Raw genomic sequence first — 47,627 nt, forward strand, 5'->3', positions numbered from 1 at the left:
ACAGCCTTTGGCCGCCACTCTGGCCGGCGCGTGCTCGCTGAATATCGAGTGCCAGCAGGTCAGCATCGACTTCCGCCTGGCCAGCCGTTATGTCGACGAGCAAGCCACCGACCTCGACGACGCCCTGGCCCGTATCACCAAGTACACCCAGGACGGCAAGGCCATCTCCATCGCCCTGCTGGGTAACGCGGCCGAAATCCTGCCGGAACTGGTCAAGCGCGGCGTGCGCCCGGACATGGTCACCGACCAGACCAGCGCCCACGACCCACTCAACGGCTACCTGCCGGCCGGCTGGACCTGGGACGAATACCGCGCCCGCGCCAAGACCGAGCCGGCTGCCGTGATCAAGGCCGCCAAGCAGTCGATGGCCGTGCACGTCAAAGCCATGCTGGACTTCCAGAAGCAAGGCATCCCGACCTTCGACTACGGCAACAACATCCGCCAAATGGCCCAGGAAGAAGGCGTGGAAAACGCCTTCGACTTCCCGGGTTTCGTACCGGCGTATATCCGCCCGCTGTTCTGCCGTGGCATCGGCCCGTTCCGTTGGGCGGCGCTGTCCGGCGACCCGCAAGACATCTACAAGACCGACGCCAAAGTCAAAGAGCTGATCCCCGACGACGCCCACCTGCACAACTGGCTGGACATGGCGCGCGAGCGCATCAGCTTCCAGGGCCTGCCGGCGCGTATCTGCTGGGTTGGCCTGGGCCAGCGCGCCAAGCTCGGCCTGGCGTTCAACGAAATGGTGCGCAGCGGCGAGCTGTCGGCGCCGGTGGTGATCGGCCGTGACCACCTCGACTCCGGCTCGGTCGCCAGCCCCAACCGCGAAACCGAAGCCATGCAGGACGGTTCCGACGCCGTGTCCGACTGGCCGCTGCTCAACGCCCTGCTCAACACCGCCAGCGGCGCCACCTGGGTGTCGTTGCACCACGGTGGCGGCGTGGGCATGGGCTTCTCCCAGCACTCCGGGATGGTCATCGTGTGTGACGGTACCGACGAAGCGGCTGAGCGCATTGCCCGCGTGCTGCATAACGACCCGGCGACCGGGGTGATGCGTCACGCAGATGCCGGTTACCAGATCGCCATCGACTGCGCCAAAGAGCAGGGCCTGAATCTTCCGATGATCAAATAACGGTGTGGGAGGGGGCAAGTCGAATCGTCGCACCGCCCCTCCCACACTGAATCTGCGATGAACCTGTAAACAATCCATCAGAGGTTGAACACCCATGGCTGCAAACGACACCACCCCGTTGATCGAGAAACGTTCGATCGACTACATCCCGGAAGCGGAAAGACACGGTCGTCTATTGAGCCAGTTCACCCTGTGGCTGGGTGCCAACCTGCAGATCACTGCCATTGTCACCGGGGCTCTGGCCGTGGTGCTGGGCGGTGATGTGTTCTGGTCGTTGATCGGTCTGTTGATCGGCCAATTGATCGGCGGTGGTGTGATGGCATTGCACGCGGCGCAAGGGCCCAAGCTGGGCCTGCCGCAGATGATCTCCAGCCGGGTGCAGTTCGGTGTATACGGCGCGGCGATTCCGATCGTGCTGGTGTGCCTGATGTACCTGGGCTTCACCGCCACCGGCACGGTGCTGTCCGGCCAGGCGCTGGGCCAGTTGTTTGGGGTCAGCGACAGTGTCGGCATCCTGCTCTTCGCCAGCGTCATCGTGCTGGTCACGGTGTTGGGGTACCGGGTGATCCACTTCATCGGCCGGGTTGCCAGCGTCATTGGCGTGATTGCCTTCGTCTACCTGTTCAGCCGTTTGATGGGCCAGGCCGACGTCGGTGCACTCCTGCAAATTCGCCACTTCAGCTGGAGCAGCTTCCTGCTGGCGGTGTCGCTCGCGGCGTCCTGGCAGATCGCCTTCGGCCCTTACGTGGCGGACTACTCGCGCTACCTGCCGAGCACGACGTCTTCGGTGAAAACTTTCCTCGCCGCCGGTGCGGGTTCGGTGGTGGGCGCGCAGGTGGCGATGATCCTCGGCGTGTTCGCGGCGGCCATGTCCAACGGGCAATTTGCCGGTCACGAAGTTGCTTACATCGTCGGCCTGGGCGGTACGGGGGCTACGGCGGCGCTGCTGTATTTCAGCATTGCGTTCGGCAAGGTGACCATCTCCACGCTCAACTCCTACGGCAGCTTCATGTGCATCGCCACCATCATCAGTGGCTTTCGCGGTCGCCTGGAAGTCACGCGCATTCAACGCCTGGTGTTTGTGCTGGTGATTGTCGGCACGGCGACCCTGATCGCCTTGCTCGGCCAGCACTCGTTCCTGGGTGCGTTCAAGTCCTTCATCCTGTTCCTGCTGGCGTTTTTCACGCCCTGGAGCGCGATCAACCTGGTCGACTACTACTGCATCACCCGCGACCGCTATGACGTACCGGCGCTGGCCAACCCGAACGGCCGCTACGGCCGTTGGAACCCGGTCGGCATCAGCGTGTATGTGTTCGGCGTGCTGGTGCAGTTGCCGTTCATCTCCACCAAGTTCTACACCGGCCCTCTCGTGGCGGCCCTCGGCGATGTGGATATTTCCTGGATCATCGGCCTGGTGCTGCCCGCCGCGCTCTACTACTGGGCCGCGAAAACATGGCCGCGCACACACCCTGAACACCTGATCCTGCCGCCAGAGCAGGGCGTTGCACTGACGACAACAAACGGGCTGGCTGCACAGGCCTGATGGGACGTGGACAGGGCAGGATGCCTACTGACTGCCGTAATCCATTTCAAGATTGGGAGCGTCACAACAATGAAAATGCATAAGACCCTGATGGCCACCTTGCTCTCTGCGGGCGTATTGGCCAGTGCTGGCGCCCAGGCGGCAGGTTGGTGCGAGTCCGGCAAACCGGTGAAATTCGCAGGCTTGAACTGGGAAAGCGGCATGTTGCTCACCGACATCCTGCAAACCGTGTTGGAAAAAGGCTACGACTGCAAAACCGACAGCCTGCCGGGCAACTCCATCACCATGGAAAACGCCCTGAGCAGCAACGACATCCAAGTGTTTGCCGAAGAATGGGTAGGCCGCAGCGAAGTCTGGAACAAGGCCGAGAAGGCCGGCAAAGTCGTCGGCGTCGGCGCGCCGGTTGTTGGCGCGATCGAGGGCTGGTACGTGCCGCGTTATGTGATCGAAGGCGACGCCAAGCGCAAGCTGGAGCCCAAGGCCCCGGACCTGAAAACCATTGCCGACCTGGCCAAATACTCCGCGGTGTTCAAGGACCAGGAAGAACCGTCCAAGGGCCGTTTCTACAACTGCCCGGCCGGCTGGACCTGCGAGCTGGACAACAGCGAAATGCTGAAAAGCTACGGCCTGGAAAGCACCTACACCAACTTCCGCCCAGGCACCGGCCCGGCGCTGGATGCGGCGGTGCTGTCGAGCTACAAGCGTGGCGAGCCGATCCTGTTCTACTACTGGTCGCCAACCCCGCTGATGGGCCAGGTCGACCTGGTCAAGCTGGAAGAAAAACCCGGCGTGGATAAAAGCGTGAGCATCAAGGTTGGCCTGTCCAAGACCTTCCACGAGCAAGCGCCGGAGCTGGTGGCCGTGCTGGAAAAGGTCAACCTGCCCATCGACCTGCTGAACCAGAACCTGGGCCGCATGGCCAAGGAGCGAATTGAGTCGCCGAAGCTGGCGAAAATTTTCCTCAAGGAACATCCTGAAGTCTGGCACGCCTGGGTGAGCGAAGACGCAGCCAAGAAAATCGACGCGGCCTTGTAGGTCAAGTGTGCCCGGCTACCCTTTGGGGCTAGCCGGGCGCCTGGCCTCAACCCACTGGATCGAGAGCACGCTATGTTTCCTGAGAGTTTTACGTTTTCCATTGCCGACTGGGTCAACGGTTGGGTGGATTCGCTGGTCACCAACTACGGGGATGTGTTCCGGCACATCTCCGACACCCTGTTGTGGGCCATCGTCAACCTGGAAGGGTTGCTGCGCGCGGCGCCCTGGTGGCTGATGCTGGCCATCGTCGGCGGCGTTGCCTGGCACGCCACCCGCAAAGTCGTGACCACGGCAGTGATCGTCGGTCTGTTGTTCCTCGTCGGTGCGGTTGGCTTGTGGGACAAGCTGATGCAAACCCTGGCGCTGATGATGGTCGCCACGGTGATCTCGGTGCTCATCGGCATTCCCCTGGGCATCCTCTCGGCCCGCAGCAATCGCCTGCGCTCGGTGCTGATGCCGCTGCTCGACATCATGCAAACCATGCCCAGCTTCGTGTACCTGATTCCGGTGCTGATGCTGTTCGGCCTGGGCAAGGTCCCGGCGATTTTCGCCACGGTGATCTACGCCGCGCCGCCGCTGATTCGTCTCACAGACCTGGGCATTCGCCAGGTCGACGGCGAAGTCATGGAAGCCATCAACGCCTTTGGCGCCAACCGCTGGCAGCAACTGTTCGGTGTGCAACTGCCGCTGGCGCTGCCTAGCATCATGGCTGGCATCAACCAGACCACCATGATGGCGCTGTCGATGGTGGTGATCGCCTCGATGATCGGTGCCCGTGGCCTGGGTGAAGACGTGCTCGTTGGTATCCAGACCCTCAACGTCGGCCGAGGCCTGGAAGCCGGGTTGGCGATCGTGATTCTCGCAGTGGTCATCGACCGCATAACCCAGGCCTATGGTCGTCCACGGCATGAGGCGAGCAAATGACTACTGTCAGCAAAATCGAAGTTAAAAACGTCTTCAAGATTTTTGGCGCGCGTTCCAAGGACGCGTTGGCCATGGTCGGCCAGGGCAAGACCAAGGACCAGGTGCTGGCCGAAACCGGCTGCGTGGTCGGCGTGAACGATCTGTCCCTGAGCATCGGCACTGGCGAAATTTTCGTGATCATGGGCCTCTCGGGCTCGGGCAAATCCACGCTGGTGCGCCACTTCAACCGCCTGATCGACCCCACCAGCGGCGCGATCCTGGTGGACGGCGAAGACATCCTGCAACTGGACATGGAAGCTCTGCGCCAATTCCGTCGGCACAAGATCAGCATGGTGTTCCAGAGCTTCGGCCTGTTGCCCCACAAGAGCGTGCTCGACAACGTCGCCTACGGCCTCAAGGTGCGTGGCGAAACCAAACAGGTGTGCGCCGAACGCGCGCTGCACTGGATCGAAACCGTGGGCCTCAAGGGCTACGAAAACAAATACCCGCACCAGCTTTCCGGTGGCATGCGCCAGCGCGTCGGCCTGGCCCGCGCCTTGGCCGCCGACACCGACATCATCCTGATGGACGAAGCCTTCAGCGCCCTCGACCCGCTGATCCGCGCCGAGATGCAGGACCAGTTGCTGGAGCTGCAAAAGACGCTGCACAAGACCATCGTGTTCATCACCCACGACCTCGACGAGGCCGTGCGCATCGGCAACCGCATTGCGATCCTCAAGGACGGCAAGCTGATCCAGGTCGGCACGCCGCGGGAGATCCTGCATTCGCCGGCGGATGAGTATGTGGACCGGTTTGTTCAGCGGCGGGCGGCGGTGGTCTGACGGGCCTCATCGGGGGCAAGCCCCCTCCCACACTTGAATGTATTCACAGATCAAAATGTGGGAGGGGGCTTGCCCCCCATAGGGCCAGTGAAGCTGCCCAAGAATTAAAGAAGGTATGAAGATGTCCCAGGCAACAAAAATCACCATCGCCGACACCCCAATGCGCTGGCAGGACGTAGTCGCCGTCGCCCGCCACAGCGCAGTGCTCGAACTCTCCGGCCACGCCTGGGCACGCATCGACAATGCCCAAGCCATCGTGCAGCGCATCGTCACCAGCGGCGAACGCGCCTATGGCGTAAACACCGGCCTGGGCGCGCTGTGCAATGTGTCGCTTGCGGGCGAGCAACTCAGCCAGCTGTCGCGCAATACCCTGCTGAGCCACGCCTGCGGCGTCGGCCCGGTGCTGAGCGACGAGCAGACCCGCGCGATCATCTGCGCCGCCATCATCAACTACAGCCACGGCAAATCCGGCCTGCACCCGCAGGTGGTGCACGCGTTGCTGGCGCTGCTCAACCACGGCATCACGCCGCAAGTGCCGTCCCAGGGTTCGGTGGGTTACCTGACCCATATGGCCCACGTCGGCGTGGCACTTCTGGGCGTCGGCAACGTCAGCTATCGCGGCCAGATTGTGCCGGCACAACAGGCCCTGAGCGAAGAAGGTTTGCAGCCCGTGGTACTCGGTGCCAAAGACGGCCTGTGCCTGGTCAACGGCACGCCGTGCATGACCGGCCTGAGTTGTCTGGCCCTGGCCGATGCCCACCACTTGCTGCAATGGGCCGACGTGATCGGCGCCATGAGTTTCGAGGCCCAGCGTGGCCAGATCGACGCCTTCGACGAAACCATCATCGCCCTCAAACTGCACCCGGGCATGCAGCACGTGGGCATCAACCTGCGCGCATTGCTCGACGGCAGTGAAGTGATCGCCAGCAGCAAAGGCATCCGCACCCAGGACGCCTTGAGCATCCGCTCGATCCCGCAGATCCACGGCGCGGCGCGCGACCAGGTGGAACACGCCACACGCCAGATCGAAACCGAACTCAACAGCGCCACCGACAACCCGCTGGTGCTCGGCACGCCGGACCACTACCGCGTGGTGTCCCAGGCCAACCCGCACGGCCAGTCCGTGGCGCTGGCCGCCGACATGCTCGCCATCGCCATGGCCGAAATCGGCTCGGTGGCCGAGCGCCGCCTGGACCGCCTGATCAACCCGCACGTCAGCGGCTTGCCGGCGTTCCTGGTGAGCAACCCCGGGGTCAACTCCGGGATGATGATCGTGCAGTACGTCGCCGCCTCGCTGTGTGGGCAAAACCGCCAACTGGCGCAACCGGCGGTGCTCGACAATTTCGTCACCTCGGGCCTGCAGGAAGACCACCTGAGCATGGGCACCAACGCCGCGCTCAAGCTTCACCAGTTGCTGGCCAACGTCACGCAGATTCTCGCCATCGAGTACCTGCTGGCGGCCCAGGCATTTGAATTCTTGAAGGCGCAGCGCTTCGGCGCCGGTACCGAAAAAGCCTGGCGACTGCTGCGTGAAGTGGTCCCCGCGTATGAACAGGACCGCTGGCTGGCGCCAGACATCGCGAGCGCCGCCGCGTTGCTCAAGGACACTGCTTTGCTGCACTCAGCCATCCCCCATTTGCACTAATAATTCAAAGGAGCATGAACGTGACTGTGCTAAACCTGATTCCAGGCCAACTGAGCCTCGCCCAACTGCGGGCCATCTACCAGCAGCCGGTAACCCTCAGCCTGGATGCCAGCGCCTCGGCGCAGATCGAAGCCAGCGTGGCCTGCGTGGAGCAGATTCTCGCCGAGAACCGCACCGCCTACGGCATCAACACCGGTTTCGGCCTGCTGGCCTCGACCCGTATCGCCAGCGTTGACCTGGAAAACCTCCAGCGTTCCCTGGTGCTGTCCCATGCCGCCGGCGTCGGTGAGCCGATCAGCGATGCGCTGGTGCGGCTGGTCATGGTGCTCAAGGTCAACAGCCTGAGCCGTGGTTTCTCGGGGATTCGCCGCCAGGTGATCGACGCGCTGATCGCGCTGATCAACGCCGAGGTCTACCCGCACATTCCGTTGAAAGGCTCCGTTGGCGCTTCCGGTGATTTGGCGCCGTTGGCGCACATGTCCCTGGTGCTGCTGGGCGAAGGCAAGGCGCGCTACAAGGGCGAATGGCTGCAAGCCACCGAGGCGCTGAAAGTCGCCGGCCTCACGCCGCTGACCCTCGCCGCCAAAGAAGGCCTGGCGCTGCTCAACGGCACCCAGGTATCCACCGCCTACGCCTTGCGTGGCCTGTTTGAAGGTGAAGACTTGTTCGCCGGCGCGCTGGTGTGCGGCGGCCTGACCGTGGAAGCCGTGCTCGGCTCGCGCTCGCCGTTCGACGCGCGTATTCATGCGGCGCGCGGCCAGCGTGGGCAGATCGACTCGGCGGCGGCTTATCGCGACCTGCTCGGCGACAGCAGCCAGGTGTCGCAGTCGCACCAGAACTGCGACAAGGTGCAAGACCCGTACTCCCTGCGTTGCCAGCCGCAAGTCATGGGCGCCTGCCTGACCCAGTTCCGCCAGGCCGCCGAGGTGCTGGTGGTAGAGGCCAACGCCGTGTCGGATAACCCGCTGGTGTTTGCCGCCGAAGGTGATGTGATTTCCGGCGGCAACTTCCACGCCGAACCGGTGGCCATGGCCGCCGACAACATGGCCCTGGCCATCGCCGAAATCGGCTCCCTGAGCGAGCGGCGTATTTCGTTGATGATGGACAAGCACATGTCGCAATTGCCGCCGTTCCTGGTGGGCAATGGCGGGGTCAACTCAGGTTTCATGATCGCCCAGGTCACCGCCGCCGCGCTCGCCAGCGAGAACAAGGCGCTGGCCCATCCCCATAGCGTCGACAGCCTGCCGACCTCGGCCAACCAGGAAGACCACGTGTCGATGGCCCCGGCTGCCGGCAAGCGCCTGTGGGAAATGGCTGAAAACACCCGTGGCATTCTCGCCGTGGAATGGCTGGCCGCGTGCCAGGGCCTGGACCTGCGCGAAGGCCTGAAAACCTCGCCCAAGCTGGAACAGGCACGCGCCACCCTGCGCGGCAAAGTGGCGTTCTACGACAAGGACCGCTTCTTCGCCCCGGACATCATCGCCGCCACTGACCTGCTGGCCAGCCGCTGCCTGAATGAACTGGCGCCGGCCGAGCTGCTGCCAAGCCTGTAACCGAGGAGGGTGGGATGAAAACGCTTTGGCAACACTGCCACGTCGCAACCATGGCCCAGGGCAAGTACTCGATCATCGAGGATGCCGCGCTGGTCACGGCGGGTTCGTTGATCGAGTGGATCGGCCCGCGCAGCCAGGTGCCTGCGGCGGACTACGCCCAGGTGCACGACCTGCAAGGCGCGTGGGTGACCCCCGGGCTGATCGACTGCCACACGCACACGGTGTTCGGTGGCAACCGCAGCGGCGAATTCGAGCAACGCCTTGAAGGCGTGAGCTATGCCGAAATCGCTGCCAAGGGTGGTGGTATTGCCAGCACCGTGCGCGCCACCCGCGCGGCCAGCGAAGATGAACTGTTTGCCAGCGCCGAGAAGCGCCTGCGCAGCTTGCTGCGCGACGGCGTGACCACGGTGGAGATCAAATCCGGCTACGGCCTGGACCTGGCCAACGAACGCAAGATGCTGCGCGTGGCGCGGCGCCTGGGCGAAGCGCTGCCGGTCAGCGTGCGCGCCACGTGCCTGGCGGCCCACGCGCTGCCGCCGGAGTACAAGGACCGCGCCGACGACTACATCGAGCACATCTGCACCGAGATGCTGCCGGCGCTGGCGGCGGAAGGCCTGGTGGATGCGGTGGATGCTTTCTGCGAATACCTGGCGTTTTCTACCGAGCAGGTTGAGCGCGTGTTCAAGGTCGCCCAGCAACTTGGCCTGCCGGTGAAGCTGCACGCCGAGCAGCTGTCGTCGCTGCATGGCTCAAGCCTGGCCGCGCGGTACCACGCGCTGTCGGCCGACCACCTGGAATTCATGACCGAAGACGACGCCATTGCCATGGCCGCGTCCGGCACCGTCGCCGTATTGCTGCCGGGCGCGTTCTACTTTCTGCGCGAAACCCAATTGCCGCCGATGGACGCCCTGCGCAAGCACGGGGTGAAAATCGCCATCGCCAGCGACCTCAACCCCGGCACCTCGCCGGCCTTGTCGGTGCGCCTGATGCTGAACATGGCCTGCACCCTGTTCCGCATGACCCCGGAAGAAGCCCTGGCCGGCGCCACGCAACACGCGGCCACCGCCCTGGGCATGGGCGACACCCATGGTTCACTGGAAGTGGGCAAGGTCGCCGATTTTGTCGCCTGGCAGATCGACCGCCCGGCCGACCTGGCCTACTGGCTGGGTGGCGAGCTGGATAAACGCGTCGTGCGCCACGGCGTCGACGTCACCGTATAAGGAGCACCGTTGTGGATAAGGTTCTGAACTTCAAACAAGGCCGCGTGCCGCTGCTGATCAGCATGCCCCACGCCGGCCTGCGCCTGACGCCTGCGGTGGAGGCCGGGTTGATCCCCGAGGCACAAAGCCTGCCAGACACCGACTGGCACATTCCGGCGTTGTATGACTTTGCCGAAGAACTCGGTGCCAGCACCTTGTCGGCCGAGTACTCGCGGTTTGTCATCGACCTTAACCGGCCTTCGGACGACCAGCCGCTGTATGCCGGCGCGACCACCGGGCTGTACCCGGCGACGCTGTTCGACGGCGTGCCCTTGTTTCGCGAAGGGCTGGAGCCGAGCGAGACCGAGCGCGCCAGCTACCTGCAAAAAATCTGGGGCCCTTACCACCGCGCGCTGCAAGAAGAACTCGCGCGGCTCAAGGCCGAGTTCGGCTACGCGCTGCTGTTTGACGCGCACTCGATCCGCTCGGTGATCCCGCACCTGTTCGACGGCAAGCTGCCGGATTTCAACCTCGGCACCTTCAATGGCGCTGCCTGTGATCCGGAATTGGCCAGCCAGCTGGAAGCCATCTGCGCGGCGCATCCGCAGTACAGCCACGTGCTGAACGGGCGGTTCAAGGGCGGCCATATCACCCGGCATTACGGCGACCCCGCGCAGGATATTCATGCGGTGCAGCTCGAGCTGTGCCAGAGCGCGTATATGGAAGAGGTTGAGCCGTTTCGTTATCGGCCGGATTTGGCCGAGCCGACGCGGGTGGTGTTGAAGCAGTTGCTGGAGGGGTTGCTTGCCTGGGGGCAGGGCCATTACCGGTAGTTTGGTGTCGAAGCTGTAAAAAGCCAGACTCAAACCTTAAGAATCTACACCGGACAAATGGGGGAGCGGGCTTGCTCGCGAAAGCGCTTTGTCAGTCAGCATATCTGGCGACTGGCTCAGCGCATTCGCGAGCAAGCCCGCTCCCACCTATTGGTCGCCGTTGTCAGAAATAGTGCACATGTTCTGCTTTCTCCACAGCTCGTTGCCCATCTCCTGGATCACCTGAGGAGCGAACTACTGACACAGCTCTAAGCGCTCAAGGACATGCTCATTGCACAATTCGGGTTTATAGTGCCAGACGGCAAAATAAAAGACGTCCCCCCAGGGATGAACCCGACCCCCTACGGAGCGCGCAATGCAGACTTGGTACCCGCAGATCAAACCCTACGCCCGGCACGATCTGGCCGTCGATGACACCCACACGCTGTATGTCGATGAAAGTGGCTCCCCCGAAGGTTTGCCCGTTGTCTTCATCCACGGCGGCCCCGGCGCCGGTTGCGACGCCCAGAGCCGCTGCTATTTCGACCCGAACCTGTACCGCATCGTCACCTTCGATCAGCGTGGCTGCGGGCGCTCCACCCCGCGCGCGAGCCTGGAAAACAACACCACCTGGGACCTGGTTGCCGACCTTGAGCGCATCCGCGAGCACCTGGGCATCGACAAATGGGTGCTGTTCGGCGGCTCCTGGGGTTCGACCCTGGCCCTGGCCTACGCGCAAACCCACCCCGAGCGCGTGCATGGGCTGATCGTGCGTGGCATTTTCCTCGCTCGCCCGCAGGACATTCACTGGTTCTACCAGGAAGGCGCGAGCCGTCTGTTCCCGGACTACTGGCAGGATTACATCGCGCCGATCCCGGCAGACGAGCGCCACGACATGATCGCCGCTTACCACAAGCGCCTCACCGGCAACGACCAGATCGCCCAGATGCACGCGGCCAAGGCCTGGTCCGGCTGGGAAGGTCGCATGCTCGGCCTGTGCCCGAGCCCGCAGCACGTGGAGCGGTTTTCCGAGCCGCAGCGCGCGCTGTCCATCGCGCGCATCGAGTGCCACTACTTCACCAACAACTCCTTCCTGGAGCCCAACCAGCTGATTCGCGACATGCACAAGATCGCCCATCTGCCTGGCGTAATCATTCACGGGCGCTACGATATGATCTGCCCGCTGGATAACGCCTGGGAGCTGCATCAGGCGTGGCCCAACAGCGAACTGCAAGTGATCCGCGAGGCGGGCCACGCGGCTTCCGAGCCCGGCATTACCGACGCACTGGTGCGCGCGACCGGCGAAATGGCACGGCGCCTGCTTGATCTGCCGCCAGAAGAAGCATGAAGGGCCTGTTGCAGCGGGTGCGTGGCGCCCGGGTCGAGGTAGACGGCGAAGTGGTGGGGGCGATTGACCAGGGTTTGCTGGTGCTGGTGGCCGTCGAGCCCTCCGATACGCCCGAGAGCGCCGACAAACTGCTGCACAAGCTGTTTAACTACCGGGTGTTCAGCGACGACGAGGGCAAGATGAACCTGTCGTTGAAGGATATTGGCGGGGGGCTGCTGCTGGTGTCGCAGTTCACCCTGGCGGCGGATACCAAGAGCGGGCTGCGGCCGAGCTTCTCCACAGCGGCGCCACCGGCCCTGGGAGCAACGCTATTTGATCACTTGTTGTTACAAGCGCAACAATTGCATGGCAAGGTGGCGTCGGGGCGTTTTGGCGCCGATATGCAGGTGCATTTGGTCAATGATGGCCCTGTGACCTTCCTCTTACAGACATGAATGTATTAAAAACGACTTTAATGCCTAAAAACGCAGGGTTTCGCTACAAATACTTCGTTGTCCCTGATGCGTTGTCTCGCGGGCTACTAGATAATCGCGCGCTACGGGGATCAGCGTTGTTTGGTCCATTTTTGACTTAGGTAGAGACTTGTCCGACGGCGATTGGGGAATCATTCCGATCCAATGCAGTCGGAACAATGCTCGCCAACCTGGCATATAGATAGCTGGCCGTTGGTTTTTTGATCTGTTTTCGGCGAGGGTTGCTCGTGATTGTTAGTCCCTGTAATGCACCAAAATTGTCTGCCAAACGGTTACGAAACGCACTGGTGACGGGCTCTGCCCTGTTTTGCCTGTTCGGCGCGGGTCAACTGTGGGCATTCAATCTGGATGATGTGTCGGCCAAGGCGAAAGAGCTGGCCGGGCAGAAATACGAAGCTCCGCGCAGCAATCTGCCGAACGAATTCCGCGAAATGAAATTCGCTGACTACCAGAAGATTCGTTTCCGCGCCGATAAAGCCGAGTGGGCCGATCAGAACACCCCGTTCAAACTGTCCTTCTATCACCAGGGTATGCACTTCGATACACCGGTGAAAATCAACGAAGTCACCGCCGACAGCGTGCAGGAAATCAAGTACGACGCGTCGCGCTTCGATTTCGGCGACGTCAAGGTTGATCCCAAGGCCACCGAACAGCTGGGTTATGCCGGTTTTCGTGTGCTGTACCCGATCAACAAGGGCGACAAGCAAGACGAAATCATGACCATGCTCGGCGCCAGCTATTTCCGCGTCGTGGGCAAGGACCAGGTGTACGGCCTGTCTGCCCGTGGCATGGCGATTGATACCGCGCTGCCGTCTGGCGAAGAATTCCCGCGTTTCACCGAGTTCTGGATCGAACGCCCGAAGCCGGGCGACAAGCACCTGGTGATTTTCGCGCTGCTGGATTCGCCACGTGCCACCGGCGCCTATCGCCTGATCCTGCGCCCGGGCACCGACACGGTTGTCGATGTGAAATCGCAGATGTTCCTGCGCGACAAGGTCAGCAAGCTGGGCGTTGCCCCGTTGACCTCGATGTTCCTGTTCGGCGCCAACCAGCCGTCCAAGGTCCTCAACTACCGTCGTGAGCTGCACGATTCCAGCGGTCTGTCGATCCATGCCGGCAATGGCGAGTGGATCTGGCGCCCACTGAACAACCCTAAACACCTGTCGGTCAGCAACTTCACCGTAGAGAACCCGCGCGGGTTCGGCCTGCTGCAACGCGGCCGCAACTTCAGCCACTACGAAGACCTGGACGACAACTACGACAAGCGCCCAAGCGCCTGGATCGAGCCTGAAGGCGATTGGGGCAAGGGTTCCGTCGACCTGGTAGAGATCCCGACCGCCGACGAGACCAACGACAATATCGTTGCGTTCTGGAGCCCGGCCGAATTGCCGGAAGTCGGCAAGCCGCTGGACGTGGCCTACCGCCTGCACTGGACCCTCGACGATGCTGCCTTCCATTCGCCGGACAGCGCCTGGGTCAAGCAGACCCTGCGCTCCACCGGTGATGTGAAGCAATCCAACCTGATCCGTCAGCCAGACGGCAGCGTGGCGTACCTGGTGGACTTCGAAGGCCCGTCGCTGAAAAAGCTGCTGCCGGATGCCCCGGTGCGCAGCCAGGTGAGCGTGGGTGACAACGCTGAGCTGGTCGAAAACAGCGTGCGTTACAACGAGCACACCAAAGGCTGGCGCCTGACCCTGCGCATGAAGATCAAGGACGCAGGCAAGCCGACCGAAATGCGCGCCGCCCTGGTGCAAGACATCGTGCAACCCGAGCCTGAGCCGGTTTCGACCCAAGTACTGAAGGCTGACAAGGTTTTGGCCAAGCAACACGATAAACAGGCCAAGAAAGACGCCAAGGACAAGGAGGCCAAGCAGCCAGAAGCTGCCCCAGCCACGCCGGAGCCGATCAAGACCGAGCAAGTCCTGACCGAAACCTGGAGCTATCAGTTGCCTGCCGATGAGTAATTCCCAAGCTACGCCCGAGACTCTTGCCGAGTATCTGGCGCATTTACCGATGACCGCTGAGCAGCGCGCCGAACTGGCGGGCTGCACATCCTTCACCGAGCTGCATGAGCGTCTGTCGTCCTCAACGTTCGACGCGCCGGCCGATGCCGCCCAGGCGTCGGTTGGCCGCCGGCTGACCCTCAGCACTGCCGAAGAGCTGCAGGACGCCGAAATGCTCGCGCTCGACGCCAGCGGCCGCGTGTGCCTCAAGGCCACGCCGCCGATTCGTCGCACCAAGGTCGTGCCGGAGCCATGGCGCACCAATATCCTGGTGCGCGGCTGGCGCCGGATGACTGGTCGCACCAACCCGCCCAAGCCGCCGAAAGACGAGCGTGTGCTGCCGGCTGCGCGCTGGCGCACCGTCGGTTCGATCCGCCGTTATATCCTGCTGGTGCTGATGCTCGGCCAGACCATCGTGGCCGGCTGGTACATGAAAGGCATCATGCCGTACCAGGGCTGGTCGCTGGTCGACTTCGACGAAATCCGCAACCAGACCCTGCTGCAAACCGCTACCCAGGTACTGCCTTACGCCCTGCAAACCAGCATCCTGATCATGTTCGGGATTCTGTTCTGCTGGGTCTCGGCCGGTTTCTGGACCGCGTTGATGGGCTTCCTGGAGTTGCTTACCGGCCACGATAAATACCGGATATCCGGTAAAAGTGCCGGCGACGAGCCGATCCCGAAAGATGCGCGCACCGCGCTGGTGATGCCGATCTGCAACGAAGACGTGCCGCGTGTATTCGCCGGTTTACGTGCGACGTTCGAATCGGTGGCCGCCACGGGTGACCTGGATCGCTTCGACTTCTTCGTGCTCAGCGACAGCAATGACGCCGACATCTGCATCGCCGAACAGCAAGCCTGGCTCGACGTGTGCCGCGAAGCCGGTGGTTTCGGCAAGATCTTCTATCGCCGCCGTCGCCGTCGCGTAAAGCGCAAGAGCGGCAACCTCGACGACTTCTGCCGTCGTTGGGGCGGTGAATACAAGTACATGGTCGTGCTCGACGCCGACTCCGTAATGAGCGGCGAATGCCTGACCAGCCTGGTACGCCTGATGGAAGCCACGCCGGATGCGGGGATTATCCAGACCGCGCCGCGTGCATCGGGCATGGACACCCTGTATGCGCGCATGCAGCAGTTCGCCACTCGCGTGTACGGCCCGCTGTTCACCGCCGGCCTGCACTTCTGGCAACTGGGTGAATCCCACTACTGGGGTCACAACGCCATCATCCGCATGAAGCCGTTTATCGAGCACTGCGCCCTGGCGCCGTTGCCGGGTAAAGGTGCGTTCGCCGGTGCGATCCTCTCCCACGACTTCGTTGAAGCGGCGCTGATGCGCCGTGCCGGCTGGGGCGTGTGGATTGCCTACGACCTGCCGGGCAGCTACGAAGAACTGCCGCCGAACCTGCTGGACGAACTCAAGCGTGACCGTCGCTGGTGCCACGGGAACCTGATGAACTTCCGCCTGTTCCTGGTTAAAGGCATGCACCCGGTGCACCGTGCGGTGTTCCTGACCGGCGTGATGTCTTACCTGTCGGCGCCGTTGTGGTTCTTCTTCCTGGTGTTGTCCACGGCCTTGCTGGCGGTGAACACCCTGATGGAACCGCAGTACTTCATGGCGCCGCGCCAGTTGTACCCGCTGTGGCCGCAATGGCATCCGGACAAGGCGGTGGCGCTGTTCTCCACCACCATCGTGCTGCTGTTCCTGCCTAAACTGCTGAGCATCATCCTGATCTGGGCCAAGGGCGCGAAAGAGTTCGGTGGCAAGTTCAAGGTGACCTTGTCGATGCTGCTGGAGATGCTGTTCTCCATGCTGCTGGCGCCGGTGCGGATGATTTTCCATACCCGCTTTGTACTGGCCGCGTTCCTCGGCTGGGCGGCGACCTGGAATTCTCCGCAGCGTGACGACGACTCCACCCCGTGGAGCGAGGCGATCAAGCGCCATGGCACGCAAACCCTGCTGGGCTTCCTGTGGGCGGCACTGGTGGTGTGGTTGAACCCAAGCTTCCTGTGGTGGCTGGTGCCGATCGTCGGTTCGCTGATGCTGTCGATCCCGGTGTCGGTGATTTCCAGCCGGGTCAAGCTGGGCCTGAAGTCCCGCGACGAGAGCCTGTTCCTCATCCCTGAGGAATACAACCCGCCGCAGGCGTTGCTGTCGACCGAGAAGTACACCCACGAAAACCGTTGGCACGCGCTCAACGACGGGTTTGTGCGTTCGGTGGTCGACCCGCAGCAGAACGCCCTGGCCTGCGCCCTGGCGACCTCGCGTCACCGTGAGGCGGAGCCGATCGAGTACCTGCGCACCGAGCGCGTGCGTCATGCGTTGAAAGTCGGCCCCGCCGGCCTCAACAACGGCGAACGCCTGGCCTTGCTCAGTGACCCGGTAGCTTTGGGCCGCCTGCACGAGCAAGTCTGGAGCGAAGGGCATGCCGAGTGGCTCGCCGCCTGGCGTGACTCGATCAAGTCCGACCCGCACGCGCCGTTGCTGCCGCTGCAACCGCTGTCGTCCCAGGCCCAACCGGCCTGATTCAGACGCCCCCGAGGGTTCTCTTCGGGGGCGTTCGAAGCGCTGGCCCTACAGCGTTTCAAACCCCTTATGTGTCTCCCATCCCCCTTGTTGCCATCGGGCGATTCCTGCCTGCGCGACAACAATTACCCGTGAAACCTTTGTGACAGGCAGCGAGTGGGTTAGGATCGCACCCCGAAATGGTGCAGCCCTTTTGCGCGCCGACCTTACAAGAATGGTTCAGGGGACTTGATGATGAAAAAGTATCTTTCGATGCTGCTGCTCGGCGTCACTGCACTGGTTGCCGCGAATGCGGCCCAGGCCGGCGCAATCGATGATGCGGTCAAGCGCGGCACGCTGAAAGTCGGCATGGACCCGACCTACATGCCATTCGAAATGACCAACAAGCGCGGTGAAATCATCGGCTTCGAAGTCGACATCCTCAAGGCCATGGCCAAGTCCATGGGCGTCAAGCTGGAGCTGGTGTCCACCGGCTACGACGGGATTATCCCGGCGTTCCTGACCGGCAAGTTCGACATGATCGGCAGCGGCATGACCCTGACCCAGGAGCGCAACCTGCGCCTGAACTTCAGCGAACCCTTCATCGTGGTCGGCCAGACCCTGCTGATCCGCAAGGACCTGGAAGGCACCATCAAGTCCTACAAAGACTTGAACGACGAGAAATACCGCCTGACCTCCAAGCTCGGCACCACCGGCGAGATGGTCGCCAAGAAGCTGATCTCCAAGGCCAAGTACCACGGCTACGACAACGAGCAGGAAGGTGTGCTGGACGTGGTCAACGGCAAGGCTGACGCCTTTGTGTATGACGCGCCGTACAACGTGGTCGCCGAGAAGAAAGTCGGCAACGGCAAGCTGGTGTTCCTCGAAGAACCCTTCACCTTCGAACCCCTGGCGTTCGGCCTGAAAAAAGGCGATTACGACAGCATCAACTTCATCAACAACTTCCTGCACCAGATCCGCAACGACGGCACCTACGATCGCATCCATGACAAGTGGTTCAAGAGCTCCGAGTGGCTCAAGGACATGGAATAAGGGCTGACACCGAGTTGGCTTCATCGGGGGCAAGTCGAATCGTCGCACCGCCCCTCCCACATTTTGAGTTGTGAACACCTTCAAAGGTGGGAGGGGGCTTGCCCCCGATGACGGCCTGCCAGGCGACACATACCCCGGAACCTGAAATGAAACAGAAAAAAGCCCAATGGCCCTGGCACCTGCTGACCGTGATGGTGCTGGTCGGCCTGGCCGGCGCCTTGTACTACGCCACCTCGCTGATGTCCTACGAGTGGCGCTGGAACCGCGTACCGCAATACTTCGCCTATCAGGCCGAAACCTCCCAGCGCGCGGCGGATATTTCCACCGTCGTTGAGCTGGTGCGCAAAGGCGACGTCGCCGAAGTGACCCTGCGCAATGACGCGGGCGCCGAGCAAAAACTGAGCGTTGCCGACAACAGCCTGCAAGTGGCGCGCGGCGACGACGTGGCCGAAGGCGACGTGGTGGGCGTGACCCGGCACTGGGCGCTGGGGCCGTTGATGTGGGGTTTGTGGACCACCTTGTGGCTGTCGGTGGTGTCCGGCATCCTCGGCTTGGCGATTGGCTTGGCGACGGGGTTGTGCCGCTTGTCCAGCAACCCGACCCTGCGCGATCTGTCGACGATCTACGTCGAACTGGTGCGCGGTACGCCGCTATTGGTGCAGATCTTCATTTTCTATTTCTTTATCGGCACGGTACTCAACCTGTCCCGGGAGTTTGCCGGGATCGCCGCGCTGTCGCTGTTCACCGGCGCCTATGTGGCCGAGATCGTGCGCGCCGGCGTGCAGTCCATCACCCGTGGCCAGAACGAAGCCGCGCGCTCCCTAGGGATGAGTGCCGGCCAGTCGATGCGCCATGTGGTGTTGCCGCAGGCGTTCAAGCGCGTGCTGCCGCCGCTGGCCGGGCAATTTATCAGCCTGGTCAAGGACACCTCGCTAGTCTCGGTGATTGCGATCACCGAGCTGCTCAAAAGTGGCCGCGAAGTGATAACTACGTCGTTCTCGCCGTTTGAAATCCTGTTCTGCGTGGCAGGCCTGTACCTGCTGATCAACCTGCCGCTGTCGAAAATGGCCAGCCGGCTTGAGCGGAGGCTCGCGCAAAGTGATTGAAGTTCGCGATCTGGTAAAAGTCTTCGACACCCGTGGCCATGTGGTGCGCGCGGTGGATAACGTCACCACAAGGGTGGCCAAGGGCGAAGTGCTGGTGGTGATCGGCCCGTCCGGTTCCGGCAAGTCGACCTTCCTGCGTTGCCTCAATGGCCTGGAAGAGTTCGATTCGGGCTCGGTGAGCATCGACGGCCTGCAACTGGCCGACCCGAAAACCGATGTGAACGCCTATCGCCGCGAAGTCGGCATGGTGTTCCAGCATTTCAACCTGTTCCCGCACATGACCGTGCTGGAAAACCTGTGCCTGGCGCAGAAAGTCGTGCGCAAGCGCGGCAAACAAGAGCGCGAGGCCAAGGCTCTGGCGCTGCTGGAAAAAGTCGGCATTGCGCAGAAGGCCAACGAGTTTCCGTCGCGCCTCTCCGGCGGCCAGCAACAGCGCGTGGCCATTGCCCGGGCGCTGGCGATGGAGCCCAAGGTGATGCTGTTCGACGAGCCCACCTCGGCCCTCGACCCGGAAATGGTCGGCGAAGTGTTGGACGTGATGAAGACCCTGGCCCTGGAAGGCATGACCATGGTCTGCGTCACCCACGAAATGGGCTTTGCCCGCGAAGTGGCCGACCGTGTGTTGTTCTTCGACCACGGCAAATTGCTGGAAGACGCGGCCCCGGCGCAGTTCTTCGATGCGCCGAAAGACCCGCGCGCCCAGGCCTTCCTGAGCCAGGTGTTGTAACGGCTAGACGTTGAACTTGCCCACCAGCGCCTGTAAATCCATGCCCAGGCGGGCCAGTTCGACACTGGCCGCCGCCGTCTCCTGACTCGCGGCCGAGGTCTGTTCCGACACATCCTTGACCTTCAGCACGCTGCGGTTGATCTCTTCGGCCACCGCCGTCTGCTCCTCGGCCGCCGCGGCGATCTGCGGGTTCATCTCCTGGATCACCGACACGGTGCGCGTGATGCTGGCCAGCGCGTCCCCCGCGCGGCGCGTCAGCTGCACGCTGTTGTCGGTCAGGCTGCGACTGTTATCCATGATGTCGGCCACCTGCTGCGTGCCCCGATGCAATCCGCTGATCAGCGCTTCGATTTCCTCGGCCGATTGCTGCGTGCGTTGCGCCAGCCCGCGCACTTCGTCGGCGACCACCGCAAAGCCGCGTCCCGCCTCGCCGGCACGGGCCGCTTCGATGGCGGCGTTGAGGGCCAGCAAGTTGGTCTGCTCCGACACCGACTTGATCACCTCCAACACACTGCCGATCTTCTGGGATTCCTCTTGCAACCCGCGCATGGCCTGGCTTGAACGCGCCATTTCTTGCGCCAGGTGCTCAATGTGCGTGATTGCTTCAGCGACCACCTGGTCGCCGGCCCCCGCCTGCTGGTCGGCCTCGGTGGCCGCAACGGAGGCTTGCTCGGCGTGGCGCGCGACTTCCTGGGAGGTGGCGAGCATCTGGTTCATGGCAGTGGCCACCTGTTCGGTCTCGAGCTTCTGGTCGTCGATCCCGGCACGGGTTTGCGCGGTGACGGCGGACAACTGCTCGGCGCTGCTGGCGATCAGCCGTGCACTCTCGCCGATGCTGCCGATCAGCCCGCGCAGGTTGGCGGTCATTTGCCCGATGCTGCGTTGCAGCTGCCCCAGCTCGTCGCGGCGCTGGGTCTGGAGGGTTTGGGTGAGGTTGCCCTCGGCAATCTGATTGGCTGCGTGCAGGGCCTGGCGCAGCGGCGCAACGATCTGGCCGGCGATCAGCCAGGCGGCGAGGGCGCCGAGCAGCAATGCGGCAGCGGTGATGTACAGCAGTACGCTGCGGGCGAGGCTGGCTTCGCTGTCGCGCTTGGCGGTTTGGTCCTGACTCAACAGGTCGCTTGCCTTGAGCAACTGATCCAGCCACTGCTCAAGTTGGTTCTGGCTGGTCTCGGTGGTGAGCTGGGCTTCCCTGAGGCTGGTTAATTGGGTGCGGTAGTCAAGCAGGGCGCTTTTCAGCGCGCCGGCATCCACCGGTAATGCGCTGACCACCGCCTGGGCGCGGTCGAGGGCCAGCAGTGCGTCATTCACGCCGTTGGCGTAGGCCTCCAGTGTATCGGAGGCCCACGCGGGGCTCTGGGCGCGGTCCTCGGCTTGTTCCATGGCCTGGCGCAGTTGCTCTATGGCGTCGAGGGCTTTTTCATCGTCTTGATTGGGCAGGTTGCTGGACAGCTCCGAGAGGCTGTCGCTGCTGTGCACCGAACTGCGCTTGAGCAGTTCGCGGGCACCTTCGCGTTGCTTGATAAGCCCTTCCAGACCGCCCAGCGCGGTTTTGAAACTGGTGGTAATGCGGCGGCTTTCCTGCAGTTGTTGTTGGTTGGCCGGGTCAGTAAGCCGTGGCCCGAGTTCGGCCAGGTTCCTGTCGATCTTCTCCATGTGCAGGCCGATCTTGTTCAGGCTCTCGGCGTCATTCACGGTGCGATACACAATACGGTCGGCGCGCAGCTCTTCGCCGACAACGGCCAGTTGCGAGAGCTGCGTGAGTGTTTGCGAGCGTTCGAGCGACGTGTTCAGGGCTTGCCAGCCCGTTATCGCGATGACAAGGCTGAGGCTGAGCACCAGGCCAAAGCCCAGCGCGAGTTTGAGGGTGATGCTGATATTGCCCAGCAGGCGGGTCAGTGGACGAAACATGGTGAACCTCCAACGAATCAAAAGGAGCGTTTCGGGAACCGCCTGACACACGTCAGGAGCATTGAAACGCTACTTTTATTCGGCGCCGGGCGTGTGAATCACGACCTGATAAACGCGTAGGAAATTTCACAAATTGAAAGGCGGCGGCTCTGATGGCCGCCGCGAAAGGGCTTCAGACCTTGAAGCGACCCACCAGGGTTTGCAGGTAAATCCCCAGGCGCGCCAGTTCGGCGCTGGAGGCGGCGGTTTCTTCGCTGGCGGCCGAGGTCTGTTCGGACACATCGCGAACGTTGAGCACGCTGCGGTTGATCTCCTCGGCCACGGCGCTCTGTTGCTCGGCGGCGGTGGCGATCTGCGAGTTCATCGCCTGGATGGTCGAGACCGTCCGGGTGATGTTGCCCAGGGCGCTGCCGGCGCGGCGGGTCAGTTCGACGCTGCTGTCGGTGAGGCTGCGGCTGTTGTCCATGATGCTCGCCACCTGCTGGGTGCCGGTTTGCAGGCCGACAATCAGCTCTTCGATCTCTTCGGTGGATTTTTGCGTGCGCTGGGCGAGGCTGCGCACCTCATCCGCCACCACCGCAAACCCACGCCCGGCTTCACCGGCGCGCGCCGCTTCAATCGCGGCGTTGAGGGCCAGCAGGTTGGTTTGCTGGGCCACGGACTTGATCACGTCGAGTACGCTGCCGATCTTGTCGCTTTCGCGTTGCAGATGGCCCATGGCCTCGGTGGAGTTGCCCACCTCGGTGGCCAGGCGTTCGATCTGGGCGATGGCCTCACCGACCACCTTGTCGCCTTCGCGGGCCTGCTGGTCGGCGGCTACGGCGGCTTCGGAAGCTTCCTCGGCGTTGCGCGCGACTTCCTGCACGGTGGCGGCCATTTCATTCATGGCGGTGGCCACCTGGTCGGTCTCGACCTTCTGGCTGTTGACCCCGGCGCTGGTCTGTTCAGTCACGGCCGAGAGCTGCTCGGCGGCGCTGGCGATCTGGGTGACGCCGTCGCTGATGCCGCCGATCAATTCGCGCAGGCCCACGCTCATGCTTTGCATGGCGCGTTGCAACTGGCCCAGCTCGTCCTGGCGCAGCGAGGTGAGGTTGTGGCTCAGGTCGCCCGAGGCCACGCGCTCGGCCACCAGTAGGGTCTGGTTCAGCGGAATGGTGATCTGGCGGGTGATGGCCCAGGCGGCGACCAGGCCGAAGATCAGCGCCAGCACGGTGGCCAGCAGCAACAGGTTTTTCGCGTTCGCGGCATCGGTGTCGCGCACCACGGTCTGGGAGGTCGTGAGTTTTTCGCTGTGGCCCATCAGGACATCGCCTTGGGCGACCATGATTTTCAGGGCGGCCGCACTGGCGACCTGGGAATCGCGGTACTGGCTGACGGCGGCGCGGTAGGCCTGCAGCGAGGTGCTGGCCTCTTGCAGGTTGGCCTGGAACTGCGCAGGCAGTTGGCCGTCGAGTTCGGTGATTTTCTTCAGGGCGTTGTCAATGGCATCCAGGGCCGGCTGTTCGGCTTCGACCTTGCCGCTGTAGGTGTAGCCGCGCACCTGGAAGCGTGCTTGCTGGATCAGCTTGCTCAGGTCGACCACGCTATTGAACTGAGTGACGCTGTCGCCTTGCAGCAGGGTTTTCTCGACTTCGTTGACTTTCGCCACGGCATTGTCGGCCGTGTCGCCGAGCTTGCTGCGCGCGCCTTCACGCTTGAGGCCGGCCTGGACCATGGCGTTGAAGGCCTTTTTGTATTGGTTCAGGGCGTCCTGTTGCTGTTCGACCAGGGCCTTGTCATCGGGCTGTTCGATCAGCTCGGCGGCCTTTTTCAAGCCCGTCTCCAGTTGAGTCAGCAACTCGGTGACCGCGCCGGTACCTTGTTCGCCGCGACGCATTTCGAAGTCCAGGCGTGCCAGGCGCAAGTCCTTGGTCAGCCCGTTGAGGCTGGAAATATAACCCAGCTTGTCGCCCCGACTGATCACGTCGCCCAGGCCTTTCCAGCCGGTGAAGGTGATCATCAATGTGAGCAGCAACACCAGGCCGAAACCGACGCCCAGTTTGGTTTTGACGCTGACATTCCCCAGCTTTTCGGCTAACCAACGATACATGCTGCGAACTCCCCTGGAACAAGGCTTGGACTTATTCAGGGGTTATCGGCTGTGGCACAGGATTCTGTAGCGACGCGGTACCAATGTGGGAGGGGGCTTGCCCCCGATAGCGGTGTGTCAGCTACAGATATATCAACTGACAGCCCGCCATCGGGGGCAAGCCCCCTCCCACATTGGATTTGTGGTGGGTTAGAAGAGGCGGGCGAGCAGGGCGGTCACGGCGGTTTCGACGCGCAGGATGCGTGCGCCGAGCTGTACCGGTTGCAGGCCGGCCTTGGACAGTAAGTCGACCTCGTAGGGGATCCAGCCACCTTCCGGGCCAATCGCCAGGGTCACAGGCTCGTCCAGCGCGCGCGGGCAGGCGGGGTAATCGCCCGGATGACCGATCAGGCCCAGGGTGCCTTCGGTCATGGCCGGCAGGCGGTCTTCGACGAAGGGTTTGAAGCGCTTCTCGATGATGATCTCGGGCAGTACCGTGTCGCGCGCCTGTTCAAGGCCGAGGATCAGTTGCTCGCGAATCGCCTCGGGTTCCAGAAACGGGGTTTGCCAGAAACTTTTCTCGACCCGGTAGCTGTTGACCAGCACCACCTTGGGCACGCCCATGGCCGCCACGGTTTGCAGGACCCGGCGCAGCATCTTCGGGCGCGGCAGGGCCAGCAGCAGGGTCAGGGGCAGTTTGGCCGGGGGCGGCAGGTCGAAGCTGACTTGCAACTCGGCCTCACCAGCTTCCAGGCGCAGCAGCTGTGCGTTGCCCATCAGCCCGCCGATGCGGCCCACGCGCAGGGTGTCGCCCACCGCCGCGCGGTGGACCTCCTGCATGTGTACCAGGCGCCGATCACGCAGCACCACGCGGTCGGCCGCGATAAAGTCGGCCTCTTCCAGCAGCAGCAGGTTCACGGCTGGGTCGCTGGCGGCTGTTCGTCGTCGGCGGGTTGGTCATCCGGGTGTTCGCCGCGCTTGGTGATCAAGCTGCTGAACAGGATGCCGATCTCGAACAGCATCCACATCGGCACGGCCAGCAAGGTCTGCGAGAAGATGTCCGGCGGCGTGAGGATCATGCCGACCACAAAGCAGCCGATGATCACGTACGGGCGGATCTTCTTCAGGTACGCCACGTTGACCACGCCGATCCACACCAGCAGCACCACGGCTACAGGGATTTCGAAGGCCACGCCAAAGGCGAAGAACAGCGTCATCACGAAGTCGAGGTAGCTGGTGATGTCCGTCATCATCTCCACGCCGGCCGGGGTGGCGGCGGCGAAGAACTTGAAGATCAACGGGAACACCAGGAAGTAGGCGAAGGCCATGCCGGTGTAGAACAGCAGGATGCTCGACACCAGCAACGGCACGGCGATGCGCTTTTCATGCTTGTACAGGCCTGGCGCGATAAAGCCCCAGATCTGGTGCAGGATCACCGGGATCGCCAGGAACAGCGAGACCATCATGGTCAGCTTCAGCGGCGTGAGGAACGGCGACGACACATCGGTGGCGATCATCGTCGCGCCGGCCGGCAGGTACTGGCGCAAGGGCGTGGAGACGAAGGTGTAGATCTGCTGGGTAAAGGCAAACAGCCCGGCAAAGATGATGAAGATCGCCGCTACGCAACGCAGCAGGCGGGTACGCAGCTCGGTGAGGTGCGAGACCAGCGGCATATGCTGGTCGTTTTCCGGTTTATCAGCGCTCATGGGGCTCGCGGCGGCAATGTAGGGTCATGGGGAGCGGGCGCCGCAACGGGCACCGGCGCTGGCTCGGTCGGGGTGGGAGCGGCAGGCGGGACGTCGGCGACGGGCGCCGGTGCGATGCTGTTTTCGACCGCAGGCTCCACCGGTTTGGTCGGCTCCTGCACGGGCGACAGAATCTTGCGTGCCTCCTGCTCCAACGACAGGATGTGTTCGTTGTGCAGTTGCCGGCGGATTTCGTCGGCGCCGATTTCCCGTTCAACTTCCTGTTTGATGGCGTTGAAACTGCGTTTCAGGCGCCCGATCCACAGCCCGGCCGTGCGCGCTGCACCGGGCAGGCGTTCCGGCCCGAGTACCAGCAGGGCCACGAGGCCGACGAGGAGCAGTTCAGAGAAGCTGATACCAAACATTAGTCAGTGCTCACACGTCTTTGCGGGTTGGCTCTTCGACTTTCTCAGCCTGCACGTCGAAGGTACGACGCTCGGTGATCGGCTGGGTGGCCTGCGGGTGTACAGGCTGCGCCGGTGGCACCGGATTGACGGCTGGGTCGGCGGGCTTTTCATCGTCGTTCATGGCTTTACGAAAGCCCTTGATCGACTCGCCCACGTCGGTGCCCAGGTTCTTGAGTTTCTTGGTGCCGAACACCAGTACCACGACTACCAGAATGACGATCCAGTGTTTCCAGTCAAAAATGCCCATGCTGCAAATCCTCTAGTCTTAAGTTTTCAAGCGGACGGGCGCGAGGCCTTTTCGGCGTGCCCGGACAAGCCGAAGCGACGGTCCAGTTCATCCAGAACGGCCTGTGGATGCTGCCCCAGTTGGGCGAGCATGACCAGGCTGTGGAACCACAAGTCGGCGGTTTCGTAGATCACATCGCTGCAATCGCCGCTGATTTGCGCGTCCTTGGCGGCGATGATGGTCTCGACGGATTCTTCGCCGAGCTTTTCCAGAATCTTGTTCAGGCCCTTGTGGTACAGGCTGGCGACGTAGGAGCTGTCGGCGTCCGCGCCTTTGCGGTCTTCCAGCACCTGGGCCACACGGTTCAGGGTATCGCTCATGTTCAGTGTCCTGCGGAGTAGATGGCGTGCGGGTCTTTGAGCACCGGCTCCACAACCTTCCATTCGCCGTTCTCGAACACGCGATAGAAGCAGCTGTGACGGCCGGTGTGGCAGGCGATGTCGCCGATCTGCTCGACCTTGAGGATCACCACGTCGGCGTCGCAGTCGATGCGCATCTCATGCAGGGTTTGCACGTGCCCGGACTCTTCGCCCTTGCGCCACAGTTTGCCACGCGAGCGTGACCAGTAAATGGCGCGCTGCTCAGTGGCAGTCAGGCTCAGGGCCTCGCGGTTCATCCAGGCCATCATCAGCACGCGCCCGGTCTTGTAGTCCTGGGCAATGGCCGGCACCAGGCCGTCACTGTCCCACTTGATCTCGTCCAGCCAGTCTTTCATGTTCGGCTCCGGCAATTTGCGACAGTGTATAACCGGATTGGCTATCGACGCACGATCAGATAAACACCCACGGCCACCATGATGCCGGCCGGCCAGTGGCCCAGCTGGTTCAACGGCCCGCCAATCGCCAGCATCACGCCGCCCACCAGGTGCGCGGCGCCGAGCAGGCGCAGGAACCAGTCATCCTTGCGCTTGTGCCACGGCGGCGGCGGGTCCTTGGCGTGGGGCTGGGACATGCGCTCCAGCAGGTCGCGGGTCATGTTGGCCAGGTGCGGCAGTTGTTCGAATTGGCTGTGCAGGTTGCCCAGCAGGGTTTTCGGGCTGACGCGCTCGCGCATCCAGCGTTCGAGGAACGGCTGCGCGGTGTTCCACAGGTCGAGGTCCGGGTACAGCTGGCGGCCCAGGCCTTCGATGTTGAGCAGGGTTTTCTGCAACAGCACCAGCTGCGGCTGCACTTCCATATTGAAGCGCCGCGCGGTCTGGAACAGGCGCATCAGCACCTGGCCGAAGGAAATATCTTTTAACGGTTTTTCGAAGATCGGCTCGCACACGGTGCGGATCGCTGCTTCGAATTCATTCAGCTTGGTTTCCGCCGGCACCCAGCCCGAATCGATGTGCAGTTGCGCCACGCGGCGGTAGTCGCGCTTGAAGAAGGCGAACAGGTTGCGGGCCAGGTAGTCCTGGTCTTCCGGGGTCAGGCTGCCGACGATGCCGCAGTCGATCGCGATGTACTGCGGGCTCCACGGGTTGACGGTGCTGACGAAGATGTTGCCCGGGTGCATGTCGGCGTGGAAGAAACTGTCGCGGAACACTTGGGTGAAGAAAATCTCCACGCCTCGCTCGGCGAGCATCTTCATATCGGTGCGCTGGTCGGCCAGGGTTGCCAGGTCGGTAACCTGCACGCCGTAGATACGCTCCATCACCAGCACTTTGGGGCGGCACCAGTCCCAATACACTTGCGGCACGTACAACAGTTGCGAGCCTTCGAAATTGCGCTTGAGCTGGCTGGCGTTGGCCGCCTCGCGCAACAGGTCGAGTTCGTCGTAGATGGTTTTTTCGTAGTCGGCGACCACGTCCACCGGGTGCAGCAGGCGTGCATCGGCCGAGAAACGCTCGGCGGCGCGCGCCAGGATAAACAGCCACGCCAGGTCCTGGCCGATGATCGGCTTGAGGCCCGGGCGGATCACCTTCACCACCACTTCTTCGCCGGTCTTGAGCTGCGCGGCGTGTACTTGCGCCACCGAGGCCGAGGCCAGGGGCTCGACGTCGAAACGGCTGAACACTTCGCTGATCTTCCGGCCCAGCTGCTCTTCGATCAGCTTCATCGACTGCTGGGAATCGAACGGCGGCACGCGGTCCTGCAACAGCATCAGTTCGTCGGCGATGTCTTCGGGCAGCAGGTCGCGGCGGGTCGAGAGGATCTGCCCGAACTTGATAAAGATCGGCCCCAAATCCTGCAGCGCCAGGCGCAGGCGCGCGCCACGGCTCAGCTCCAGCGGCTTGCGCGGGAACCAGCGCCACGGCAGCACATAGCGCACCGCCAGCAGGAACCACGGAAGGGGCAGGGCGAACAGCAGGTCATCGAGGCGGTAGCGGATTACGACGCGCTGGATACGAAACAAACGGCGGACGGCGAGCAGCTTCATGCGTTATCGCTTGGATCAAGGGAACGGCTCAGGCGCTCGAAGCGCGCCTCGAGGCGTTCCAGGTCGATTTTGGCCTTGTCGAGTTCACGAAAGCGCGCTTGCGCTTCCCGTTCTCCGACCAGGGTGCGCGATTCTTCGCTCAGGTATTCGGCAAGGTTCTGGTTGAGGCTGGCGAACCCTTGCTGGTACCAGCGTTTACGGCTGTTCAGGTGCCCGCTGATCAGCTGGGTGGCCACGGGGCCGATCCAGCGTGACAGCTCGTATTCCCAATCCAGTTCCAGATCCTGCAGCACGGCGGCCAGGTCCATCAGCACCGCGCTGTCGCCTTCCAGATGCACTTCGGGACCGTGCAGGATCGCGGTCTTGTTGCGGCTCAGGGCCAGGTGCAACAGGCTCGACGCCGGCGCACGCAAGGTGCAGTCGGCGTCGGCGGCCCATTGGGTGGCCAGCAGCAGGCCTTCATCGCTGGGCAGGATAAACAGCTGCAAGGCCGGGCTGGTGCAGTCGACGGCAATCACCTTGCCGTTCAAGTGCGCCAGCCGCGCCAGGGCGGTGCTGTCCAGGCGCAGCACACGGTTAATGCCGTGTTCAACGCTGGCGAGAAGACCCTGGAGCAGCATCAGGGCTTGATGCCGCGGTGCAGGGCGACGATGCCCGACGTCATGTTGTGGTAGGTCACGCGGTCGAAACCGGCTTCCACCATCATCGACTTCAGGGTTTCCTGGTCGGGGTGCATGCGGATCGATTCGGCCAGGTAGCGATAGCTTTCGGCGTCATTGGTGATCAGCTTGCCCATCAGCGGCATGAAGGCGAACGAGTAGGTGTCGTAGACCTTGGACATCAGCGCGTTGGTCGGCTTGGAGAACTCCAGCACCAACAGGCGGCCGCCCGGCTTGAGCACGCGCAGCATCGAGCGGATCGCGTCTTCTTTATGGGTGACGTTGCGCAGGCCGAAGGCGATGGTCACGCAGTCGAAATGGTTGTCCGGGAACGGCAGCTTTTCAGCGTCGGCCTGGACGAATTCGATATTGCCGGCCACGCCTTTATCCAGCAGGCGATCACGGCCGACCTTGAGCATCGAGCCGTTGATGTCGGCCAATACCACCTGGCCGGTGGGGCCGACGAGCTTGGAGAACTTGGCCGCCAGGTCGCCGGTGCCGCCGGCGATGTCGAGCACGCGGTTGCCGGTGCGTACGCCCGACAACTCGATGGTGAAACGCTTCCACAGGCGGTGCATGCCGCCGGAGAGCACGTCGTTCATCAGGTCGTACTTGGCGGCGACGGAGTGGAACACCTCAGCGACTTTTTCCGCTTTCTGGCTTTCCGGAACGTTCTTGAAGCCGAAGTGAGTGGTGGGTTCGGCATCGCTGCCTTTGCGCTGATCAGTCATATCGCTGTCACCAAAAGAGAATGCGGGACATGATAATCCCCACCGCCTGCTTTGTCTTGGCAAGGCTGAAGGTAAGATAGGCGGGCACCGAGGCTTTTTGCCGCATGGCCGGTGTTCCGAGTCGTTATAAAGAGGAGTCATAGCAATGGCCCGTATTACCGTTGAGCGTGCACATTCCCTGGGTAAAGAGGGCGCACGCGCCAAGGCCGACAAGTTGGCGCAAAAACTCAAGGAGCAATATGGCCTGGAGCCTTCGTGGTCCGGCGATACCTTGAACCTCAAGCGTTCGGGGGTTAAAGGCACGGTATTAGTCGCGGATGATTCGCTGCGTATTGATGTGGAACTGGGCCTGTTGATGTCGGCCATGAGCGGCACTATCAAGTCCGAAATCGAGAAAGCCCTGGATAAGGCGCTGGCCTGACCCGACAGTTGTTAGGGTGCCGATTCTAATTTTCCAGCCTACTTTGTGCCCAAGCCCTCAACTCCTGTGGGCCGTTCCTCCCCCCTTTTCTGCGTGAGGTGCACCATGGCCAAAGTTATCTTGAAGAAAAAAATCGACGCCCAGACTACTGCCCTGAGTGACGTTAAAAGCTATGCCCGCAAGATCTGGCTGGCAGGTCTTGGTGCATATGCCAAGGTCGGAAGCGAGGGCAGCGACTACTTCAAAGAGCTGGTTAAGACGGGTCAACATGTTGAAAGTAAAGGTAAAAAAGTTGCTATTGAACAACTTGATGCCGCCAACAGTCAGATTGACCAAGTAAAGAGTAATGTCTCGGCGGTCAAAGGTCTGGTAGAAGTTCAGCTGGATAAAGTTGAAAAAGCTTTTGATACTCGTGTAGCCAGTGCCTTGAATCGAATCGGCATTGCGTCTAAACATGACGTTGAGACACTCTCTGCTAAGCTCGAAGAGCTGACGGCATTGCTCGAACGTGTCGCGCGTAAACACTAAGGAGACATCGGGATGGCTGTTAAAAAGACTACTCAGAAAGAAGGCAGCTCGTGGGTCGGGGAAGTTGAAAAATATTCCCGTAAGATCTGGCTTGCTGGTTTAGGCGTGTACTCGAAGGTTAGCAGTGACGGCGGCAAGTACTTCGAGACTTTGGTCAAGGACGGCGAGAAAGCCGAGAAGTTGACCAAAACCACGGTTGGTAAAAAAGTTGAAGCGGCCAAGGCAACTGCCGGTTCTGCCAAGTCGAGTATTTCTGACACTTGGGGCAAGTTGGAAGAAACCTTCGACAAGCGCCTCAACAGTGCTATTTCGCGACTCGGCGTGCCGAGCAAAGCTGAGTTGAAGACGCTGCACAGCAAGGTCGACACACTGACCAAGCAAATCGAGAAACTTACCGGCGCCAAAGTGGCTCCGGTTAAAACCGCAGCGGCCAAACCAGCCGCCAAGCCTGCCGCCAAACCTCTGGTGAAAGCCGCCGCCAAGCCGGCAGTAAAAGCCGCTGCCAAACCCGCCGCCAAGGCGCCTGCAAAAGCTGCCGCTAAACCAGCAGCCAAGCCAGCGGCCAAAACCGCTGCGGCCAAACCGGCTGCCAAGCCTGCGGCAAAACCGGTGGCCGCTAAAGCTGCTGCCAAACCTGCCGTGAAGGCCGCCGCCAAGCCAGCGGCTAAACCCGCTGCCAAACCGGCTGCGAAACCTGCAGCTAAAACCGCTGCCGCCAAACCGGCTGCCAAGCCAGCCACTGCGAAACCTGCAGCCAAGCCGGCCGCCGCCAAGCCAGCGGCAAAACCAGCCGCCGCGAAGAAACCAGCAGCAGCGAAGAAACCCGCCGCCAAGCCTGCGGTTGCAGCCAAGCCTGCAACCCCTGCGCCAACGGCGTCGACAGCCAACTCGGTGTCCGCACCGACGCCCGCTGCCGTTACCCCGACTGCAACGCCGGTAACCCCGACGCCATCCAGTCAGTCCTGATTTTTCGGGGACATAAAAAACGCCCGGCCTGTAAAGGTCGGGCGTTTTTTTATGGCGATCCAGTAGGCACCGCAATCCCAATGTGGGAGGGGGCTTGCCCCCTCCCACCGTTTTAATTCGGGTTATCCAGGTATTTGAGGGCGAATTTCTCGGTCGCCAGTCTCGCCGGCACCATCAGGTGCGGCGCCACCAGCATCATGATCTGGTACACCACCACACGCACCTCGCCTTCACGGTCGAGAATCCGCTGGTAGTCCAACGAAAACAGCAGGGTCAGGGTGATCTGCTCCACCAGTTGCCCCAGCGCCTGGGTATCGCTGACCAATTGCCCGGCCGCCTTCAGCCGCGCCAGCAATGACGCCAGGGTGCGCTTGAGGGCGGTCAGCAGGCCGCGAACGCCCTTGGCCAGCTTGGGCAGGCGCCCGGCCAGGTTCGATAGGTCCTGGAACAGAAACCGGTAATGGGCCATGCGCTCGATGATCAGGTGCAGGAACAGCCAGTAATCCTGGGCCTCCAGCTGCGCATCCGCCGGTGGGTCGAGCAGCGGCGCCAGCTCATTTTGAAAGCGCTCGAACAGCCCGAGTACCAGCGGCTCCTTGCCATGGAAGTGGTAGTAGAGGTTGCCGGGGCTGATCCCCATTTCATTGGCCACCTCCATGGTCGACACATTCGGCTCGCCCTTCTGGTTGAACAACTGCAGGGCACATTCGAGGATACGGTCGCGGGTCTTCATCCAGTCTTCTTAATGTGAGCGTTGAGCTAGCGCACCCGCACGTAAGTGCCCGGCGCCGCTTCCATCGGTGGGTAGTTCTGGTTGCCCAGGGCGGTCAGGGTTTCGCGCTGAACGCCGGAGCGTTGCTGGATCCACTCCAGCCACTGCGGCCACCAGCTGCCTTCGACGTGGCTGGCGTCGTAGTACCAGGCGCGCGGGTCGCTGCTCAGCTTGGGGTTTTCGACGTAGTTGGCCTTGGGGTTGCCCGGCGGGTTGAGGATGCTCTGGATGTGCCCGCTGTTGGACAGCACGAAGCGCCGCTCGCCGCCCAGCAACTGCGTGGAGCGGTACACCGCATCCCACGGCGTGATGTGGTCGTTGATCCCGGCCACGCTGAAGCTGTCCACCGTGACCTTCTGCAAGTCGATCGGCGTGCCGCACACCTCCAGGCCTCCCGGATGGCTCAGCGGGTTGTGCTTGAAGAAATCCAGCAGGTCGCCATGCAAAGCGGCGGGCAGGCGCGTGTTGTCGTTGTTCCAGTAGAGGATGTCGAACGCGGGCGGCTCCTTGCCCAGCAGGTAGTTGTTGATCCAGTAGTTCCAGATCAGGTCATTGGGGCGCATCCAGGCGAACACCCGCGCCATGTCGCGGCCGTCGAGTACGCCTTGCTGGTAGGAGCGGCGCTTGGCCGCTTCCAGGGTTTGCTCATCGACGAACAGTGTGGCCGGGCTGTCGATCTGGCTGTCGAGCAGGCTCACCAGGTAGCTGGCGCTGGAGATGCGCCGCAGCTGGCGCTTGGCCTGCAAGTGGCCCTGCAGGGCGGCGATGGTCAGGCCGCCGGCGCAGGCGCCCATCAGGTTGACTTCGCGGGCGCCGGTGATCGCCCGGCACACGTTGAGCGCCTCTTCGAGGGCGGCGACGTAGGTGGACAGGCCCCATTCGCGGTGTCGCACATCCGGGTTGCGCCAGCTGACCATAAAGGTCTGCAGGCCGTTTTTCAGGGCGTACTGCACAAAGCTGTTGGCCGGGCTCAGGTCGAAAATGTAGTACTTGTTGATTTGCGGCGGCACGATCAACAGCGGCTTGGCGTACTGTTTTTCGCTCATGGGCTTGTACTGGATCAGCTCCAGTAATTCATTGCGAAATACTACCGAGCCTGGGGTGGTCGCTACCGTCTTGCCGACTTCGAAGGCTTGCTTGCTCACTTGGCGGGGCAGGCCGTGGTTGTGCAGCAGGTCGTCGAACAGGTTGCTGACGCCGCGCACCACGCTGTTGCCGCCGGAGTTGAGCAGCTCCTTGATCGCCAGTGGGTTGAGCAGGGTATTGGACGGGGATACCGCGTCGTTGAGCAGGGCAAAGGCGAAGTGCGCGCGGGCGCGGTCGTCGGCGCCCAGCGAGCTGTCATCGATCCAGTGGCGGGTCTGCTTCTGCCAGCTCAGGTAGGCTTGCAGGCTGCGCCGGTAGAACGGGTTGAGGGCCCATGTGGGGTCGAGGAAGCGGCTGTCGCGCGGGTTCGGCTCATGCACCGTTTCACCCAGCAACACGCGGCCCAGTTGACCGCCGAGGGCCAGGGCATGGCGGGCGGTGTGCACCGGGTTGCGCAGGCCGTGGACGGCCACGCTGCGCAGGGTCGAGAGCAGGTCCCGGCCGCGCAGGCCGGTGATCGCATTTTGCGCATTGATGAACGCCGCGGGGGTGGGCGCCGGGTTCGTCACGGGTCTTTCTCGCATGAGCCAACACTCCTTCGTCAAGCCAACAACGGGCACGCCAATTCAGAACCATAGTTGGTTCTGGGCAAGTTGCGCGGCGGTGTACTCCTTACACCGCCGGTCGTGGATGAATCACTGCGCGCAGGCGCTCCTCCTCGAGAAACTTCATGATGATCGGCGCCACGGCTTCGGCCCGGGTGATCAGGAACAGGTGGCCGTCATCGATGATGTGCAACTGCGCGTTGGGAATGCGCCAGGCGAGCATGCGCATGTTGATCAAGGGGATCAGCGGGTCGTCGTCGCCGGCCAGCACCAGGGTCGGTTGGCGGATCTTGTGCAGCCAGTGGATGCTGGTCCAGCCCAGCCCGGCGAACAGCTGCCAGTAGTAACCGAGCTTGCCGGCCGAGCGCACTTTGCTGGCGTGCTCGGCGGCCAGTTTTGAATCGCGACGGAACGAGCCGCCATAGATCATCGGCGCAATGCGCACCACATGGGACGGCTGGATATAACGCCTGGGGCTTGCCATCAGCCACAGTACCTTGGGCTTTCCCGGCACCATCACCGCACCCGCCGCCGTGGCCGCGAGGATCAGCTTCTTGCAGCGCTCCGGGTAGTCATAGGCAAACTGCTGCGCCAACGCCCCGCCCCACGACACGCCGACCACGCTGACCTGGCCATAGTCCAGGTAATCGAGCATGCGCGCGGTGAGCCTGGCCAGGCCGGGGAACCGATACGGCCGGTTGGGCGTGGAGGAACCGCCCACGCCGGGTACATCGAAGGCAATCACTTCCAGGTCCGGGTCCAGTGCCTGGACGAACGGAAACACCAGCTCAAGGTTGGCGCCGATGCCATTGAAGATCAGCAGCGGCGTCAGGTGAGGCTTGCCCGGGCGCACCGCCGTGCGGATGGTCTGGCCATCCAGGTCGATGGTACGGAAGATGAACGGTTGCGGCATGTTCAAGCCCTGTGAAGTCCTACAGCCGGAGTGAGGTCAGTGTGGGAGGTGGCTTGCCCCCTCCCACACTTAACCCCATTTCAATTTAGCGTTCGTGTACATAGGTTCCCGGCGCCGCCTCAGCAGCGGCATAGGTTTTGTTACCCAAACTTGTAGGTGCTTTCTTAAGTTTGCCCGCCCGCTCCGCCTGCCAGGCCTGCCAATGCAGCCACCACGAATCGGTATGCTTGGTGGCATTCTCCTGCCACTCCAGCGGCTTGCCGGCCAGGCTGTCGCTGGTCTGGTAGCGCGCCTTGGGGTTGCCCGGCGGGTTGAGGATGCTCTGGATATGCCCGCTGCTCGACAACACAAACTCCACCTTGCCGCCAAACAGCTGCGCCGACTTGTAGCAGGACTGCCACGGCGTGATGTGGTCGTTGGTGCCGGCCAGTGAGTAGATATCGGCGGTGACCTGCTTGAGGTCGATGGGCGTGCCGCACACTTCGAGGGCGTTGGCGCGTACCAGTGGGTTATTTTTGAACAGTTCGATCAGGTCGCCGTGGAACGCGGCGGGCAGGCGTGTGGTGTCGTTGTTCCAGAACAGGATGTCGAACACCGGCGGCTCGTTGCCGAGCAGGTAGTTGTTGACCCAGTAGTTCCAGATCAGGTCATTGGGGCGCATCCAGGCGAACACCTTGGCCATGTCGCGGCCTTCGAGCACGCCGGCCTGGTAGGAATGGCGCTTGGCCGCTTCCAGGGTTTGCTCGTCGACAAACAGCGCCACCTGGGTGTCCAGGGTGGTGTCCAGCACGCTTACCAGCAGGGTCAGGGCGTTGACCTTCTTCTCCCCCAGCGCGGCGTAGTGGCCGAGCAGGGCGGTGCAGGTGATGCCCCCGGAGCAGGCGCCGAGCATGTTGATGTCTTTGCTGCCGGTGATCGCCGTGACCACATCCACCGCTTCCTTGAGCGCCTCGATATAGGTCGACAGGCCCCACTCGCGCTGGGCCTTGGTCGGGTTGCGCCAGCTCACGATAAAGGTCTGCTGGCCGTTGCGCAGGCAGAAGCGCGCCAGGCTCTTGTCCGGGCTCAAGTCGAATACATAGAATTTGTTGATCTGCGGTGGCACCACCAGCAGCGGGCGCTCGTGCACTTGTTCGGTGATCGGCTTGTACTGGATCAGCTCCAGCACGTCGTTGCGAAACACCACGGCGCCTTCGGTGGTGCCCAGGCTCTTGCCCACTTCAAACGCGCCCATGTTGACCTGGCTCGGCATGCCGCCGTTGTGCACCATGTCCTTGGCCAAATGGGACAGGCCATCGAGCAGGCTTTTACCGCCGGTTTCAAAGAAGCGTTTGACCGCCGCCGGGTTGGCCGCGCTGTTGGTGGGGGCCATGGCTTCGGTCATCAGGTTGATCACGAAGTGGCCGCGGCTGATGTCCTGCTCGGACAGGTTGCTGTCGCCGATCCAGTCGTGCAGTTCCTTGCGCCACGCCAGGTAGGTTTGCAGGTAGCGTTTGTAGAGCGGGTTCTGGCTCCAGGCCGGGTCGTGAAAACGACGGTCGTCGCTCTCCGGCACCAGCGTGGATTTGCCGAACATCACGTTCTTCAATTCGACCCCAAAGTGGGCGACATGCTTGACGCTGTGCAACGGTTGCTTGATGGCTTGGGTCAGCACCATCTTCGCCGAGGCGAGTAAGTCCTTTTTCCGTAACGCGATGATCGGGTTGAGCCCCAGGGTGTTTTCCGAGGCCTGGCTTTTCAAGTCATCGTTGTTCTTGTTACTCATCTACGACGCTCCATTGTCCGAAAGACGAGTACCGGGTACCGCTGCGTACGAGGTTTTTTCGATACACAACACAAGCCTGGTACTGCGACTCGGGTGACCGTTGATACCGCATCGTCAAATGCAGGGAACTTGCCAGTTCCATTGGTTACCCGAGTTTAATTTTTTTCGCAAGCGGGCCAATCGTTGGCCGCGCGACAGGGCATTCAAGCAGATGAAATTAGAAAATGCCCTCTAAAGAGCAAGAAGCCTGGGCTAGAGCATCAGCCGCACGACCGACTCGCTCGGATCGCGGGTTTTGCCGGCGGCCTTGAGCTCGGCAAGATAATCGGCCCACAACGCCTCCTGACGCACGGCCAGTTGGTAGAGGTAGTCCCAGGTGAACAGCCCGCTGTCGTGGCCGTCGTCGAAGGTCAATTTCAGTGCGTACTGACCGGCCGGTTCTACCTTGGTGAGCCGGACGTTGAGCTTGCCGAATTGCAGGATCGGTTTGCCATGGCCCTGGACTTCGGCGGAAGGTGAGTGGGTGCGCAGGAGTTCGGCGGGTAGCTGGTAGACCTCATCGGGCCCGTAGGTGAGGCCGAGGGTGTTGGATGTTTTGTGCAGGTTTACTGCAGTAGGAAATTTGGCCATTGAAAATATTCCTGAAGAAACCGGCTTCAAAATGTGGGAGGGGGCTTGCCCCCTCCCACATAGAGCGAAGCGATTCTGTGTGTGGCTTACAGAATATACCGCGACAAATCTTCGTTCTGCGCCAATTCGCCCAAGTGGCTATTCACGTACTCAGCGTCGATCTTGATCGTCTCGCCATTCTGCGAACCGGCCATGTCACCGGCGCTGAACGAGACTTCCTCCAGCAACCGCTCCAGCAGCGTATGCAAACGACGCGCACCGATGTTCTCGGTCTTCTCGTTGACCTGCCAGGCAATCTCCGCCAGGCGCTTGATGCCGTCCGGCAGGAACTCGATGCCCAAGCCTTCGGTTTTCAGCAGCTCACGGTATTGCTCGGTGAGCGACGCGTGCGGCTCGCTGAGGATGCGCTCGAAGTCGCCCGGGGTCAGCGCCTTGAGTTCCACGCGAATCGGCAGGCGGCCTTGCAGCTCCGGTACCAGGTCGCTTGGCTTGCTCAGGTGGAATGCACCGGAGGCGATAAACAGGATGTGGTCGGTTTTCACCATGCCCAGCTTGGTGTTGACGGTGCAGCCTTCGATCAGCGGCAGCAGGTCACGCTGTACGCCTTCGCGAGACACGTCGACGCCGCCGGAATTACCGCGCTTGGCCACCTTGTCGATCTCATCGATAAACACGATGCCGTGCTGCTCGACCGCTTCCAGAGCCTTGGCTTTGAGTTCTTCCTCATTCACCAGGCGCCCGGCTTCTTCGTCGCGCACCAGTTTCAGCGCTTCCTTCACCTTGAGCTTGCGGCTTTTCTTCTTGCCCTTGCCCATGTTGGCGAACAGGTTTTGCAGCTGGCTGGTCATTTCTTCCATGCCAGGCGGTGCGGAGATGTCGACGCCAGAGACCTCGGCGACTTCGATCTCGATTTCCTTGTCGTCCAGCTGGCCTTCACGCAGGCGCTTGCGGAACAGCTGGCGGGTGTTGGAATCCGAGGCCGGCGCGGCGTCTTCGTTGAAGCCCATGCGTGCCGGGGGCAGCAGGGCATCGAGGATGCGTTCTTCGGCGGCGTCTTCGGCGCGATGGCTGACCTTGGTCATTTCCTGTTCGCGCAGCAGTTTCAGGGCGGCGTCGGCCAGGTCACGGATGATCGACTCGACGTCACGGCCCACATAGCCCACTTCGGTGAACTTGGTGGCTTCGACCTTGATGAACGGTGCATTGGCCAGCTTGGCCAGGCGGCGGGCAATTTCGGTTTTACCGACGCCGGTGGGGCCGATCATCAGGATGTTTTTCGGGGTTACTTCAACGCGCAACTCTTCAGGCAGTTGCATCCGGCGCCAGCGGTTACGCAGCGCGATGGCTACGGCGCGCTTGGCATCGTCCTGGCCGATGATATGGCGATTGAGTTCATGGACGATTTCGCGGGGAGTCATGGACATAGTGTTTGGCGGCCTCAAGCGGGAATAAGCCTACGGCTTACTCGGCGAGGTCCTGCTCCTCAATGGTCAGATTGTGGTTGGTGAACACGCAGATATCGCCAGCGATGCCCAAGGCAGTCTCGACGATTTCGCGGGCCGACAGGTCGGTTTTCTTCAACAGTGCGCTGGCGGCTGCCTGGGCGTAGCCCCCGCCGGAACCCATGGCGATCAAGCCGTTTTCCGGTTCAACCACGTCGCCGTTGCCGGTGATGATCAGCGAGGCGTCTTTGTTGGCCACGGCCAGCATGGCTTCCAGGCGGCTGAGGGAGCGGTCGGTGCGCCATTCTTTGGCAAGTTCGACGGCGGCGCGTACGAGATGACCCTGGTGTTTTTCCAGCTGGCCTTCAAAACGCTCGAAGAGGGTGAAGGCGTCGGCGGTGGCGCCGGCGAAACCGGCAAGCACCTGGCCGTGGTACAGGCGACGCACTTTCTTGGCGTTGCCTTTCATCACGGTATTGCCCAGTGAAACCTGGCCGTCGCCGCCCATGACGACTTTGCCGTGGCGACGTACTGAAACGATGGTGGTCAAGGGGAGAGTCTCCACGCAGCGGGGCGAAAATGCCCTGATGGAAACTGATATGGGGGTCGTGGGGGGGATTTCAACCGTAGGACTTCAGTGCGGACGAGCGGTGTATATCGGTCCTACACGCTTTCACCAACACCACAAAACCAAATGTGGGAGGGGGCTTGCCCCCGATAGCGGTGTGTCAGAGACACATATGCTGACTGACACACTGCCATCGGGGGCAAGCCCCCTCCCACATTTTGATCCGGTGTTGGGCCTGGATCAGCGGCTCTGGCGTTGTTGTAACAACAGGTTGCTAAAGCCCGCGCCGGCCAATTGTTTCTGCGCCACGGTCAGCTGTTCGCGGTTGCTGAACGGGCCAACCAGCACGCGATACCAGGTCGCGTCCTTCACCGTGCCGGACTCCACCGTCACCGTCTGCCCCAACAGAATGATCTGCGCGCGCACACGATCCGCGTCCGCCTGTTTCGGGAACGAGCCCGCTTGCAGGAAGAACTTGGTCACCGGCGCCGCCTTGGTTTCTGCCACTGGCGGCGCGGGTGGCGGGGTGATCCCGGCCAGTGCGGCCTGGGCTCGCGCGGTGTCGATTTTCGCCGCTTCCGCTGGGGTGACCGGCGTGGTCGGCACTTGCGGCGTCGGCAGGGTTTTCTCCGGCACGGCGTCAGGCGGCACGATCACCTCCGATTCCGGCAGCAGGGTGTAGAAGTCGTATTTCGGCTTCACCGGTGCGGTCGGGCTCGGGGCGGTCTTGTTGGCTTCGGCCATTTTCGTGGCCTTCTGCTGTTCCTGCTTGACCCGTTTGACGTCATCGCCCTTGCCCGGGTCGAGCTTCATCAGGAACACGATAAACGCGCCGACGGTGAGGCCGATGGCCATCCACAACCAGCCCGGAATCGGCTTCTTCGCCGGGGCCTGGTAGCGGCTGGCGCCGCGCTTGGGAGCAGGTTTTTTCTTGGCAGCCAACTTACATACGCTCCAGGGTTTCCAGGCCTAACAGTTCCAGGCCTTGCTTGAGGGTGCGTCCGGCCAGTGCGGCGAGGCGCAGGCGACTCTGCTTCTGGGCTTCGTCGTCGGCGGTGAGGATCGGGCAGTTCTCGTAGAAGCTGGAGAACAGGCCGGCAACTTCGTACAGGTAGGTGCACAGGATGTGGGGTGTGCCTTTCTCGCCGACGCTGTTCAGCACTTCGCCGAATTGCGCCAGTTTGGCGGCCAGTTCCTGTTCGTGCGGGGCATCCAGCACGATCTGGCCTTCAACTGCGCTGAAGTCCTTGCCCAGCTTGCGGAACACACCGGCCACACGGGTGTAGGCGTAGAGCAGGTACGGCGCGGTGTTGCCCTCGAAGTTGAGCATCAGTTCGAAGTTGAAGCTGTAGTCGCTGGTGCGGTGCTTGGACAGGTCAGCGTATTTCACCGCGCCAATCCCGACCACGCGGGCGATGTTGCGCAGGTCGGCCTCGGCCAGCTCCGGGTTCTTTTCCTTCACCAGGCTGTAGGCACGCTCCTGGGCTTCGTTCAGCAGGTCGATCAGCTTCACGGTGCCGCCGTCACGGGTCTTGAACGGGCGGCCGTCGGCGCCGTTCATGGTGCCGAAGCCCATGTGTTCCATCTGCATCGGGTGAGTCACGAAGCCGGCGCGACGCGCCACTTCGAACACCTGCTGGAAGTGCAGGGCCTGGCGCTGGTCAACGAAGTACAGCGCGCGATCGGCCTTGAGCACGCCGCTGCGGTAGCGCACGGCCGCCAGGTCGGTGGTGGCGTAGAGGTAGCCGCCATCGGCCTTGACGATGATCACCGGCAGCGGCTCGCCGTCGGCGGTCTTGAATTCTTCGAGGAACACGCACTGCGCGCCGTTGCTCTCTACCAGCAGGCCGGCGGCCTTGAGGTCGTTGACCACGTTGATCAGGTCGTCGTTGTAGGCGCTTTCGCCCATCACGTCGGCCATGGTCAGCTTCACGTTGAGCAGCTCGTAGATTTCCTGGCAGTGCGACAGCGAAATCTCACGGAAACGGCCCCATAGCGCCAGGCATTCTTCATCGCCGGCTTGCAGCTTAACCACCAGGCCACGGGCGCGGTCGGCGAACTCTTCGGATTCGTCGAAGCGCTTTTTGGCCGCGCGGTAGAAGTTCTCCAGGTCCGACAGCTCGTTGCTGGTGATCGGGTTTTCCTGCAGATAAGCCATCAGCATGCCGAACTGGGTGCCCCAGTCGCCCACGTGGTTCTGGCGGATCACGGTGTCGCCGAGGAACTCCAGCACCCGCGCCACGCCGTCGCCGATGATGGTCGAGCGCAGGTGGCCGACGTGCATCTCTTTGGCCAGGTTGGGCGCCGACAGGTCAACGGCCACGCGCTGCAGCGGGCCGGCCTTGCGCACGCCGATGCTGGCGTCGGCCAGGGCCGCGTCGAGGCGCGAGGCCAGGGCCTGGGTGTTCTGGAAGAAGTTGATAAAGCCCGGGCCGGCGATTTCGGCCTTGGTCACGCTGGCGTCGGCCGGCAGCGCGGCGATGATTTTTTCCGCCAGGTCGCGCGGCTTCATGCCCGCAGGCTTGGACAGCATCATTGCGATGTTGCTGGCGAAGTCGCCGTGGGTCTTGTCGCGGGTGTTTTCCACCTGGATCGCCGGCGTCAGGCCTTCAGGCAACACACCTTCGTTGACGAGTTGGGTGAGGGCTTGTTGGATCAGCTGGCGAATGGTGTCTTTCATGGTGTTCTCTTTCGACCGCAAGCGGCGGCGCGCGATGCGCAGGTGGAAAAACTGGGCATTATCCGTGGCGAGGGCGGGCTTGCCAACCTTCGCGGGACCTGTGGCCAGGGTTAATACAAATCTACCGGGTCAACATCCAGTGACCATCGCACTTGGCGGCCGCTGGGCATTTGCTCCAGGGCAAGCAACCAGCTGGTTAACAGCCGATGCAGCGGCGCGCGCGAGGTTGCCTGCAAGAGTAGCTGAGCGCGATACCGCCCGGCGCGGCGCTCCATAGGCGCGGGCACCGGGCCGAGCAATTCGATGCCGCTCAGGTTCAGTTCGCCGAGCAAACCTTCGGCGACGCTGCACGCTTCGTCCAGAAAACCTTCGGCCTGGCCCGGCTTGTGGGCTTCGGCGCGCAACAGCGCCAGGTGCGCAAACGGCGGCAGGCCGGCGGCGCGGCGTTCGCTCAGGGCTTGCTCGGCGAAGGCAAAGTAGCCTTGTTCTGTCAGCTGGATCAGCAGCGGGTGATCGGCCAGGTGCGTCTGGATAATCACCTTGCCCGGCTCCTCGGCGCGCCCGGCACGGCCTGCGACCTGCACGATCAGCTGCGCCATGCGCTCGCTGGCGCGGAAGTCGCCGGAGAACAGCCCGCCATCGGCATCCAGGATCGACACCAGGGTCACCCGTGGAAAGTGATGCCCTTTGGCGAGCATCTGCGTGCCCACCAGGATGCACGGCTGGCCCTTCTGGATGGTGGCGAACAGCTGGTTCATCGCGTCTTTGCGCGAGGTGCTGTCGCGGTCGACCCGCAGCACCGGGTAATCCGGAAACAGGATGCCCAGGCGCTCTTCGGCGCGTTCGGTGCCTGCACCCACGGGGCGCAGATCCACCTTGCCGCACTGCGGGCAGTGGCGCGGTACACGCTCCACATGGCCGCAGTGGTGGCAGCGCAACTCGCCGTGGCGCTGGTGCACGGTCATGCGCGCGTCGCAGCGCTCGCACTCGGACATCCAGCCACAGTCATGGCATAGCAGCGTCGGCGCAAAGCCACGGCGGTTGAGAAACACCAGCACCTGCTGGCCGGCGGCGAGGGTCTGGCCGATGGCTTGTTGCATCGGCCCGGAAATGCCGCTGTCCAGCGGGCGACTTTTTACGTCCAGGCGCAGGAAACGCGGCTGTTTGGCACCACCGGCGCGTTCGTTCAGGCGTAGGAGCCCATACCGGCCGGTGTAGGCGTTGTGCAGGCTTTCCAGGGACGGCGTGGCCGAGCCGAGCACAATCGGGATGTCTTCCTGGCGCGCGCGAACCAATGCCAGGTCGCGGGCGTGGTAGCGCAGGCCTTCCTGCTGTTTATAGGAGCCGTCGTGCTCCTCGTCGATGATGATCAGGCCAGGTTTTTTCATCGGCGTGAACAGCGCCGAGCGGGTGCCGATAATAATGTCGGCCTCGCCGTCCCTTGCGGCCAGCCAGGCCTCCAGGCGATCGCGGTCGTTGACCGCCGAGTGCACCAGGGCGATGCGCGCGTTGAAGCGCTGCTCGAAGCGCGCCAGGGTTTGCGGGCCCAGGTTGATCTCGGGGATCAACACCAGCGCCTGTTTGCCGGCTTGCAGGGTTTCGCGGATCAGTTGCAAATACACTTCGGTCTTGCCGCTGCCGGTGACGCCGGCCAGCAGGAACGCGTGGAAGCTGTCGAAACCGGCGCGAATCGCCTCATACGCGGCGCGCTGCTCGGGGTTCAGCGGCAGTTCCGGCTGGGCCAGCCAGTGTTCGTGGCGCGGGTCGGGGGCGTGCTTGCGGATTTCCACCTGCACCAGGTCTTTGGCCAGCAGCAGGTCGAGGCTGTCCTTGTTCAGCATCAGCTTGCTCAACAGCTGATGGGCCACGCCGTGGGGGTGCTGGGCCAGGGTCGCCAAGGCTTCACGCTGACGCGGGGCGCGGGCGATGCGCGGGTCGTCGAGGCGGGCACCGGGCACCATCGACCAGAAGCGCTCCTGGCGCGCTTCGGCCAGTTCGCCCTGGCGCAGCAATACCGGCAGCGCCCAGCTCAGGGTGTCGCCCAGGCTGTGCTGGTAATACTGGGCAGTCCACAGGCACAGCTTGAACAGCGCGGGCGGCAGCGGCGGCGTGGCGTCGAGGATGGCCAGGGCGGGCTTGAGTTTTTCCGCCGGGACTTCGCTGTGATCGGCGATTTCGATCAGGATGCCGATCATTTCCCGCCGCCCAAACGGCACACGCACACGCATGCCCGGTTGCAACTGCGCCCGCAGCACACCGGCCGGGGCGCGGTAATCGAACAGGCGGCGCAGGGGCGAGGGCAGGGCTAGGCGCAAGATGGCGTCGGGCACGCGAGGGGTCTCATCTATAAAGGCAGGCGGTGGCGCAGGGGCGGGAGCCTAGCAGACGCGGCAAGGCTTGGGGTAGCCGATAGTTTTCTGATGAAAGGGGCCTTTATGGGCTGAATCGGCACTAGCCACCGCTTGCGCGTTTAAAAAGGTCTGGTAGAATCCGCGGCCTAATTACGTGCGGTATTCGACAATAGTGTCGAGTGGCGGCACGCTAGCCCGAGGAAGTGCCATGAAAGCCGATATCCATCCAGCGTACGAAACCATCGAAGTAACCTGCAGCTGCGGCAACAAGTTCGAAACTCGTTCGAACCTGTGCAAGCCACTGGGTACTGACGTATGCAACGAGTGCCACCCGTTCTACACCGGTAAGCAGAAAACTCTGGACACCGGCGGCCGCGTACAGCGCTTCGCAGATCGCTTTGGTGCTTTCGGCAAGAAGCCTGCTGCTACTCCAGCAGAGTAAGGCTCAAAAGCCTTATGGGCTTTTGCCAGCTGTTGAAGAAGGCGTCCCTTGTGGGCGCCTTTTTTGTGCCTGGGATTTTGCTGAACGTCGCCCAGGCCCAGGCCCAGGTTTATTGTCCGGCACCGGCCGCCCTGCTGCAGGTAGACGTGCAGCGCGTGGTGGATGGCGACACGGTGCGCCTCAAGGATGGCCGCAGCGTGCGCATGATCGGCCTCAATGCGCCGGAAACCGGTAAAAAGGGGCGTGTCGACGAGCCTTATGCGGTCGCCGCCCGCCAGCGTTTGCAGGCCTTGGTGGCGGCCAGCGGCGGTCGCGTCGGCCTGGTGTCGGGGCGTGAGGGCAAAGACCGCTATGGCCGAACCCTGGCTCACCTCTATGGCGCTAATGGTGAGAACCTGGAAGCGCAGCTGCTGGCTGAGGGCCTGGGTTTCCAGGTCGGTGTCGCGCCGAATATCGACCTTGTGGCTTGCCAGCAGGTTGCTGAAAACACCGCTCGCGCGGCACGTTTGGGCGTGTGGCGGCAGTCGCCGGTGCAGAGCGTGGCGCAGCTCAAGCAATCCGGGTTTGCCCTGGTCAGCGGCCGGGTGAGCAAGATCGAACGCAATCGCGGTGGAATCTGGATCGAATTGCACGGCTCACTGGTATTACGGGTTGCACCCGATCTGGCCGGACAATTCGATGTCGCCCAGCTCAATGGTCTGCAAGGCAAGACAATCGAGGCGCGTGGCTGGGTGCAGGATCGCTCGCGGCGCGGCAGCTTGAAAAATGGCCAGGCACGCTGGCTGCTGCCATTGACCGATCCCGGCATGCTCAAATCGACGCATTAAGAAAAAATTGTAGACATTTTTTGAGTCGATTGTGAACAGTCCAGCCCTTGCGCGCCGTGGCTTTAGACTAAAGTACGTCGCTTCGGGCCCTTGACACCTGTGACTGACCAGTCTTGTAGGGGCTTTACGACACGCGTATCCTCGGCGGTCCGTCGACCAACAGTAAAAGCGGAATGCCGATATGTCTGATTTGAAAACTGCCGCTCTCGAATATCATGCCCATCCTCGTCCAGGAAAGCTGAGTGTAGAGCTCACCAAAGCCACCGCCACCGCCCGCGATCTGTCGCTGGCCTACAGCCCTGGCGTGGCCGAGCCCGTACGTGAAATCGCGCGCGACCCCGAACTGGCGTACAAGTACACCGGCAAAGGCAACCTGGTTGCAGTGATTTCCGATGGCACCGCGATTCTGGGCCTGGGTAACCTCGGCCCATTGGCTTCCAAGCCAGTCATGGAAGGTAAAGGCGTGCTGTTCAAGCGCTTTGCCGGCATCGACGTTTTCGACATCGAAGTCGATTCCGAGAGCCCGCAGGCTTTCATCGACACCGTAAAGCGCATTTCCATCACCTTCGGTGGTATCAACCTGGAAGACATCAAGGCACCTGAGTGCTTCGAGATCGAAAAGGCCCTGATCGAGCAGTGCGACATCCCGGTATTCCACGATGACCAGCACGGTACCGCGATCGTTACCGCCGCCGGCATGATCAACGCTCTGGAAATCGCTGGCAAAACCCTCGGCGACGCACAGATCGTCTGCCTGGGTGCTGGCGCTGCGGCCATCTCCTGCATGAAGTTGCTGGTGAGCATGGGCGCCAAGCTGGAAAACATCTTCATGGTCGACAGCAAGGGCGTGGTCCAGTCCGAGCGTACCGACCTGAACCAGTACAAGGCGATGTTTGCCCACGCTACCGACAAGCGCACCCTGGCTGACGCCCTCAACGGTGCCGATGTGTTCGTTGGTCTGTCCGGCCCGAACCTGCTGAGCGCCGAAGGCCTCAAGTCCATGGCGGCCAACCCGATCGTGTTCGCGTGCTCCAACCCGGACCCTGAGATCTCGCCAGAGCTGGCTCACGCCACCCGCAGCGACGTGATCATGGCCACCGGCCGTTCGGACTACCCGAACCAGGTCAACAACGTGCTGGGCTTCCCGTTCATCTTCCGTGGTGCCCTGGACGTTCGCGCCAAGCGCATCAACGAAGAGATGAAAGTCGCTGCCGCCAACGCCCTGCGCGAACTGGCCAAGCTGCCGGTACCTCAGGACGTGTGCGACGCCTACGGCGGTGCACCGCTGGCATTCGGTCGTGAGTACATCATTCCGAAACCAATGGATAAGCGCCTGATCACCCTGATCTCCGATGCCGTGGCCAAAGCCGCCATCGAGACCGGTGTGGCCACCCTGCCGTATCCGAAGCACTACCCGCTGCAAAGCGTGGATGATGTGTTCAACGGCTAAGCCGTTGTAGCGCACCAACAAAAAGCCCTGGCTCTCGCGAGTCGGGGCTTTTTTGTGGCGGGTGTCCCGTCCTGAATAAGGTTTACACCTTCTGACCGATCTTCAGGAGGATTCAATGGATACGGGAAAAAGGCGGAGC

42 protein-coding genes and 2 pseudogenes (1 of these 44 cut by a window edge) are annotated in these 47,627 nt (G+C 62.4%); 22 read left to right on the top strand and 22 right to left on the bottom strand.

Annotated elements, in window-relative coordinates:
* The 16 genes and pseudogenes from hutU to AC0IYH_RS08620 all read left to right on the top strand — a co-directional run.
* Positions 1 to 1,129, top strand: partial view of a urocanate hydratase gene (hutU, locus tag AC0IYH_RS08545; RefSeq protein WP_471833848.1) — the 3' portion only. 542 nt of this gene lie to the left of the window's left edge; the window shows 1,129 of its 1,671 coding nt (coding positions 543–1,671); the start codon falls outside the window, past its left edge; it ends in the stop codon at positions 1,127 to 1,129.
* Positions 1,130 to 1,223: 94 nt separating this feature from the next.
* A complete protein-coding gene (locus AC0IYH_RS08550; protein WP_122774883.1) occupies positions 1,224 to 2,672 on the top strand; it encodes a purine-cytosine permease family protein in 1,449 nt (482 codons plus the stop codon).
* Positions 2,673 to 2,741: 69 nt separating this feature from the next.
* On the top strand, positions 2,742 to 3,707 hold the full coding sequence (locus tag AC0IYH_RS08555; RefSeq protein ID WP_471833850.1) for an ABC transporter substrate-binding protein: 966 nt from the start codon (positions 2,742 to 2,744) through the stop codon (positions 3,705 to 3,707).
* 72 nt (positions 3,708 to 3,779) lie between these two features.
* A complete protein-coding gene (locus AC0IYH_RS08560; RefSeq protein ID WP_028615386.1) occupies positions 3,780 to 4,631 on the top strand; it encodes an ABC transporter permease in 852 nt (283 codons plus the stop codon).
* Positions 4,628 to 5,452, top strand: a complete 825-nt coding sequence (locus tag AC0IYH_RS08565) for a quaternary amine ABC transporter ATP-binding protein (RefSeq protein ID WP_005783958.1) — start codon at positions 4,628 to 4,630, stop codon at positions 5,450 to 5,452. The genes AC0IYH_RS08560 and AC0IYH_RS08565 overlap by 4 nt, the downstream gene beginning before the upstream one ends.
* Before the next feature lie 121 nt (positions 5,453 to 5,573).
* Positions 5,574 to 7,097 carry an HAL/PAL/TAL family ammonia-lyase gene (locus tag AC0IYH_RS08570; RefSeq protein WP_471833852.1) on the top strand — a complete coding sequence of 508 codons (1,524 nt, stop codon included), beginning with the start codon at positions 5,574 to 5,576 and terminating at the stop codon, positions 7,095 to 7,097.
* Between the two features lie 14 nt (positions 7,098 to 7,111).
* Entirely contained in the window at positions 7,112 to 8,650 is a 1,539-nt protein-coding gene (gene hutH, locus AC0IYH_RS08575) for a histidine ammonia-lyase (RefSeq protein WP_471833854.1), read from the top strand.
* 14 nt (positions 8,651 to 8,664) lie between these two features.
* The gene (gene hutI / locus AC0IYH_RS08580) at positions 8,665 to 9,870 is read left to right on the top strand and encodes an imidazolonepropionase (protein WP_116627480.1); all 1,206 of its coding nucleotides are present in this window, start codon (positions 8,665 to 8,667) and stop codon (positions 9,868 to 9,870) included.
* Between the two features lie 11 nt (positions 9,871 to 9,881).
* Positions 9,882 to 10,682: an N-formylglutamate deformylase gene (hutG, locus tag AC0IYH_RS08585; protein ID WP_471833856.1), complete on the top strand. Its 801-nt coding sequence runs from the start codon at positions 9,882 to 9,884 to the stop codon at positions 10,680 to 10,682.
* Between the two features lie 355 nt (positions 10,683 to 11,037).
* Positions 11,038 to 12,009 carry a prolyl aminopeptidase gene (gene pip, locus AC0IYH_RS08590; protein ID WP_116627476.1) on the top strand — a complete coding sequence of 324 codons (972 nt, stop codon included), beginning with the start codon at positions 11,038 to 11,040 and terminating at the stop codon, positions 12,007 to 12,009.
* Entirely contained in the window at positions 12,006 to 12,443 is a 438-nt protein-coding gene (gene dtd, locus AC0IYH_RS08595; RefSeq protein ID WP_471833858.1) for a D-aminoacyl-tRNA deacylase, read from the top strand. The genes pip and dtd overlap by 4 nt, the downstream gene beginning before the upstream one ends.
* 266 nt (positions 12,444 to 12,709) lie before the next feature.
* Positions 12,710 to 14,446: a glucan biosynthesis protein G gene (locus tag AC0IYH_RS08600; protein ID WP_471833860.1), complete on the top strand. Its 1,737-nt coding sequence runs from the start codon at positions 12,710 to 12,712 to the stop codon at positions 14,444 to 14,446.
* A pseudogene (mdoH, locus tag AC0IYH_RS08605) lies at positions 14,439 to 17,011 on the top strand (glucans biosynthesis glucosyltransferase MdoH); the annotation flags it as partial. The gene AC0IYH_RS08600 and the pseudogene mdoH, both read left to right, overlap by 8 nt.
* Before the next feature lie 232 nt (positions 17,012 to 17,243).
* Complete coding sequence (locus AC0IYH_RS08610) at positions 17,244 to 18,041, top strand: transporter substrate-binding domain-containing protein (protein ID WP_116627678.1); 798 nt, start codon at positions 17,244 to 17,246, stop codon at positions 18,039 to 18,041.
* Between the two features lie 146 nt (positions 18,042 to 18,187).
* Positions 18,188 to 19,147 (top strand): amino acid ABC transporter permease, encoded by a 960-nt coding sequence (locus AC0IYH_RS08615; RefSeq protein ID WP_116627473.1) that lies wholly within the window; start codon positions 18,188 to 18,190, stop codon positions 19,145 to 19,147.
* A complete protein-coding gene (locus AC0IYH_RS08620; RefSeq protein WP_471833862.1) occupies positions 19,140 to 19,874 on the top strand; it encodes an amino acid ABC transporter ATP-binding protein in 735 nt (244 codons plus the stop codon). Before AC0IYH_RS08615 ends, AC0IYH_RS08620 begins: the two co-directional genes overlap by 8 nt.
* A gap of 3 nt (positions 19,875 to 19,877) precedes the next feature.
* Here the strand turns inward: AC0IYH_RS08620 and AC0IYH_RS08625 are convergent, their stop codons facing one another.
* The 12 genes and pseudogenes from AC0IYH_RS08625 to ubiE all read right to left on the bottom strand — a co-directional run bounded on the left by AC0IYH_RS08625 (position 19,878) and on the right by ubiE (position 30,042).
* Positions 19,878 to 21,785, bottom strand: a complete 1,908-nt coding sequence (locus AC0IYH_RS08625) for a methyl-accepting chemotaxis protein (RefSeq protein WP_471833864.1) — start codon at positions 21,783 to 21,785, stop codon at positions 19,878 to 19,880.
* Positions 21,786 to 21,957: 172 nt separating this feature from the next.
* Complete coding sequence (locus tag AC0IYH_RS08630) at positions 21,958 to 22,830, bottom strand: methyl-accepting chemotaxis protein (RefSeq protein WP_371917346.1); 873 nt, start codon at positions 22,828 to 22,830, stop codon at positions 21,958 to 21,960.
* Positions 22,831 to 22,863: 33 nt separating this feature from the next.
* Positions 22,864 to 23,874: pseudogene (locus AC0IYH_RS08635) on the bottom strand (methyl-accepting chemotaxis protein); the annotation flags it as partial.
* Positions 23,875 to 24,063: 189 nt separating this feature from the next.
* Positions 24,064 to 24,771, bottom strand: coding sequence for a 16S rRNA (uracil(1498)-N(3))-methyltransferase (locus AC0IYH_RS08640; RefSeq protein ID WP_471833866.1), 708 nt, complete (start codon positions 24,769 to 24,771; stop codon positions 24,064 to 24,066).
* Positions 24,768 to 25,559 carry a twin-arginine translocase subunit TatC gene (gene tatC / locus AC0IYH_RS08645; RefSeq protein ID WP_116627468.1) on the bottom strand — a complete coding sequence of 264 codons (792 nt, stop codon included), beginning with the start codon at positions 25,557 to 25,559 and terminating at the stop codon, positions 24,768 to 24,770. Before tatC ends, AC0IYH_RS08640 begins: the two co-directional genes overlap by 4 nt.
* On the bottom strand, positions 25,556 to 25,963 hold the full coding sequence (tatB, locus tag AC0IYH_RS08650; protein WP_471833868.1) for a Sec-independent protein translocase protein TatB: 408 nt from the start codon (positions 25,961 to 25,963) through the stop codon (positions 25,556 to 25,558). Before tatB ends, tatC begins: the two co-directional genes overlap by 4 nt.
* 10 nt (positions 25,964 to 25,973) lie before the next feature.
* Entirely contained in the window at positions 25,974 to 26,252 is a 279-nt protein-coding gene (locus tag AC0IYH_RS08655; RefSeq protein WP_116627466.1) for a twin-arginine translocase TatA/TatE family subunit, read from the bottom strand.
* 26 nt (positions 26,253 to 26,278) lie between these two features.
* Complete coding sequence (locus AC0IYH_RS08660; RefSeq protein WP_003209299.1) at positions 26,279 to 26,611, bottom strand: phosphoribosyl-ATP diphosphatase; 333 nt, start codon at positions 26,609 to 26,611, stop codon at positions 26,279 to 26,281.
* A 2-nt stretch (positions 26,612 to 26,613) separates the two neighbouring features.
* On the bottom strand, positions 26,614 to 27,006 hold the full coding sequence (gene hisI / locus AC0IYH_RS08665) for a phosphoribosyl-AMP cyclohydrolase (RefSeq protein ID WP_012721796.1): 393 nt from the start codon (positions 27,004 to 27,006) through the stop codon (positions 26,614 to 26,616).
* Positions 27,007 to 27,047: 41 nt separating this feature from the next.
* Positions 27,048 to 28,652 (bottom strand): ubiquinone biosynthesis regulatory protein kinase UbiB, encoded by a 1,605-nt coding sequence (gene ubiB / locus AC0IYH_RS08670; protein ID WP_122774872.1) that lies wholly within the window; start codon positions 28,650 to 28,652, stop codon positions 27,048 to 27,050.
* Complete coding sequence (locus tag AC0IYH_RS08675) at positions 28,649 to 29,272, bottom strand: SCP2 sterol-binding domain-containing protein (RefSeq protein WP_122774871.1); 624 nt, start codon at positions 29,270 to 29,272, stop codon at positions 28,649 to 28,651. The genes ubiB and AC0IYH_RS08675 overlap by 4 nt, the downstream gene beginning before the upstream one ends.
* Positions 29,272 to 30,042, bottom strand: coding sequence for a bifunctional demethylmenaquinone methyltransferase/2-methoxy-6-polyprenyl-1,4-benzoquinol methylase UbiE (gene ubiE / locus AC0IYH_RS08680; RefSeq protein ID WP_003171186.1), 771 nt, complete (start codon positions 30,040 to 30,042; stop codon positions 29,272 to 29,274). Before ubiE ends, AC0IYH_RS08675 begins: the two co-directional genes overlap by 1 nt.
* A gap of 145 nt (positions 30,043 to 30,187) precedes the next feature.
* Between ubiE and AC0IYH_RS08685 the strand changes: the two genes are divergently transcribed.
* The 3 genes from AC0IYH_RS08685 (at position 30,188) to AC0IYH_RS08695 (ending at position 31,957) form a co-directional block, all read left to right on the top strand.
* Positions 30,188 to 30,463, top strand: a complete 276-nt coding sequence (locus AC0IYH_RS08685) for a polyhydroxyalkanoic acid system family protein (protein ID WP_116627463.1) — start codon at positions 30,188 to 30,190, stop codon at positions 30,461 to 30,463.
* A 105-nt stretch (positions 30,464 to 30,568) separates the two neighbouring features.
* Positions 30,569 to 30,991 carry a phasin family protein gene (locus AC0IYH_RS08690; protein ID WP_101265672.1) on the top strand — a complete coding sequence of 141 codons (423 nt, stop codon included), beginning with the start codon at positions 30,569 to 30,571 and terminating at the stop codon, positions 30,989 to 30,991.
* A gap of 12 nt (positions 30,992 to 31,003) precedes the next feature.
* Positions 31,004 to 31,957 (top strand): phasin family protein, encoded by a 954-nt coding sequence (locus AC0IYH_RS08695; RefSeq protein ID WP_471833873.1) that lies wholly within the window; start codon positions 31,004 to 31,006, stop codon positions 31,955 to 31,957.
* A 112-nt stretch (positions 31,958 to 32,069) separates the two neighbouring features.
* On the opposite strand, the gene AC0IYH_RS08700 is transcribed toward AC0IYH_RS08695, so the two are convergent.
* From AC0IYH_RS08700 to AC0IYH_RS08745, 10 genes are all read right to left on the bottom strand, one after another.
* Positions 32,070 to 32,690, bottom strand: a complete 621-nt coding sequence (locus tag AC0IYH_RS08700; RefSeq protein ID WP_116627461.1) for a TetR/AcrR family transcriptional regulator — start codon at positions 32,688 to 32,690, stop codon at positions 32,070 to 32,072.
* A gap of 26 nt (positions 32,691 to 32,716) precedes the next feature.
* Complete coding sequence (phaC, locus tag AC0IYH_RS08705; protein ID WP_471833875.1) at positions 32,717 to 34,399, bottom strand: class II poly(R)-hydroxyalkanoic acid synthase; 1,683 nt, start codon at positions 34,397 to 34,399, stop codon at positions 32,717 to 32,719.
* An 88-nt stretch (positions 34,400 to 34,487) separates the two neighbouring features.
* Positions 34,488 to 35,333 (bottom strand): poly(3-hydroxyalkanoate) depolymerase, encoded by an 846-nt coding sequence (phaZ, locus tag AC0IYH_RS08710; protein WP_116627459.1) that lies wholly within the window; start codon positions 35,331 to 35,333, stop codon positions 34,488 to 34,490.
* Positions 35,334 to 35,418: 85 nt separating this feature from the next.
* Complete coding sequence (gene phaC, locus AC0IYH_RS08715) at positions 35,419 to 37,098, bottom strand: class II poly(R)-hydroxyalkanoic acid synthase (RefSeq protein ID WP_116627458.1); 1,680 nt, start codon at positions 37,096 to 37,098, stop codon at positions 35,419 to 35,421.
* 252 nt (positions 37,099 to 37,350) lie between these two features.
* The gene (locus tag AC0IYH_RS08720; RefSeq protein WP_116627457.1) at positions 37,351 to 37,728 is read right to left on the bottom strand and encodes a gamma-butyrobetaine hydroxylase family protein; all 378 of its coding nucleotides are present in this window, start codon (positions 37,726 to 37,728) and stop codon (positions 37,351 to 37,353) included.
* 86 nt (positions 37,729 to 37,814) lie between these two features.
* On the bottom strand, positions 37,815 to 39,152 hold the full coding sequence (hslU, locus tag AC0IYH_RS08725) for an ATP-dependent protease ATPase subunit HslU (RefSeq protein WP_471833877.1): 1,338 nt from the start codon (positions 39,150 to 39,152) through the stop codon (positions 37,815 to 37,817).
* A 37-nt stretch (positions 39,153 to 39,189) separates the two neighbouring features.
* Positions 39,190 to 39,720, bottom strand: coding sequence for an ATP-dependent protease subunit HslV (hslV, locus tag AC0IYH_RS08730; protein WP_017738857.1), 531 nt, complete (start codon positions 39,718 to 39,720; stop codon positions 39,190 to 39,192).
* A 258-nt stretch (positions 39,721 to 39,978) separates the two neighbouring features.
* A complete protein-coding gene (locus AC0IYH_RS08735; protein WP_105522105.1) occupies positions 39,979 to 40,680 on the bottom strand; it encodes an SPOR domain-containing protein in 702 nt (233 codons plus the stop codon).
* A gap of 1 nt (position 40,681) precedes the next feature.
* Positions 40,682 to 42,418, bottom strand: a complete 1,737-nt coding sequence (argS, locus tag AC0IYH_RS08740) for an arginine--tRNA ligase (protein WP_122774868.1) — start codon at positions 42,416 to 42,418, stop codon at positions 40,682 to 40,684.
* 110 nt (positions 42,419 to 42,528) lie between these two features.
* Positions 42,529 to 44,748 carry a primosomal protein N' gene (locus tag AC0IYH_RS08745; protein ID WP_471833880.1) on the bottom strand — a complete coding sequence of 740 codons (2,220 nt, stop codon included), beginning with the start codon at positions 44,746 to 44,748 and terminating at the stop codon, positions 42,529 to 42,531.
* A gap of 229 nt (positions 44,749 to 44,977) precedes the next feature.
* On the opposite strand from AC0IYH_RS08745, the gene rpmE reads away from it, so the two are divergent.
* From rpmE to AC0IYH_RS08760, 3 genes are all read left to right on the top strand, one after another.
* Complete coding sequence (gene rpmE, locus AC0IYH_RS08750) at positions 44,978 to 45,211, top strand: 50S ribosomal protein L31 (protein ID WP_005784030.1); 234 nt, start codon at positions 44,978 to 44,980, stop codon at positions 45,209 to 45,211.
* A gap of 14 nt (positions 45,212 to 45,225) precedes the next feature.
* Positions 45,226 to 46,038 (top strand): thermonuclease family protein, encoded by an 813-nt coding sequence (locus AC0IYH_RS08755; RefSeq protein WP_471833883.1) that lies wholly within the window; start codon positions 45,226 to 45,228, stop codon positions 46,036 to 46,038.
* A 181-nt stretch (positions 46,039 to 46,219) separates the two neighbouring features.
* The gene (locus AC0IYH_RS08760; RefSeq protein WP_116627452.1) at positions 46,220 to 47,488 is read left to right on the top strand and encodes a malic enzyme-like NAD(P)-binding protein; all 1,269 of its coding nucleotides are present in this window, start codon (positions 46,220 to 46,222) and stop codon (positions 47,486 to 47,488) included.
* Positions 47,489 to 47,627 lie beyond the last annotated feature (139 nt).

The sequence above is a fragment of the Pseudomonas sp. AC463 genome, assembly GCF_979253585.1.

Excerpts from the sequence above, each read along its gene's own strand:
- AC0IYH_RS08625 (WP_471833864.1), bottom strand. The coding sequence starts at position 21,785 with ATGTTTCGTCCACTGACCCGCCTGCTGGGCAATATCAGCATCACCCTC.
- AC0IYH_RS08565 (WP_005783958.1), top strand. The coding sequence starts at position 4,628 with ATGACTACTGTCAGCAAAATCGAAGTTAAAAACGTCTTCAAGATTTTT.
- hslU (WP_471833877.1), bottom strand. The coding sequence starts at position 39,152 with ATGTCCATGACTCCCCGCGAAATCGTCCATGAACTCAATCGCCATATC.
- AC0IYH_RS08570 (WP_471833852.1), top strand. The coding sequence starts at position 5,574 with ATGTCCCAGGCAACAAAAATCACCATCGCCGACACCCCAATGCGCTGG.
- AC0IYH_RS08655 (WP_116627466.1), bottom strand. The coding sequence starts at position 26,252 with ATGGGCATTTTTGACTGGAAACACTGGATCGTCATTCTGGTAGTCGTG.
- hutH (WP_471833854.1), top strand. The coding sequence starts at position 7,112 with ATGAACGTGACTGTGCTAAACCTGATTCCAGGCCAACTGAGCCTCGCC.
- hisI (WP_012721796.1), bottom strand. The coding sequence starts at position 27,006 with ATGAAAGACTGGCTGGACGAGATCAAGTGGGACAGTGACGGCCTGGTG.
- AC0IYH_RS08685 (WP_116627463.1), top strand. The coding sequence starts at position 30,188 with ATGGCCCGTATTACCGTTGAGCGTGCACATTCCCTGGGTAAAGAGGGC.
- AC0IYH_RS08700 (WP_116627461.1), bottom strand. The coding sequence starts at position 32,690 with ATGAAGACCCGCGACCGTATCCTCGAATGTGCCCTGCAGTTGTTCAAC.
- tatB (WP_471833868.1), bottom strand. The coding sequence starts at position 25,963 with ATGTTTGGTATCAGCTTCTCTGAACTGCTCCTCGTCGGCCTCGTGGCC.
- AC0IYH_RS08610 (WP_116627678.1), top strand. The coding sequence starts at position 17,244 with ATGAAAAAGTATCTTTCGATGCTGCTGCTCGGCGTCACTGCACTGGTT.
- ubiE (WP_003171186.1), bottom strand. The coding sequence starts at position 30,042 with ATGACTGATCAGCGCAAAGGCAGCGATGCCGAACCCACCACTCACTTC.
- AC0IYH_RS08760 (WP_116627452.1), top strand. The coding sequence starts at position 46,220 with ATGTCTGATTTGAAAACTGCCGCTCTCGAATATCATGCCCATCCTCGT.
- dtd (WP_471833858.1), top strand. The coding sequence starts at position 12,006 with ATGAAGGGCCTGTTGCAGCGGGTGCGTGGCGCCCGGGTCGAGGTAGAC.
- AC0IYH_RS08675 (WP_122774871.1), bottom strand. The coding sequence starts at position 29,272 with ATGCTGCTCCAGGGTCTTCTCGCCAGCGTTGAACACGGCATTAACCGT.
- pip (WP_116627476.1), top strand. The coding sequence starts at position 11,038 with ATGCAGACTTGGTACCCGCAGATCAAACCCTACGCCCGGCACGATCTG.
- AC0IYH_RS08690 (WP_101265672.1), top strand. The coding sequence starts at position 30,569 with ATGGCCAAAGTTATCTTGAAGAAAAAAATCGACGCCCAGACTACTGCC.
- AC0IYH_RS08555 (WP_471833850.1), top strand. The coding sequence starts at position 2,742 with ATGAAAATGCATAAGACCCTGATGGCCACCTTGCTCTCTGCGGGCGTA.
- hutI (WP_116627480.1), top strand. The coding sequence starts at position 8,665 with ATGAAAACGCTTTGGCAACACTGCCACGTCGCAACCATGGCCCAGGGC.
- AC0IYH_RS08660 (WP_003209299.1), bottom strand. The coding sequence starts at position 26,611 with ATGAGCGATACCCTGAACCGTGTGGCCCAGGTGCTGGAAGACCGCAAA.
- AC0IYH_RS08720 (WP_116627457.1), bottom strand. The coding sequence starts at position 37,728 with ATGGCCAAATTTCCTACTGCAGTAAACCTGCACAAAACATCCAACACC.
- AC0IYH_RS08755 (WP_471833883.1), top strand. The coding sequence starts at position 45,226 with ATGGGCTTTTGCCAGCTGTTGAAGAAGGCGTCCCTTGTGGGCGCCTTT.
- phaC (WP_471833875.1), bottom strand. The coding sequence starts at position 34,399 with ATGCGAGAAAGACCCGTGACGAACCCGGCGCCCACCCCCGCGGCGTTC.
- AC0IYH_RS08550 (WP_122774883.1), top strand. The coding sequence starts at position 1,224 with ATGGCTGCAAACGACACCACCCCGTTGATCGAGAAACGTTCGATCGAC.
- AC0IYH_RS08695 (WP_471833873.1), top strand. The coding sequence starts at position 31,004 with ATGGCTGTTAAAAAGACTACTCAGAAAGAAGGCAGCTCGTGGGTCGGG.
- phaZ (WP_116627459.1), bottom strand. The coding sequence starts at position 35,333 with ATGCCGCAACCGTTCATCTTCCGTACCATCGACCTGGATGGCCAGACC.
- AC0IYH_RS08560 (WP_028615386.1), top strand. The coding sequence starts at position 3,780 with ATGTTTCCTGAGAGTTTTACGTTTTCCATTGCCGACTGGGTCAACGGT.
- rpmE (WP_005784030.1), top strand. The coding sequence starts at position 44,978 with ATGAAAGCCGATATCCATCCAGCGTACGAAACCATCGAAGTAACCTGC.
- ubiB (WP_122774872.1), bottom strand. The coding sequence starts at position 28,652 with ATGAAGCTGCTCGCCGTCCGCCGTTTGTTTCGTATCCAGCGCGTCGTA.
- AC0IYH_RS08615 (WP_116627473.1), top strand. The coding sequence starts at position 18,188 with ATGAAACAGAAAAAAGCCCAATGGCCCTGGCACCTGCTGACCGTGATG.
- AC0IYH_RS08630 (WP_371917346.1), bottom strand. The coding sequence starts at position 22,830 with ATGCAAAGCATGAGCGTGGGCCTGCGCGAATTGATCGGCGGCATCAGC.
- tatC (WP_116627468.1), bottom strand. The coding sequence starts at position 25,559 with ATGAGCGCTGATAAACCGGAAAACGACCAGCATATGCCGCTGGTCTCG.
- argS (WP_122774868.1), bottom strand. The coding sequence starts at position 42,418 with ATGAAAGACACCATTCGCCAGCTGATCCAACAAGCCCTCACCCAACTC.
- phaC (WP_116627458.1), bottom strand. The coding sequence starts at position 37,098 with ATGAGTAACAAGAACAACGATGACTTGAAAAGCCAGGCCTCGGAAAAC.